Genomic DNA, 41,517 nt, shown 5'->3' with positions numbered 1-41,517 from the left:
GCCGCTGCCTTCCAGCGCGTGTTGTTTTCCAGCCGCGCGGCCACCCACGCCGCCACCGGCGCCGGCACAGCGGCGCCGGCGCTGCCGGGCTTTGCCACCACCACCGCGCCACTCACCGCCGGGAATGCCCGGGCGGTACTTCATGCGAGCGGGTCAATCCCCTTCCTGCTGGCCGGGGAACGGACTATCCCCGGCGCACCGCCGGGACACTACTGGGATGGCGGCATCATCGACTACCACTTCGATCCCCGGCCCCTGCGCAGTGCCGGACTCATTCTTTACCCACACTTTCGCGGCGACCTGACGCCCGGCTGGTTCGACAAATTCCTGCCCTGGCGCCGGCTGGCACCGGAGCTGGTCGACCGCCTGGTGCTGATCGCACCCCACCCGGCTTTTGTTGCCAGCCTCCCGCAGGGGAAGATACCGGACCGGGGGGACTTCACGACGATGGCAACACAGGAGCGCCAGGCGAACTGGCGCCGCTGTATGGAGCGAGGGCAGGAGCTGGCCGATGCCTTTGCCGCCCAGGTAGCGGGGACCGACCCTCTCGCCCGGGTCAGCGTCAGCTGACGTGCTTGTCGAGGTAGCGCTCGATCTCGGCCCGGAGCGGCCCCTGGAAGGCCGACGCCAGCAGCCCCAGGCGTACGGACACCTCCACCGCGTCGTCGCTGAGGGTCACGCGCCCCTCCACACCGGCCCCGCGGATAGCGACCACATCATCATTCTCCCAGCGCGCGCGCACACCGTGCGCTGCCTCCAGTTCAGCGGCAAGGGCAGCAGCCGTTTCTCGTAGCTCGGGGCGGGACTGGGTGGTCGCCTTGCGCAGGCGGAAGCTGGCCATGGGACCTCCGGAGACAGCGTAGGGGTGAGCGAAAGGCCGCAGTATAGGTCAGCCGCGCTGGCGCCGCATGGCAAGCCAGTTGCCGGCGAACACGAGCGCGAGCGCGAGGCCCAGGACCGCAGGCAGGCTCCAGCGGTAACCCTCGAACATCGTCGACACAGCGAGGGCCACCAGCGGGAAGAGCAGCGTCGTGTAGGAGGCACGATCCGGACCGATGCGACCGATGAGCGTGACATAGGCCCAGAAGGCGATCACAGAACCTAACACAGCCAGATAGCCCAGGGATAACAGGTAGTCGCGCTCGAGTGGCAGGACCAGCGGGGTCCCGGCAAGCAGGGCTGCGGCATAGAGCGTCAGGCAGCCGTAGAGCATGCCCCAGGTATTGCAGGTCAGCACCGGCAACTGCTGGCGGTGGTTGCGGGCGGCAATGATGTTGCCGAGGGAGGCGCACAGCGTACCGGTCAGGCAGAGCCCGAAGGCCCGCAGCGTCGCCGCAGAGCCATCAACCTGCGCCAGCTCCGGCAGGAAGATGCCAGCCATCCCGGCAAGGCCGAGCAGCCCGCCCAGGGCAACCCAGAGACTGACCGGAAGGCGCAGGAAAAGCGCACCCCCGACGCTATTGAAGATCACCATGGTGGAGAAGATCACCGCAATCAGACCACTGGCCAGCTCGGCCGCGCCGGCGTAGATGAAAAGGTAGTTGCCAGAGAAGAGAAAGAGCCCCTGCAGAAACACGAAGCCGTGGTCCCGGGGCGCTAGGCGGACCAGCCGCCGCGTCGGCACCAGGAGCAGGAGCAGCAGGGCCGCCGACAGCGCAAAGCGGTGGGCAATGGAGACCATCGGCGCCACACCTTCGAGCTGGTAGCTGATGGCGATCCAGGTTGTGCCCCAGATCAGCACCGTGGCGCTGTAGAGCATGGCTGTGTTCACGAACGCTCTCCCGGCGCGGAGCGCGGAAGGTACCACAGGAGCAGCCGTGAATGCGGTACCATAGCGCCTATGACTGCACCGACCCGCGATCACGCTGCCCCTGACGCCAGCACCGTGCGCCGCTTCCTGTTCGAGGGGGCGGACCTGCGCGGGGAAAGCACGCGGGTTGACGGCGCCCTCGCGGCCATCCTGCAGAACCATCAGTACGCCCCGGGAGTCCGCGACCTCCTCGGCGAATTCCTCGCCGCCGCCGTACTTCTGGCTACCACCCTCAAGTTCCAGGGCAGGCTCACGCTGCAGGCCCGCAGCAGCGGCCAGGTACCGCTGATCATGGCCGAGTGCACCAGCGACCTCGCCGTGCGCGCGATTGCCCGGGGCGCCCAGGAGGCAACCGCCAGCGGGTTTGAGGAACTCCTCAGCGAGGGCCAGCTGGCCATCACCGTGGAGCCGGAGCGCGGGAGCCGCTACCAGGGGATCGTCCCCCTGCAGGGCGAGTCCCTCGCCGCCAGCCTCGACGCCTACTTCGAACAGTCCGAGCAGCTGCATACGCGCGTATGGCTGGCCTGCGACGGGAGCCGCGCCGCCGGCCTGCTCCTCCAGCAGCTGCCAAGCCAGCTCACGCCGGATCCGCTGGCGCGCGAGGCGCAGTGGGCACATGCCTGTACCCTGGCCGCCACCGTCTCCCGGGAAGAGCTGCTGGCACTGGAGCCGGCAGAACTCCTTTACCGGCTCTACCACGAAGACCCGGTTCGCCTCTTTGACGCTCAGCCGGTGCGCTTCAGCTGTAGCTGCTCCCGGGAGCGCAGCCGCCAGGCCCTGACCACCCTCGGCGAGGCCGAGATCCGCGACATCCTCCGGGAACAGGGCTCGGTCACCATGGACTGCGAGTTCTGCAACCAGCAGTATATTTTCGAAGCGCAGGAGCTGCTCCCGGGGCAGATCGACCCGCTCCACTGACCGCGCCCGCCGGCGTTCGCACGGCGGCCGGTAATCTGCCATAATCGCGACCCCGAAAACCGACCCGGCCTCCGGCCGACTCCCGATCCCGCTGCGTGGCGGGACAGCCGACAGGATTGATCGATGACCGCAGACACGCAGCTAGGCCAGGAATACGTCGACCTGGAGCCCGCCCAGTTTGTAGAGCAGGCGCTGAAGCGCGGCGAGGGCACACTCACTGACACCGGGGCTCTCCTGGTCACCACCGGAAAGCGCACCGGACGCTCGCCTGCCGATCGCTACATCGTGCGGGAGCCATCGAGCGAGGATGCCATTGCCTGGGGCAGCGTCAACCGCCCCTTCGAGGCCGATCGCTTCGATGCGCTCTGGGATCGGGTCGAGAGTTACCTGGGCTGCCGTGACCGCTTCGTCTCCCACCTGCATGTCGGCGCCCACAGCGATCACTATCTGCCCGTGCAGGTCATCACCGAGTGGGCCTGGCACGGCCTCTTCGGCCGCAACATGTTCATCAAGCCGGCGCAGTACAACAGTGACCACAAGCCGGTGTGGACCGTCCTCAATGCGCCGGGCTTCAGCTGTGAGCCGGAGCGCGACGGCACCAACTCCGACGCCACGGTGATCGTCAACTTCGGCCAGCGCAAGATTCTTATTGCCGGCATGCAGTACGGCGGAGAGATGAAAAAATCCATGTTCTCCGTGCAGAACTTCCTGCTGCCAGAGAAGGATGTGATGGCCATGCACTGCTCTGCCAACGTCAGCGAGGACGGCGAGACGACACTGTTCTTCGGTCTCTCCGGCACCGGCAAGACCACCCTGTCGGCAGACCCGGAGCGCTACCTCATTGGCGACGACGAGCACGGCTGGACCCGCGGCTCAGTGTTCAACCTCGAGGGCGGCTGCTACGCCAAAACCATCAACCTGTCCCAGGAAAACGAGCCGATCATCTGGGACGCGATCCGCTTCGGGGCCATCGTCGAGAATGTGGTGGTCGACGAACGCGGCCACGCCGACTACGACGATACAAGCCTGACCGAGAACGGCCGCTGCTGCTATCCGCTCGTTCATGTCCCCAAGCGGGTGCTGGCCAATGCCGCCGGCGAGCCCAACTGCGTCATCTTCCTGACCTGCGATGTCTCCGGGGTGCTGCCGCCCATCGCCATCCTGTCCAAGGAGGCCGCCGCCTTTCATTTCCTGAGCGGCTACACGGCCCGCGTCGGCTCCACGGAAGTGGGCGCGGCAGCGGGCATTCACCCGACGTTCTCTACCTGTTTTGGTGCGCCCTTCATGCCGCGCCCGGCCAACGACTATGCCGAGCTGCTGATGAAGCGCATTGACGACTTCGGCAGCCAGGTCTACCTGGTCAACACCGGCTGGACGGGCGGCTCCGGCGCACCCGGGGGCACGGGCTCACGCTTCCCGATCCCGGTCACCCGCGCCGTCGTGCACGCCGCCCAGAGCGGCAAGCTGATCGGCGCCGAAACCGGCCACCTCGACATCCTCAACCTGGACTTCCCGGTACAGATCCCCGGCGTCGAAGACCGTTTTGTCAATCCGCGGGAAAACTGGGGCGACAGAGCCGCCTACGATGCGCAGGCCAGCAAGCTGGCACGGCTGTTCCAGGACAACATCCAGCTGTTCAACCCCTCCGCGGCCGTCGTGGCCGCCGGCCCGCAGGCCGACTGAGCGACGCGGGCGCTCAGCGCCCGCTTTTCACCCTCCACGCACCACGCTCTGCCCACCCTCCCGGTCCACGGCAGCCCGGCGCTGTCGCTTTAGTATGTTTATTCTAATTTTTTGCTCTATCTTCCGCGCTGAGTGGTAGACGCCACAGCAGTTTCAGGACCGGGCAGAGGCCCGTCCGCGACAAGGAGGAAGCAGTCATGGCAGAAGCAACGAGCACTGGCGCCGCCAAGGCGGCCCCGAAGCGCAAGAGCACGGCGCGCAAGCGTCCGGCAGCAAAGACGACGGCTCGCCGCAGCACCACTGCGCGCAAGACGACAGCGGCACGCAAGACAACCGCGCGAAAGAGCGCACCGCGCCGCAAGGCCGCCGCACCGGGCAACGCCTTCGCGACCCGCGCGCGGGAGGCCGGCCGCAAGGCTTTCCTGGCCAGCCTCGGCTTCTACGGCAAGGCCTACGACCAGGTGGAAGAACAGTTCACCACCGTCCAGCGTGAGCTGGAAGCCCGCCGCAAGAAGGCCGACAAGCTGTACGCGGAGCTCGTCAAGCGCGGCGAGAAGGTCGAGAAGCAGGCGCGCAGCGCCCTCGACGATATGGAGCTGCCGAAGCTCGACGGCCTGGCCGACCGCAAAGAACTCGAGGCGCGCCTCGACAGGGCCCGCGAGCGCTTCAGCGAGCTGAAGGATTCCGTAGGCTTCAAGACCGCGGCCTGAGGGCCGCACCCATCCAGGTTCACTTGTCCCCCTGGGACTGCCGGGGCCGCACTTGCGGCCCCTTTTTTTTGGCTGCCGCTTCTGCCTTAATGATCGCCCGGTGTCCGCCACCATCGCATAATAATCAGGAGGTACCGCCATGACCGATGACAAGGGCAAGGTGTCCGACAAGGCCAGCGAGATCGCCAAGCATATCTGGCTCGCCGGGGTCGGCGCCTACGGGCGCGCCGTGGATGAAGCCCAGGGCCGGCTGGAGAAGGCCGGCGTGGAACCCCCGAAGCTGTTCAAGGACCTGGTCAAGGCCGGCGCGGCGCTCGAAGAAGAGGCGCGCGGGGCCAGCCAGTCCGCCCGGCAGTCCGTGGAAGACCGGATCACCCGGGTGCGCGACAATTTCAACCTGCAGCGCCCGGTGCGCGGCGAGGATCTCCTCGCCCTGCACGAGAAAATCGACCGCCTCACCAACAAGGTCGATGCCCTCACCGACGCCCTGGCCGCCAGCGGCAGCGTGAAGGCGCCGAAGAAAAAGGCTGCCGCCCGCAAGAAGAGTCCCGCGCGTGCGGGCACCGCCCGCAAGGCAACGCCCCGCAAGAAAGCGCCCGTGCACAAGAGCAGTGGTAGCAGCCGCTGAGCAGTTCCGGCGGCCGCCGTGAAGACCCGCGACCGCATCCTGGTCACCAGCCTCGAACTGTTCAACGAGGCCGGCGAGGCCCACACGACAACCCTGGACATCGCCCTGGCGCTGGACATCAGCCCGGGCAATCTCTACTACCATTTCAAGGGCAAGGACCAGATCATCGCCGAGCTTTTCCACCAGTACGAGGTGGCCCTCGGTGAGACCCTGGCGGCGCCGCTGGAAAAGCCCCTGACCAGCGGCCGTGATGGCGTCGAGAACAACTGGTACTACCTGTACGTGGTGCTGGAAGAAATGTTCCAGTACCGCTTTCTCTACCACAACCTCGATGACCTCCTGAGGCGCTACCCGGCAGTCCACAAGGGCTTCCAGCGCCTGCTGCAGTTGAAGCGCGCGGCGCTCTACGCGATCTGCGACAATCTACTGCAGCGGGACGTCATCGACGCTCAGGACCAGCAATTGGTCGGTCTCGTGGACAACCTCACGCTGACCCTGACCTTCTGGTTCAACTACGAGCGGCTCCTGCACCCGGCGAGGCCTCAGGGGGTGACCATCCACCAGGGGGTGCTGCAGCTCCTGACCATGATTGCGCCCTACCTCGGCGAACGCGAACTCGCCTTCTACCGCGACTGCGAGGCAATCTATCGGCAGATGCTCGAGGACGACGCTGAGGCCTGAGCGGACACCTCAGCCCCCGAGCTTGTGCAAGAGCAGTGCATCGTCGGCGACAAAAACAAGCCTGGCCCGTCTGCCTGCGGCCCACCAGCGCCAGGTAGCCCGGCTGAAGAAGCACACATGCGTAGGGTCATTCTTGTAGTGCCAGCGATCGAAGGCCGCGCGGCTGCGCAGGTGCTTGGTCATGATGCCGAGCACACCGCCAACCCGCAGCCGCGCCCAGAGCCGCGCCAGCTCCAGGCCCGGCTGGTGCAGGTGTTCCACTACCTCCGTCGCAGTGATGAAGTCGCGCCCGCCCAGCGCCAGCGCCGCCGGGTCAGGGGCATAGAAAGGGTCGTAGAGCGCTACCCGATGACCGGCTTCCCCGAGCATTGCCGCGAGTGCCGGCCCCGGCCCGCAGCCGAAATCCAGGCCCGCCTGGGCCGGCGGCAGCGCTGCGAGGAGCGGCGTGGCCAGTCGAGCCAGGAAGCGTCGGTAGCCGGGATCGTCGAGCCGGTTTTCATGGCGGTCGTACTCGGCCCGCTCCGCCGCCGGGGTCGGCCGCCAGAGCGGCGGCACGAAGACCAGCGCGCAACGGGGACAGCGCCGGTAGGGGCGCCGCCGATCCTCGCTGAAAGGCGTCGTCGATGCCCCCGAACAGAGCGGGCAAAGGGTCACGGCCATCTGCTATGCTTCCACCCCGGACCCGCCCGGTGTCCGTCACCCCCAGGCATACTAAGGAGAAGGCAATGAGCATCAATGTGGGCGATCGTATCCCCGACGGCAAGCTGCAGATCATGGGCGACAACGGACCGGAAGACGTCACGACTACGCAGCTCTTCAGTGGCAAAAAGGTGGTCCTGTTCGCCGTGCCCGGCGCCTTCACTCCGGGATGCAGCATGACCCACCTCCCCGGTTACGTGGTCAACGCGGACAAACTCAAGGCAAAAGGCGTTGACACGATCGCCTGCGTGGCAGTCAACGACGCCTTCGTCATGGATGCCTGGGGTAAGGCGCACAACGCCGAGGAAATCCACATGCTGGGGGACGGAAACGGCGACTTCACGCGCGCCCTCGGCCTTGAGCTCGACGGCCGCGGCTTCGGCCTCGGTATGCGCAGCCAGCGCTTCGCCATGGTTGTCGATGACGGCGTGATCACGCACCTGCAGGTCGAGGAGGGCCCCGGCGTCGAGGTCAGCGCCGCCGAGGCGGTGCTCGCCCTCCTGTAACATCAGCGCTGCACCGCGGGCAGCTGGCGCAATACCAGCATGCCCGCGGCAATCGCGAACAGACAGTACCCCAGGAAGAACCAGAAGCCGCGCTCCAGCTCCGCCTGCATGATCAGTAGACCACCGTCGTGCGCCGACGCCCTGCCGGCAAGCCAGGCCACCAGCATAGCCATGACGAACACGTCGGCCATGGACCACTTGGACAGTGCGCCGTTGGCCGCCAGCAGCGGCCGCAGAAGCGGCGTCGGCGCCAGGACCGCGGCGGCCTGCAGGAGCAGCTTGCCCACGGGAATGACCACGCTGAAGGTGAGGATGAGCAGAGCAACCAGCGCGTTGCCGCCGTCGGCGAGCTCGCGCGCCATGCCGAGGATGGAACGGGTACTGCGATAGGCCTCTACCCGGCCCTCGAGCTGGTCGAGGCCGAGAAAAGCAGAAATCATAGACAGCACCTGTCGCGACTGTCCCTCGGTCTCAGGGCCCGCAATGAGCTCGATACCGAGTTCCGCCACTTCGCTCTTTTCCAGCTCCCCGGAGAGCGTCAGCACCGGTTCGGTGATACCCGGGTAAAGCAGGCCCAGGGCAATGACGATAGGGAAGAGCAGAACGAGGCGGCGGCCTGATGCCATAGCGTGGAACTCCGGACAGGGGCTGAGCCGCTTATTGTAAGCCGGGGCTCAGGCGAGAGCGACGTAACAGGCAAGGCTGATCACGGCCGCCCCGAGGATGTTCAGCAGCAGGCCCTCCCGGGCCATGCGGGCGGTGCTGACCAGGCCTGAACCGTAGACGACGGAGTTCGGCGCCGTTGCGACCGGCAACATGAACGCACAGCTCGCGCTCATGGCCGCAGGCACCATCATCAGCTCCGGGGCGATGCCTGCGCCAAGCGCTGCAGCGGCAAGCACAGGCATGAGCAGGGAGGTGCTGGCGGTGTTGGAGGTCGCCTCGGTCATGAAGGTGACCCCCAGACAAAGCGCGGCGATGAGCAGCAGCGGCGGCAGACCGGCGAGACCGGCGAGCCAGGCGCCGAGAAGCTCCGACAGGCCCGAACTGACGAAACCGCGGGCCAGACAGATGCCGCCGGCGAAGAGCAGCAGCACCCCCCAGGGTATGGAGACGGCGCGCTCCCAGTCCAGGAGGCGGCCGCCCTCGCCGTCGGGGAGCAGGCACATGACGACAACGGCAAGAAGGGCCACCGAGGCATCGTTCGCACCGGTGAGCCCCAGCCACTCGCTCCAGCCCCCGAAGGGCTCACTGCGGGTGACCCACAGCAGCGCCGTGAGCGCAAAGACCAGCAGCACGCGGCGCTCGGCGAGGCGCCAGGGGCCCACAGTAGGCAGCTCGACCGCGATGGCGCCGCCGAGGCCGCGGGTCAGCACCAGGGCCATAAGCGGCACCAGCACGAACACCACGGGCAGTGCCCAGCCCATCCAGGTGAGAAAGCTCACGGTCTCGCCGGTGGTATCGGCGAAAACCTGCATGAAGATAAGGTTCGGCGGCGTACCGATAGGCGTGCCGACACCGCCGACGCTGGCGGCGTAGGCCATGCCCAGGAGCAGCGGGGGCGCCAGCCGCTCCCGCTCGTGGGTCCCTTCGAGCACAGCCAGGGCCACGGGGAGCAGCATGAGCGTGGTGGCGGTATTGCTGATCCACATGCTGAGCACCGCCGCCGCAGCCATGAAGCCGAGCACCAGCCGGCGCGCGCTGCCGGCGCCAAAGAGGCGGATCATGCCGAGAGCGATGCGCCGGTGGGCGCCGGAGGCCTCCATGGACCGCGATAGAAGAAAGCCACCGAGGAGCAGGAGGATCAGCGGGGAGCCATAGGCCTGGCCGACTTCCGCCGGGGTGAGCACGCCGGCCAGGGGCAGCAGGGCCAGGGGCAGCAGGGAGGTCACGGGAATGGGCAGCGGCTCGAAGATCCACCACACGACGCACAGCACCGCCACCGCCGTAACCACGAGCACCGGCGCCGGCTGACCGGCCGCCGCGAGCCACGCTACCGCCCCCGCAGCCAGCAAGGGCCCCCCGGGAAGGGCCAGACGCGCCGGGCTGATCACAAGGCTGCCCCGCGGCCGGGGCGGGTTGCCGCTGTCGTCATGATGTTCGCTCCCGCGCAAGTCGCGCCATGCTGGCCCAGCGTAAGGTCCAAGTAAAGACAGCTGTCGCTTGGAGGGCGGGGCTGCGGCCGGGTAGACTGAACCCATGACTGCATCGCTCCCGGAAGAGCTGGTCGACGCCTTCGGCCGGCAGATACGCTACCTCCGCCTGTCTGTGACGGATCGCTGCGATTTCCGCTGCGTCTACTGCATGGCCGAGGAGATGACCTTCCTCCCCCGGCGCGAAGTGCTGAGCCTTGAGGAGCTGGAACAGGTTGCCGCCGCCTTCGTCGATCTCGGGGTACGCAAACTCCGCCTCACCGGCGGTGAGCCACTCGTGCGCCGCGGCATCGTCGATCTGGCCCGGCGCCTGGGCCGTCTTCCCGGCCTGGAAGAGCTTGTGCTCACCACCAACGGCTCGCGCCTCGCCGCCATGGCCGCGCCGCTGCGCGATGCCGGCGTGCGTCGCCTGAATATCAGCATTGACAGCCTGCGCCCGGAGCGCTTTCGCGCGCTCACGCGTACCGGCGACCTCGCGCGAGTGCTCGAAGGCATCGAGGCCGCCCGTGCTGCCGGCTTCGAGCGCATCCGTCTGAACAGCGTGATACTTCGCGGGCGCAATGACGATGAGGTGGTCGAGCTCGTGAGCTTCGCCCGCGAGCGGGGGCTGGATATTGCCTTCATTGAAGAAATGCCCCTGGGTGCTATCGAGGAGCACAATCGCCGCGAGGCCTTCATCAGCAGCGCCGACCTGCAAGAGCGCATCGCCAGCCACTTCGCTCTCGAACCCCTCGGCGACCCGGCCGGAGCTGCGGGCCCGGCGCGCCGCTTCCGCATCGCCGGGACCGACAGCGCCGTCGGCTTCATCTCGCCACACAGCAACAACTTCTGCCATCTCTGCAACCGGGTGCGCGTCACCGTAGAGGGGCGGCTCCTGCTTTGCCTCGGCAACGAGCATGCCCTCGACCTGCGCGAGCTCCTGCGCCGGCCCCAGGGCGACCCCTTCGCTCTCCACCGCGCCATCGCCGACGCCATGGCGCGCAAGCCGGAACGGCACCACTTCAGCCATGGCGACGAACCAGAAATCGTCCGTTTCATGAACGCCACCGGCGGCTGATGGCCCCACGCTGATCGTCCTAAAAGGAAACGTCGTGCACATCCCTGAGTTCAGTGAGCTGGCGTCCGTGGACGCCATCGAGGCGGGCTTCGACCGCCTCGGTTATATCTGCAGTGAGAAAATCGCGACTGCGGTATTTCTGGCAGCACGCCTGGGCAAACCGATCCTCGTGGAAGGGCCGCCCGGAGTCGGCAAAACGGAGCTTGCCAAGACCGCGGCGACGCTTCTGGCCCTGCCCCTGGTGCGGCTGCAGTGCTACGAGGGGCTCGATGAGGCGAAGGCCCTCTACGAATGGAAGTACGGCAAGCAGCTGCTCTACACCCAGGTATTGAAGGAGCAACTCGGCGACCTGCTCCAGGGGGCCCGGGGCCTTGCGGAGTCGGTAGCGCGGCTGCACGACTTCGGCGATATCTTCTACTCCGAGGATTTCCTCGAGCCGCGCCCCCTGCTCACGGCCATGCGCCAGGAGCGCGGGGCGGTGCTCCTCATAGACGAGATCGACAAGGCCGACCATGAATTCGAGTCCCTGCTGCTGGAGACGCTCTCCGACTACCAGGTCTCAATCCCGGAGATCGGCACAATCCGCGCCCGCTCCCGGCCCCTGGTGTTCCTCACCAGCAACAACACGCGGGAGCTCTCCGACGCCCTGAAGCGCCGCTGCCTGCACCTGTACATCCCCTTCCCCTCCCGGGTCCTCGAGGAGCGCATCGTGCAGAGCCGGGTGCCGGAGGTCGCCACAGCCCTGCGGCAGCAGCTTGTGGCCTTCGTGCACTCGCTGCGCGACCTGGACCTGCGCAAGACGCCGGCGATCTCCGAGACCATCGACTGGGCCCGCAGCCTGGTTCTGCTGCACGTCGACGAGCTGGGCGAGAATACTGCCCGCAGCACACTGAATATCCTGCTCAAATTCGAGCAGGACATCGAAACCGCCGAGGCCTCCCTGCCGGAGCTGCTGCGCGCGGGGGCCTGAACCGCGATGGATAGCTCGCTCGTCGGCTTCGTGCGCATCCTGCGCAGCCACGACCTGCGCGTCTCTCCCGCCGAGACGCTGGACGCCATGGCGGCCGCGGAGGCCCTGGGCTTCGGCGACCGGGAACGGCTCCGCGACGGCCTGGCCGCAACGCTCGTCAAGAGCCGACGGGAGGAAGAGATCTTCCGGGTACTCTTCGAGCGCTACTTCGACCACAGCGCCGGCGACTTCGCCGGCGCCGGCGCCTTTGGTGAAGGGGAAAGGGAAGGCGACGGAGAAGAAAGCACAACAGAGCCGCCCCCGGCCACGGAGGCTGCCGGCGACGGCCAGGGCGGAGGCGCCAGTGGCGAAAGTGGCGAAAGTGGCGACCCGATACTCAACCGTGCCGCAACAGAGAGTGACACGCTGCGCGAGCTCCTCGCCTCACCACTCATGCAGGCACTGCTCGGCGGCAAGCGCGGGGAACTCAGCGCCCGGCTCCGGCGCGCCGGCCGGGACGCCGGCATTGACGACATACGCCTGTTCACGCAGAAAGGACAGTATGCGCGTCGTATTCTCACTGCCATGGGTGAAGAGCAGCTCCGCGGCGCCGTCATCGACCTGGAACGTCGCGAGGATCCCGCCATCGACCGGTTGCGCAGCTACCGCGATCTGCTCCGGGAACAGGTCCGGGATTACGTGGATGCGCAGTACCTGCTCCACGCGGAGGGCCACAACCGGCAGTTCATGGACGATGTGCTGGCAAAAACGCGGCTGTCGAATATCGAGCAACACTACACGGCGCGGGTGCGCGAACTGGTGCAGCGCATGGCGCGAAAGCTCGCGAGCAGACACAGGCCGCGGCAACAGCCGCGGCGCCGGGGGCGCCTGGACATGGCGCGCACGCTGCGCGCCGGCATTCCCAACGACGGTGTACTCATGCGAACCCACTGGCGCCAGCGCCGGAAGGACCGCGCGCAGGTGCTGGCTCTGTGCGACGTCAGCGGTTCCGTGGCCGCCTATGCCAAGTTCCTTCTTATCTTTCTCTACAGCCTCCAGGATGTGCTGCCACGCATGCGCAGCTTTGCCTTCTCGAGCCATCTCGGGGAGGTCAGCGGACTGTTCGAGGAGGAACCGCTCGAGCGTGCCGTGGAGCTCGTGAACTGGCGCTACGGCGGCGCCACCGATTACGGTGCCAGCCTGCGGGACTTTGCCCGCCTGGCGCTCAATGACATAAACCGTCATACATCGGTTATCATCCTCGGCGACGCGCGCAATAACCGGGGCGATCCGGAACTTCCGATCATGCAGAGCATTTACCAGCGCAGCAAACAGGTTATCTGGCTGAACCCGGAATCGCGCCGCGCCTGGGGCACCGGTGACTCGGAGATGCACCGCTACCTGAGCACCTGTCACTTCGCCGCCGAATGCCACAACCTGCGCCAGCTGGAAAAAGTGGTCGACCAGCTGCTGCGCAGCGTCCGTTGAGGCCTGCCGGCTCGTCGCCATGACGCTGCCGAACGAACACCTGCCGCTCCCCTGCTCGCTTCGCGAGGTCGTGTGCCGCACGTTCCCGCACGCAGAGCCGTCCTCCGATGCGGACATGCTGCAGCAGGAACGTCTCACCACCTACCTTCGCGATGCGGTGGGCGCCGCAGAGCCCCTCCTCACAATAATCCGCCAGCGCACGGCTGAGGACGGTCCTGCACAGCTTGCGGCAGCGGACGCCGCCACCATCGAGTGGATCAGCCTCGCTTTCGACTGCTGGAGCCATGACTATCCCGTGGAGGCTCCGCTGCGCGATACGCTCCACCGGCTGCTCCCCCTGGCCATCGCCGTCGCGCTGGCGGAGCACAGCTTTTTTACCCCAGGCGCCCACCCGCTGCACAAACTCCTCGACCGCCTTCAGCACAGCGCCGTAGGCTGGCAGACGCGGCTGGACCGCGCCGGGCAGATGCTGGAGCAACGCGTGCGCCGCGCAGTTGAGCGGGCGCTGGCCTGGTTCGAGGACCCGGGCACAGACTTCAGCGCGATAACGCAAGAGCTCGAAGCCGCCGCGCACCGCGACGAGGAGCGCGCCGCGCGCATGGTGCATCGCCTGGAGGAAACGGAGCAGGCCGCCGTGCGCACACGCCACGCCCGTCGGGAGGCCGCCGGCATCATAAATCGCGGCCTCGCCAGCTGCGAGCTGCCCATGGCTATCGGCGAATTCCTCAAGGGTCCCTGGTACGACAGCCTTCAGCTGGTGGCGCTGCGCCACGGCACCAGTTCGCAGGAATGGCGCGAGATCAGCCGCATCACCGACCAACTCATGCGTTCCGTGCAGCCCGCGGTCGGGGGCGGCGACCAGGGCGGCAGCACTCTGCGTCGCCTCTCCGGCGAACTCCGTCACTGGCTGTTGAGTCTGGAGCATGACAGCGCGGCGACCGATGACGCCATCGGCCTCGTGGAGTACGTGCACCTGCGCATGACCCACGGGCAGGATCTCGGCCTTACCCACATCCGACCGCTGGCGGTTCCCGGAGAGCAGGACGGCAGCGGGGGCGAGGACGGGGCCGCAGCAAGCCTCGAGACCGGCCAGTGGTACCTGTTGCAGGATGAGCACGGCGAGCTCCGCGCCCGGCTCTCCCTGCAGCTCGAGGAAGGGCGGCACCTGCTGTTCACCAATGCGGTGGGTCTCAAGGCCCTGGACCTCGACCGGGCTTCTTTCATCGAACGGCTCCGCAGTGCCAGCGCCCGGCACCTGCCGGCAGAGGACAGCTTCAGCCTCTCCCTGAGCCACGCGGCAGGCATCGATGACCACCACAAGTTGCGCGCGCTGATCGAGCCCGGCTACCGCCCGCCTGAACCTGAACAGCCGCCCGAACTTGAGCTACCGCCTGAGGCTGAGCAACCGGCTGCAGCTGAACAGCCACACGAACCTGCACAGCAGCCGGTATTTGAGCATCCGACCGAACCCGAGTGCCCGCCGGAAGCCGAGCACCGGATCACCCCGGACCCCGAACCCCCGACAGAGGCGGCGCCAACGCCCGATCCCTTCGGAGACCGTGAAGCACCGGCAAAGAACACCACGGAAACGGCAAACGCCGACCCGCCGGAGCCCGCGACAACGTCGGAAACCAGGCCGCCGCCCACCGATACGCTGCCCGAATTCGCGCCGCCGCCGGCACCAGCCCGTCCATGGGCAGAGGCAGAAGCAGAAGCGGAGGCAGGAGCGGAGGCTGAGGTAGAGAGCAACCTGCCCTCCCTGGAGCTGGAGCTGGTCGGTGACGAACCCGGCCAGGAATACCAGGCGACGGCGCCCGCCCGGGAGCGGCGCAGCAGCGCCCCGGCGCCTGTGCCTGCGCCCGCCCCGCAACCGGCAACTTCAGAGCGCCCGCGGCGCACCCCACCGGGCCCGGAGATGGACGTCCCCATGGGTGCCTGGCTCGGCTTCCACGACGGCGAGACGCCGATCATGGCAAAGCTCGCGGTCTACGATCCACGTCGGGACAACTATATTTTCGTGAACCGCCGCGGTATCGCCCTGCGCGAACTCAGCCGCGGCGAACTCCTGGCCCTGATCGATGACGGGCTGGTGGATATCCTGGAGACCCGCTGCTACTTCCGCGACGAGGTGCAGCGGGCCCGGGAGCACCGCGATGACTGACAGGGCCTGGGTCTGGGCCTGGAGGACGCACCATGACTGAAGAGCAGGGCAGGAACCAGCGTCGCTATTACCGGCTGCCGCTGGCCAGCACGGTGTTCATCGAGATCGAGTCACCACCGCCGGGCGCGCTCGGTCCCGGCAAGGTCCTTCGCTGCCACACCCTGGAGGTTTCCCGGCGGGGCTTGCGGGTGCAGCTCGACCAGCGGGTAGCCGTCGGGGCGATTCTTCAGGTTGGCGTCGACATCCCCGGGGAGGCAGAACCCTTCTACCTGGTCGGCCAGGTGCGCTGGCGCATGCGCGAACAGGACCGCCCCGGCAGCTGGCTCGCCGGCTTCGAGATCCTCGAGGCCGCAGGCTCGGACATCGCTCATTGGGAGGCGGCCCTCCAACAGATCAATGTGCCCGAGGAAGGCTGAGGCACCCGGTGCCGCAACCGCCCGCCTCTCTCATTTCCTGGAGCCACAAGTGCTGCAAGCCGATCCACCCATCGTCCGGGACATCGTCCTGATCAGTGAGGGGCAGAACGTGGCCCGCGAGACCGCAGGGCCAGCGCCGGAGGATATGTCCACTCCCCCAGAGCGTTCGCCGAGGCACTGTCACAGTCACGTCATTGTTTTGTGTTATTCCTGAAGCTTTTGACGCCTCTACACGGAGACCAGCATGACACGGATACAAAGCGGCGCTATCGTCCTGACACTGTTGCTGGGCTTTGCACTTGCCATCCCGCCGGCCTTCAGCGCCGACAGTAAGGAGGTTGTTCTTCGATTCGCCGCGCTGGGCGACGCTGAGCCCAAGCCCGAGCCCCACTTCCCGCACCTGGCCGCGGCGGTAGCGGACGTAAACAGGCTGGCGCAAGCCATGCATGTGGATTTCGTGATCGGCGTTGGCGATATTGCCCACAAGGGAACCCGCATTCAGTACGAGAACGCGACCGAGGTCCTGCAGGCGCTGAACCTGCGCTTCTACCCCATCATGGGCAATGAAGAACATGACAGTACAGTGGACCGTTACCTGGCCTACGCCAATCGCTGGGGTGCGGAGAAAGCGGAAATGCAGGAACCCAGCTACGTGATCGAGACGGATACGGTTGCGCTGGTGTTTGCCTCGCCAGACGTCGACCGGGATTTCGAGGACAGCGGTATCGAGTGGATGTTAGAGCAGATCGGGCAGCTTGCGCCGAGGCCGGTGCTGCTGATCGTGCACGGAGCGCAGACCGGTGCCTACCCGGAAAATCCGGACAAGGGCATCACCCATGCACGCTTTGCCGAGGTTATCGATCAGCCCAACCTCGCGGCCATCATTTCCGGTGATCTGCACATGGACATGGATCGGGTGAACCACTCCAAGCGGATAGGCGCGGTTCATTACCTGCACATTCCAGCGCTGGAGCGCACGAAGATTCCCGATGAAACCCGCCATAGCGCCATGTTTCGGGTGTTCACCGTGTACGCGGATGGCGAGGTGCACGTAGAAACCTACGAGGTCGGCCGTGCCGAGCCGCTCGAACGTCATGACTACCGCTTCACGCTCCGCAGAGACGCGCGCTCTTAACGGGTGGCACTAGGTTCTAAAGTGTCAGCTCAGGGCTTCTGGAGCGCGAACTCGTCGATCACTTCGCCCGCTTCGGAGATAGCGCGATAGCGAAGGGTCCCGTTACCGGGGTCGACGTCGATCACCTGGAAAGTGCGGGTGTCTGTCGCGCCAAACACCGCAAATTCGGGCAACGACTGTTCGTACATCTTGGTCCCTGACACGGCCACCAGATACACAGTGCCGTGTTCGCCCTCGGCCACCGGCTTGCCACCGCGCAGGGGTTGGGTGCGCATGTAGGCGTGATCGTGCCCCTGAAACGCAATGTCGACACCGTGTCGGTCAAAGATCGGCAGCCACGCGTCGCGCAGTGGCGCATTGTCGCGCTCGGGGTGAGACGCATAGAGCGGGTGGTGGTAGATGACGGTCTTCCAGCGCGCATCGCTCTCGCCCAGCACACGATCCAGCCACTCGGTCTGCGTCGCCGGATCAATCAGGTCGTAATTCGAGTCCATGACCACCACCAGCATGTCCTGGTAGGTCACGTGGTAGGTGCGGCCCGGGTCCAAAGTGTCTGTGCCGTTATCGGGCAGCGCAAACTGCTGCAGATACAGCGTCGGATGTCCGCCGTGGCTGTCATGGTTGCCGATGGCAGGCAGCACCGGACGGCGATCGAACACGGGGCTGCTCTCGGCAAAGAACTGGTCCCAGTTATCGCGCTGCGTGCCCTCATCGATCAGGTCGCCGGCAATGAGATAGAAGCGAGACTCCGGAAAGCGGTAATCTGACTGCCGGATCAGCTCGCCCCAGCGGTCGAGTCCGCTCTGCGGGTCGCCGAGGTAGACAAAGCTGTAGGGTTCATCCCCGGGCTTCGCCGCCGTGCGGAAGCTGCGAAGCTCACTCCACTGCCCGCCGTCGCCCGCACTCACCGCGTAGGCATAGTCAGTGGCCGGCGCAAGATCGTCGAGGGTTGCCCGGTGCAGCGTAACGGCGGGATCGTTCTCGATCTGCAGAGTCGTCATGACGAAGGGCTCCGCCTGCACAATGCGGGCGCTACCCGGATTGTCCTCCTGCAGCAGCTCTGACCGGCGTGCCAGCCAGAGACGGCCACCGGCGCTCTCGCCGCGGGTGCGCCACTGCACCGTGACGCTGGAGGCAGGATCGCCCTGCCAGGTGAGCTGAACGTGGTCCGGGCGCTCGCTGGAGGGATAGTCGGTGACGCGGAAATACCCCACGAGGCGGGCAACAAACTCCCAGCTCTCGTAGGAGCGCAGCATGGGCAGGCCCAATAGACGATCGGGCAACGTGGTCAGGTCGTCATCATCGTCGAGATAGACCTGCTGGCCAAGGGTGGCCTCCACCACATCGACGCCTGGCACTAGCGGCTCAACCTCGACGCTGGCGGAATTGTCAGCCTCGATGAAGATGAGGTAGGGCTTCATTTCGCCGGTGAATCCCGGAATCCCAAGACCGATCTCGCCCGCAGGAAAGCGCTTTGACCACGTCGCGTAGTCATCCTCGCCCTTCACCAGGAAGTCGAGGTCGCTGCGCCGCTCGAAGCCGCGCGCCGGCAGCCAGAAGGGCACCTCGCCGGGCGCGGATTCGAAGGCCACATGAACCGTCACCGGTGTCGAGACCTGCAGCCTGGCGAAGCCGGTGGAGAACAGCTGCCGCTCCCTCCCGTTGAGGAACGATGCAGCCGACTCCGGCGTCAGGGTCAGGCGTTCCTCGACAGACAGCGTCTGCTGCATCCGCTCGATAACCCCCGAGACGGCGCGCTCCAGTTCGACATGGGGTGACTGCGTCTCCGCGGAGACCGCTGCCACTCCCAGGGTCGCAAGGAGGATGCCGGTGACGGCGGCACGAATCAGCGAGGTCTGCATGGCTATGGGTCCCATCGATATTTTCACAGGCGAACCTGGATGCCGAGTCGTACGGTCCAGGAATACTCCTCGTACTGTAACAGCCGGCTGGCGCCCGGGCCGCGCTGGAAGGCCACAAAGGGCTCGTCAGTCAGGTTGAGGAACTGCGAGTAGACCCTGATCTTTTCGCTGACGTCGTAATTGGCCGTCAGATCCACCTGCAGATGATCCCTGACGTAGCGGTCCTCCTCCGGGGAGCCTTCCAGTTCATCGAGGTATTCATCCCGGTAGGCAGCGGTGAGGCGGACGCTCAGGGGCCCGGACTCATAGCCGAGCATGGCGTTGTAGGTCTGCTCCGCCGCAGCCGGAAGGGGGATCGTGCGCTCGCCGATGTCGCCCTCGGCGTCGGTATACGTATAGTTAAGGCCGAGCAGAAGGCCATTGAAGGGCGCCGGCAGTTGCGTCAGCGCGTGCTGGTAGTTGAATTCGACCCCCTGCACCGTCGCCTCGTCACCGTTCAGCGGAATGATCCCCTCGTCGAAGGGGATGCCGTTATACACGCCGTTGAAGGGCGGCTCATCGGTCTCGAAACGCGCGTTGACGATAAAATCGTCGATTTCCTTGTAGAACAGGCCACCGGACAGGACGCCGTTCTCACTGAAGTACCACTCGACGCTCGCATCCACGTTAAAAGCCTTGTAAGGCTTCAGGCCGGGGTTGCCGAACTCGCCCTCGCGACCGCCCCCCTCGGACTCCTCGATGATAAAAATCGGCGCCAGCTGTTCCGGGCCGGGACGCACCAGGCTGTTGAAGAAGCCGGCACGCAGCACGACGTCATTGCGCAGGTCGTAGCGCGCACTCAGGCTGGGCAGCCAATCGGTATAGCTGTTGCTCTCTTCACTGGGCGTGAAATTTACCTGGTCTTCCTCGAGCGTGACGCCGTTGAGAACGCTGCCCTCCCCCAGAATCTCGGTGAGATTGGCGCGTACCGTGTTGTCAGTGCGCTCCACGCGGACACCGCCAATGACCGTCAGCGGTCCTGACTCCCAGCGCGCCATGAGGTAACCTGCCAGGATGTCCTCGTCGACGCTGAAATTCTCGATATTGGATTCCAGCCGGGTGTCGAAGTCGTTGAGAATAAAGCGGTCGAGATTGGCGATATTGAAATTGCGCACCGCACCGAGGCTGGGCACGGGGTCGATGGCGGCGAGGCCGAAGCTTTGCTGGCCGGTCACGTCTGCGAGCGTGTAATCGCCGTCAAAATCATCGAACACCTGCAGCAAGGTTTCGCGCTCCTTGGTGCGCTGCCGCACCTTGCTGCCGAATTTGATCTGCAGCGTGCCGCTGTCCATGCGGAAATTGCGTGCGGCGTTGAACTGCCAGGTGATTTCCTCGTCCTTTGACAGGCCGTCGGGAATCTCCACCACGTCAAATTCATAGGTGGTCGGATCGAAAAAAGCGTCGGCGCCCTGGCTGATGCCATAGCGGGGCTGCTCATCATTGCTGTAGTCGAAGTCGATGCCCAGTGCGCCCGGATCCTCGAAGCCCGTCGCGAACAGGGTTTCGAAGGTGTCTTTCTCGTGCTCTTCCGCGTAGGCATAGCTGACGCTGTAATCCAGCTCCCAGTTGTCAAAGAGGGTTTCACCGCCAATGGCGTAGGTCTGGATTTCCTGGGCTTCGTAGCGGTCCTTCTGCTCGCGCTCGGCGACAATTTCACCGTCGTCTGACAGGAAGGACGCCGAGGTTGCACTGCCCGAGCGCGGTTCCCCGTCCATCTCCAGAACCAGCCGGCGGCGCGACTCGGTGTCCTCGAACAGGCTGTACATCATCCGCGCGTAGAGTGTGGTGCTTTCTGTGGCCTTGAAATCCACGGTCAACGAGGCGCTGGTGCGCTCGCGCAGCACGTCGTAGTCCCGGTATTCCACCGTGTCGGCATACAGAACGCCGTCATCAGTGACGTCCCAGCCTTCCGATTCAATGTTGTCGGTCGAGAACTCCCGCTCCTGGTAGGAAACGCCACCGGCTATGCCCAGTCGGTCGTTGATGGGGAAGAGAAACTCCACGGAGCCCTTGGGCGAATAGGCATCGCTCAGGTCGTTGTAGGACTGTTCGGCCTTGACGGAAAAAAAGCGGTCTTCGGCCTCGAAGGCGCGCATGGTGTTGATCTGGATAGAGGCGCCGATGGTGTCGGCGTCCATGTCCGGCGTCAGCGTCTTGACCACCTCGATGGACTCCACGAGTTCGGAGGCGATCACATCCAGGGCAACGGCACGGGTGTCCGCTTCCGGTGAAGGGACGCGCACCCCGTTGACGTTCGAAGCGTTCAGACTGGGATCGAGACCGCGAACGGCAATAAAGCGGCCTTCGCCCTGGTCGTTGAGAACGTTCACACCAGGCAGCCTGCGAACGGATTCCGCTACGTTCTGATCGGGCAGGTTGCCGATGGCATCCCGCGTAATCACGCTCATGATGCGGTCCGACTCGCGCTGCCGATCAATGGCGCTGCGCATCATGTCGCGCTGGCCATGCACCAGGACTTCCTCGATACGCGTATCGCTACGGTCTGTTGATGACTGGGCGGCCGCACCGCTGGCGATCAACGCGCCAAGGGCAGCCGCAACGGCGGCAGATAGTTGAGTTTGCATGTTCATAAGACTCTCTGGCAGGGATACGAGACGCGCGCAAGGCTAGTTGCGTCGCGGTGGGCGCTCAATGCATTTAGCGAGTCTTCATGGAAAGTTCATGGAAACTTCTTGGAGGGTTCACCGTGCTTTCACGGCTCTGTCATACGGCGATGCTCCTTCATTACCCGGTATGAAACAGGCGCCATGCAATTCTTCGTCGCCCGCGCTTATTTACCCGGTGCCGCAACCTGTACTCACCCCGCCTTCGTCGCTAAACTGCTGCGTTTATCCGTCGCCCGCAGCAAAGGACATCCCGTGACATCGCACTGGCAGACACAGCTCGAGCGGTTGGCCGCGGGACAGCCGACCCTGCTCACGGAAATCCGCCGGGGCGTCGAGAAGGAGAGCCTGCGGATCACCCCCGAGGGGACCCTCGCGCAGACACCGCATCCTCCCGGACTCGGCTCCGCGCTGACCCACGGCAGTATTACCACGGACTATTCCGAAGCGCTCCTCGAGTTCATCACACCCGTGAGCTCCGGCATCGGTGAAACCCTCGAGACGCTGGCGGACATCCACAGTTTTGTCTACCGGCAGCTCGGCAAGGAGCGGCTCTGGGCCCTGAGCATGCCCTGTATCGTAAGCGGCGACGCCGGTATCCCCGTGGCTCGCTACGGCAGCTCCAATGTGGCACAGATGAAAACCATTTACCGGCTGGGCCTCGGCCACCGCTACGGGCGCATGATGCAGGCGATCGCCGGCATCCACTACAACTTCTCGCCCCCCGAGGCCTTCTGGGAAGCAGCCTGGCAGGACGACGGCGCCCCCGGCAGCCGGCAGGACTACATTACGGAGCGCTACCTGGGGCTGATCCGTAACTTCCACCGCTGGTCCTGGCTGCTGATCTATCTCTTCGGTGCCTCCCCGGCGGTATGCGCAAGCTTCCTCCGCGGCCGTCAGGGCCACGGCCTCGAGCTCATGGATCCGGAGGGCAATACACTCTACCGGCCCCACGGAACCTCCCTGCGCATGGGCGGCCTCGGCTACAACAGCGACGCCCAGCGCGGCCTGCAGGTCTGTTACAACGACCTCGACAGCTACCTGAAGACCCTGAAGGACGCCATCTTCACGGCGCACCCGGCCTACGCGCAATTCCCGAGTGGTGCGGGCGGCGACTACCAGCAACTTAACGACAGCCTGCTGCAGATCGAAAACGAGTTCTACAGTACGATCCGCCCGAAGCGCGTCGCCGCCTCCGGCGAGACGGCGCTTACGGCGCTGCGCCGCGGCGGCATCGAGTACATCGAGGTGCGCTGCCTGGACGTCAACCCCTTTGCACCCCTTGGCCTTGACGGAGAGACAATCCGTTTTCTCGACGCGTTTCTCCTGCACTGCCTGGTTGAGGACAGCCCGCCCTGCTCCCCGGAGGAGCAGGCCGTGCTCGACGAGAACCTTGCCATGGTGGTCAATCGCGGCCGGGAGCCGGGGCTGACGCTGGCGAACGGTAGCGACCGTCGGCCCCTGGACGAGCTGGCAGGGGAGCGGCTCGCCGGCGTCGCCCGCACCGCGGCGCTCCTCGATACGGCCCATGGGGACGGTGGCTATCGCGCCGCTGTCGCGGCGCAGGCGGCAAAGGTGGATGACCCGGCCAAGACGCCCTCGGCGCGCATGCTCGCGGAGATGGTCGAGGACGGGCTGCCGTTCTATCGCTTCGGGCTACGCTATAGCGAGCGCTGGGCCAGGCACTTCCGGGAACGGGCGCTCGACGAGACCGCACTGGCAGCCCTGGAGACAGAAAGCGAACGCTCCCTCGGCGCCCAGCGCGCCCTCGAAGCAGCCGACAGCCAGGACTTCAGCAGCTACCTCAAGGCCTACTACGATCAGTACGCGGCCCTCTGACGGCGGCGCCAACCACAGGAGAGTAACGCCACCATGCCAGCGCTCACAGCACCCCGCTCGGTGTTCTTCCTGCTGTTCCTCGGCACTGTCTTTGCAATGCTGTTCGCTGTGTTTTTCCTGCAGCAGCACCTGGGCCTGGCGCCCTGTCCGCTCTGCGTCACCCAGCGCGGCTTCATGATCCTTACCGGCCTGCTCGCTCTGCTGGCGGCCCTGCACAACCCGGGGGTAACGGGCCGCCGAACCTATGCCGGCCTGTGTCTCCTTGCCGCTGGCGGCGGGGCCGGCGTCGCCGGCCGCCACGTGTGGCTGCAACAGCTGCCGGAAGACCAGGTGCCAGCCTGCGGCCCGAGCCTCGGTTACCTGCTCGACACGCTGCCGCTCTCGGAGGCCTTCTCGGTCATCATGATGGGGGATGGCAACTGCGCAGAGACCGTGTGGACTTTCCTCGACCTCAGCATTCCGGCGCAGACCCTGGCGGGTTTCCTGGTGCTGTGCCTGCTCAGTCTCTGGCAGCTGCTGCGCCGCTGAGCGGCGCAGGCGCCGGGGGATAGCCGGGGGAGGCGCATCTTCGCGCCGACGGAAAACGGCCTGGTTCCCGGAGTCGCGGCGAGACACCGCGACTCCGGGCAGGACGCTGATCAGCCTTCGGCGGGAGCGTCCTCGCCGGCGGCTTCCTCTTCCTGGCTCGGAATGGACAGCAGCTCGACCTCGAAGGTCAACGCAGCGTTCGGGCCAATCACGTTGCCCGCACCGCCGGCGCCGTAGGCCAGCTCCGGCGGGATGTAGAGCTTCCACTTGGAGCCAATCGGCATAAGCTGCAGCGCTTCCGTCCAGCCGGCGATAACCTGATCAACGCCAAAGGTCACGGGCTGGCCGCGCTCATAAGAAGAGTCGAACTCCGTGCCGTCGAGCAGCGTGCCGCGATAGTGAACCTCAACGCTGTCACCGGAACCCGGCACAGGCCCCTCACCGGCCTCGATAACCTCGTACTGCAGGCCGCTATCGGTAACGGTGACTTCCTCACGCGCTCCGTTCTCGGCCAGGAAGGCCTGGGCCGCGTCGGCGTTGGCCGAGGCCTGGGCCTCCTGGTTGGCTTCCTGCTCCGCCTGCAGTTTTTCCTGGAAGGCCATCATCTCCGCCTGAATCTCTTCCTGGCTCAGGCGCTGCTCTGCTCCGCTGAAGGCATCACGCAGGCCCAGAGCGAAGGCGTCGATGTCCATCTCCATGCCGTCGTTCTTCATGTTGCGGCCAAGGCCAAGGGCCACGCCATAGCTCAGGCGCTTGGTCGGCGTATCGAGAGCCACCGGCTCGTTGCCGGCGGCACTGTCGCCGGACTGCTGCTGGTCGCAGGCCTGCAGGCCGAGGACGAGTGCAACCGCGGCCACGGGCGTGACGAATCTTTTCATAGTCTGCTTTCCATCATTTGCGGGAAAAAAAGGAGAACTGCGCCAGCGCCCGTCCGGGCGCCCGTCGCGCAAGCCTTGTTTCGTCGAATGTTACTACCGGCCGGGGGCCGGTCGCCACCCCCGCGCCAGCACAGTCGCCAGAGCATCGCGACGCCCGGCAGCCAGCCCCGGCGCCACCACCGCCAGGTTTTCCCGCAGCAGTGCCGGACCCGCCTCACCGGGCGTACCGCCGAGCTGCGGCAGCATTCGCTCCCACTGGGCCCGCTCGGCCTCGAGCTCCAGAGCCTTCAGACGCTCCCGCAGCGGCTCGACGCCGGCAAGACCGCGCCAGCGGCGACGCAGGGCGCGCAGCGGGCCCACGACCTCCGAGCGCCAGGGCCCCACCGCGGCAGCGAGGGCCGCACCCCGACCCGCAAGACTGACACCGCGACGCGCCTGCAGGGCCGCGGCGAGCAGCAGCAGTACGTCGGCACCGGCCTCGTCCTGAGCAGCGATGCAGGCCTCGGCAACTCCCGGCTCTGCGTACAGGGCCGTGATCCCGGCCCAGAGTTCCTCGACGTCACTGCGTCCCATCATCCTTCGCGCTTGCCCCGCTCGACCAGTAGAATGCTGCCCCCATGGTGATCTTACGTGAACTTTCCCTGCGCCGCGGCGACCGGCTGCTCCTCGACCGTGCCCGGGCCACGCTGCAGCACGGGGAGCGCATCGCCCTTATCGGCGCCAACGGCAGCGGTAAAAGCAGCCTCTTCGCCCTGCTTCTCGGCGAGCTCGGCGCCGACGGCGGCGAGGTAGACGGCCTCGCGGGGCTGCGCATTGCGCACATGGCGCAGGAGGTCGAGGCCAGCGCGCTGCCGGCCAGGGAGTATGTGCTCGCCGGCGATGCAGCACTCGCCGCCCTGCATAACCGGCTCCAGGCGCAGGAGCAAGCCGGTGACTTCGATGGCGCCGCGGCCACCCATGCGGCCCTGCAGGATTGCGACGGCTACAGCGCCGAGGCCCGCGTGGAGCGGCTCCTGCGCGGCCTTGGCTTCGCCCCGGGGGACGGCGAGCGCCCGGTGAGTGCTTTCTCCGGCGGCTGGCGCATCCGCCTGAATCTCGCCCGGGCGCTCATGACACCCTCCGACCTGCTCCTCCTCGACGAGCCCACGAACCATCTCGATCTCGATGCCAGTCTCTGGCTCCAGGGCTGGCTGGCAGACTACAGCGGCACCTTGCTGCTCATCTCCCACGACCGCGACTTCATCGACGCCAGCTGCAACCGCGTACTGCACCTCTCTGGCGGCAGCCTGGCGGCCTATCGGGGCGGTTATAGCGAATTCGAACGCCAGCGGGCCGAACGGCTGGCCTTGGAACAGGCCCAGCAGGAGAAGCAGCAGCAGCGCGTCGCCGAGATCGAAGCGTTCGTGCGCCGCTTCCGTGCCAAGGCGAGCAAGGCCCGGCAGGCCCAGTCCCGGCTGAAGGCCCTGGAGCGCATGGAGCAGGTCGCCGCGGCGCACGTCGATACGCCCTTTCGTTTCCAGTTTCCCCCGGCGCCACCGCTCACGGACCCCGCCCTGGCCCTCGACCGGGCCAGCCTCGGCCACAGCGAACGAACGGTTCTCGACGACGTCAGCCTGCGCCTGGCGCCCGGGGACCGCGTCGGCCTCCTCGGCCGCAATGGCGCCGGCAAGAGCACCCTGCTCAAGGCTCTCGTGGGCCGCCTGCCGCTGCTTGCCGGCGAGCGCCAGGCCTCCGATCGCTGCCGCCTCGGCTACTACGATCAGCAGCAGCTGGAGGTCCTCGATCTGACTGCGAGCCCGGCGCAGCACCTGCAGCGAGCCACCCCCGGGGCCCGGGAGCAGGCTATCTTCGATTTCCTCGGCGGTTTCGACTTCCGCGGTGATCGCGCCACAGCCTCCATCGCCCCCTTTTCCGGCGGCGAGAAAGCGCGCCTCGCCCTGGCCCTGGTGCTCTGGCAGGCGCCCAATCTGCTGGTGCTCGACGAGCCTACCAACCACCTGGACCTCGCCATGCGCGAGGCCCTCGCCGAGGCGCTGCAGCGCTACGACGGCACCGTGTTGCTGGTGAGTCACGACCGGCACCTGCTGCGATCGACCGTCGACCGCCTCTGGCTCGTGGCCGATGGAACGGTACACGATTATGACGGCGACCTTGCCGGCTACGAGGCGGCGGTCCTGGCCGCCGCCGGGCCCGCACCGGCTCCCTCAGCGCCGGCGGCGCCTGCGGAAGACCGCCGCAGCCGCCGCCAGGCTGCCGCGGCGCAGCGGGAACGGCTGCGTCCCCTGCAGCGCGACGTGAAGCGGCTGGAAGCCGCCCTCGAACGCAGCAGCGCGGAGCTCGCGGCAGTGCAGGAGAAGCTGGCGGACGAAACGCTCTACACAGCCGAGGCGGGCGATGAGCTCACGGCGCTGCTGCGCCGCGAGGGCGAGCTGCGCGGTGAGAACGAGAGCCTGGAAGACGCGTGGCTGGAAGCAGAGGCGGCCCTCGAAGAGGCCGCAGCGATCGTCAACGATGCAGAAGGCGAAGCTTCGCCCGGCGCGGCCAGCGCTTGATGCGGGCCTCCTGGCGCTGGGCCTCGCTCCGCGAGGCGGCTGCGGCGCTCCAACCGAGCACCACGGGACGGCGGCCACGGGTATAACGCGGCCCGCCGGCGAGTTCACCATTGTGCTGGCGCAGGCGTCGGGCGAGGTCCCGGGTTACGCCCGTATAGAGTGAGCCGTCGGCGCAGCACAGTACGTAGACAGTCCAGGCGCCCGCCGCGGATTGGTCGACGCCCGGCCGGGTGTTAGCATTAGACCCGTCAGCCACCGTTCCCGATACCCCTACCCGCTGGAGACCCCCTATGAGTGAACACATCGTACACGTGACCGATACCAGTTTCGATCAAGACGTCCTGAGTGCCGATGTCCCTGTCATCGTCGACTTCTGGGCCGAATGGTGCGGACCCTGCAAGATGATTGCACCGATCCTGGACGAAGTAGCCACCGAGTACGCCGGGCGCCTCAAGGTCTGCAAGGTCGACGTGGATTCGAACCCGGAAATCCCGCCGAAATTCGGCATCCGCGGTATTCCCACGCTGATCCTGTTCAAGAATGGCGCCGCGGAAGCCACGAAGGTCGGCGCGCTGTCCAAGACACAGCTTGTTGAGTTCATCGAAGAGGCGCTCTGAACGGAGGCCCGCCGGGGGCGGCCAGCGCGGAAAAAAGCGGTAGACGCCCCCACCCCACCATGCTAGATTCATTTTCGTTGCGCATCCCTGCGCAGCGATAATAACCCCGTAACCTGACCGGCTGCTTTATTACCCGGGTGCCCATGGTGCCCTCAGCTCCCCGCGCGGCCCGTCCTTTCCCTCTCGAATCACACCCCAGAACAAATCTATGAACCTGACCGACCTGAAGACCAAAGCAACGCAAGAGCTCATCGACATCGCCCAGGGCATCGGCCTCGAGAATATGGCCCGGTCCCGCAAGCAGGACATCATCTTCTCCATCCTCAAGAAGCACGCCAAAAGCGGTGAGGACATCTATGGAGACGGTGTGCTGGAAATTCTCCAGGACGGTTTCGGTTTCCTGCGCTCGGCGGACAGCTCCTACCTTGCGGGCCCCGATGACATCTACGTGTCCCCGAGCCAGATCCGCCGCTTCAACCTGCGCACCGGCGACACGATCACCGGAAAAATCCGCCCGCCGAAGGACAGCGAACGCTATTTCGCGCTGCTCAAGATCGGCGAGGTCAATTTTGACCGGCCGGAAAACTCCAAGAGCAAGATCCTGTTCGAAAACCTGACGCCGCTGTTCCCCACGGAGCGGTTGACCCTCGAGAAGGGCAACGGCAGCACCGAGGACCTGACCGGCCGCATCATTGATCTAGTTGCGCCCATCGGCAAAGGCCAGCGCGGCCTGCTGGTGGCACCGCCGAAGGCGGGCAAGACCATCATGATGCAAAGCATGGCACAGGCCATCATGAGCAATAATCCGGAGTGCTACATCATCGTGCTGCTCATCGACGAGCGGCCCGAGGAAGTGACCGAGATGCAGCGCTCCGTCGGCGTGCGCGGCGCCGAGGTGGTGGCCTCCACCTTTGACGAGCCACCGGCCCGCCATGTGCAGGTAGCCGACATGGTTATCGAGAAGGCCAAGCGCCTGGTCGAACACAAGCGCGACGTGGTCATCCTTCTAGACTCCATCACGCGTCTCGCGCGCGCCTACAACACCGTCATACCCAGCTCCGGCAAGGTGCTCACCGGCGGCGTGGACGCGCACGCCCTGGAGCGGCCCAAGCGCTTCTTCGGCGCGGCCCGGAACATCGAGGAAGGCGGCAGCCTGTCTATTCTGGCCACCGCCCTTATCGACACCGGCTCAAAAATGGACGAGGTGATCTACGAAGAGTTCAAGGGCACCGGCAACATGGAGCTGCACCTGGACCGCAAGATCTCCGAAAAACGCGTCTACCCGGCCATCAATGTCCGCCGCTCCGGCACGCGCCGGGAGGAACTGCTCACCGGGGAAGAGGAACTGCAGCGCATGTGGATCCTGCGCAAGCTGCTGCACGGGATGGAAGATACGCCGGCCATCGAGTTCCTCATCGACAAGCTCAAGGACACCAAGACGAACGACGAGTTCTTCATGTCCATGCGGCGGAAGTAACCGCCGCACTCCTCTGGGACGATCCTTGGGGGTGCGCCGCTCCTTCCGGCAGCACGATCCGCTCGCTGCTATAATTCGGCGCCCCTGGCGAAGGACAGCTCATGGCCGCACGCTACGCAGATCTGCGGGATTTCATTGACGCCCTGGAAAAGCAGGGCGAGCTGAAACGCATCGACCTCGAGGTCGACCCGCGCCTGGAAATGACCGAAATCGCCGATCGCACGCTGCGTGCCGGCGGCCCGGCGCTCCTGTTCACCAACCCGAAGGGGTCTACCGTTCCTGTGCTCGCGAACCTCTTCGGCACCGAGCGCCGGGTGGCCCTCGGTATGGGCGCCGACAGCGTCGGCGCCCTCCGCGAAATCGGTGAATTGCTCGCCTATCTTCGACAGCCGGACCCGCCGGCGAACTTCCGCGATGCCATCGACAAGGCGCCGTTGCTGAAGAAAATCATGGCCATGGGGCCGAAGACCGTGCGCAATCCGCCCTGCCAGGTCCACGTGCGCGAAGGCGATGCCGTGGACCTCTACGAGCTGCCGATCCAGACCTGCTGGCCCGGCGATGCGGGCCCCCTCGTCACCTGGCCGCTGGTTATCACCCGGGGGCCGCAGAAGAAGCGCCAGAATCTCGGCATCTACCGCATGCAGCTGATCGGGCGGAACAAGCTGATCATGCGCTGGCTGTCGCACCGGGGCGGCGCCCTGGACTACCGCGACTGGCAGGAGCAGTATCCCGGTCAGCGCTATCCGGTCGCCATCGCCCTCGGCGCCGACCCGGCGACGACTCTCGGTGCCGTAACACCGGTACCGGATACGCTCTCCGAGTACGCCTTTGCGGGCCTCCTGCGCGGCAGCAAGACCGAGCTGGCGGAGTGCGTCACGCCCCTTTGCCGCGAGCATGGCCTGCAGGTGCCGGCCAGTGCCGAGTTCGTTCTCGAGGGTTACCTGGAACCCGGCGAACTCGCCGATGAGGGGCCCTTCGGCGACCACACGGGGTACTACAATGAAGTGGACCGCTTCCCCGTGTTCACCGTGGCGGCGATTACCAGCCGCGAGGCACCGATCTACCACAGCACCTACACGGGCCGCCCACCGGACGAGCCCGCCATCCTCGGTGTCGCGCTCAACGAGGTGTTCGTACCGCTACTGAAAAAGCAGTTTCCGGAGATCGTCGACTTCTACCTTCCGCCGGAAGGCTGCTCCTACCGCATGGCGGTGGTGACCATGCGCAAGGAGTATCCCGGCCATGCCAAGCGGGTGATGCTGGGTATCTGGTCTTTTCTTCGCCAGTTCATGTACACGAAGTTCATTGTGGTCACCGACGACGACGTCGACGCGCGCAACTGGCAGGACGTGATCTGGGCCATCACCACGCGCATGGATCCCCGCCGGGACTGCACCTTCGTCGACAACACCCCCATCGACTATCTCGACTTCGCCTCACCGGTCGCCGGCCTCGGCTCCAAGGTCGGGCTCGACGCCACCAATAAATGGCCCGGAGAAACAGACCGCGAGTGGGGTGAGCCTATCAGCATGGATAAAACGACGCGGGACCGGGTGGACGCGATCTGGGACCAGCTGGGGCTTTGAGACAGCAGGCGGCCCGTGCAGCACGCGCCGGGCTGAAGTAGGGCCGGCGCGGGCACTAGCCGCCGGCCGAGGCGTCATCCCCGGTGTGGCGCGCCTGGCGGCCTCAGGCGCCGCGACCCGCCCGGTCGCCGCCCTCGCCATCGAGGCGGCGATCCTCCGGTACGAGGTCCTCCGCGCCGACAGCATCCGGGAGCGGCAGCTCCGGCAGGGCCTCGCCCTGCAGCGTTATGCCCGTGTTGAAGTACTGCGCGGCGAGATTGTGCTCACCGCTCGCCAGCAGCAGCCGGCCGAGCTCCGCACAGGCTTCTTCGGTGGGACCTGCCTGGATGCTGCGCTCGAAGTACTGGCGCGCGCGCTGCCAGTCCTGCCCGCGTGCAGCGAGACGGCCGAGGCAGAGGAACAGCTCCGGATCATCACCGTGCTTGCCGAGCCAGCTTTCGGCCTGGGAGAGCTGGCGCCGGCCCTTCTCCAGAGCCAGGCGCCCGTAGCGATTGACCAGCGCAGGGTCCCAGCGCTTCTTCAGAACGCGCGTAATGAGCTTCGCCGCCTCGCCCTCGGCGCCAACCTTTTCAAGGAGCTCGACATAACGGCGCAGCAGCGCCTCGTCCTGCTGCAGCGCCGGCGGCACGCGCCGCCAGGTGAGCTTGAGCGAGGCCGCCGTGTCGTCCCCGAGGTCCAGCGCCGCGCCCTCGAGCAGCCTCAGGTGGCATTCGCGCTCGAGGCGGGCGAGCTCCTTGTCCGGCAGCGCGCCCTGCCGCCGGAGCGTCGGCAGCAGCTCCGCCAGCCCTTCCCAGTCGCCCAGCCCCAGCAGCGCCTTGCAGCGCAGCCGCGATACCTGAGGACTGTTGCTACGCCGGGCCACCCGCTCAAGGCAGGTGAGGGCGCGATCGAATTTGCCGCCCTGCAGCGCAAGCTCAGCCTGGGTGAGATCCACGGCCACGGCAGCCTGAATGTCCTCGCGCAGCGCGGCCTCGAGGTCACTGCGCATCTGGTCGGGATCGTCAAGCTGGAAGCTCGCCCGAGCCGCCATGAGGTGATTGAAGACCGGTGAGGCGCTGTGCTTCGCTCCGCGCTGCAGCTGGCGCCGGGACTTCTGCCAGTCACCCTCGATATAGCCGATCAGGCCGCGGTTGGTAAGCCGCGCCGCCTGCCGCCTTTGCCGGGAGGTGGCCCAGAAGCGCACCGTTCCGGGGCTCGCCAGCAGCCGGGCGAGGGTGCCGATAACGGCGTAGAGCACCAGCACCAGCACCGCAATAAGCAGCAGGCCCACCCACAGGCTGGACTCCACCGTGTACTCACCGAAGGCGATAAGCAGGTAGCCCGGCTCGCTTTCGATCATGGCCACCAGGCCCACGCCCAGCAGCAAAGCGATGAGCGCAAGGAGGAAAAAGCCGCGCATCAGTCGCCGCTCCGGCCCGCGCGCGCAGCAAGCAGGGACTGCATGGCGGCGAGGCTGCCGGTAGCGTCGGGCACGTCGACACTGACCCGCTCGCCGGCGAGGGCCTCGAGTTCGTCGATCATGGCCGCAGCGCCATCGGGGTCACTGGCAACGAATTCGCGGACCCAGCCCGTGGCGCGCTCAACGCTTTCCCGATAAAGGCGGCCGTTGCCGGACAGTAGCGCCACCTGACCCTGCTCCAGCAGCATGCGCAGGTTCTGCCGCACGAGCCGCTCCCACTGCGGGTCCATAAGCACTTCTACCGGCTCGTCGCGGCGGCGCACCACAACGTAGTCGGAGAGCTTGGCCATGGCGCGCTCGTAGCCCTGGCGGAGCCGGCTCTGCCAATCGCCCTCCCCTTTCGGCAGGGACTCACCAGGGGGCATCGACGGCTCGGCAAAGACCTCGAGGCTGTCGATACGGTCGATGAGCGCGGCGAGGCGCAGGTAAGCGCCCTGGCGGTCGAGTTTCGGTACGGCGCGCACGGCGGCGAGATCCTCAGCGATAGCCTCGCGCACGCGGTGGAGTGACGGGTCGTCGAGCTCCCGCAGGACACCGTCGGCACTGCGCAGGAGGGCCTCGGCGGAGGCGGTGTCGCCGGTCATGACCAGGCGCTGGTTGGCGAGGCGCAGGAGGTAGTTGGTCTCGGCGAGCAACCAGCTGTCGCGATCGCCGGCGCTGACCTGCTGGAACTCCTTCAGCTGGCTGCGCTGCCGGGCGAGCTGGCTATCGACGCGATCAAGGCGTCCAGCCACCGTGTCGCGAAAGCTGGCGAGGGCTTTTGCGGTCTCCGCCTGTCCGCTGCGCGCATCGCGGGCATCCTCGGCAACATCCGCGAGCCGGTCCCGGAGCTCATCATCGGCAGCCTGCCGTTCACCGCGCAGCTGCGTCTCAGCGGCCTTCACGGCCAGCTCCAGCTGACGCTCAAGCGCCGTATTGAGTTGTTCGAGCGTCGCGCTCTCGCGACCCGAGACAGCCTCGAGGGCGGTCAGGCGCTGGAGCACATCGCTGTCCCGGCGCTGGCCATCAAGGAGCCCCCAGAAGGCCGCGCCGGCAGCCAGCACCGCTATGGCCAGGGCAAGCTTCGGAATAAGGGGATTAACGGCCGGTTCTGCCGCGGCAGGGGCCGCCGGGGTCGCTGGAGCCATGGTGGTGGGCTCGGGCGCCGGGGTCGGGCGGTCGCCCGCAGCGGCGGCCTCCGTGCGCTCGTCCGCACCGCCTGCTGCATCGTCTACTGGCGATGCTTCCGTCGCGTCGGTGCTGTCATGCTGCTCCGCGCTGTCCTCGGCGCGGTCATCGTCTCTCGTCACTCGCTTTCCCCCAGGGCCGAGCGCCAGCGCTGAGCCGCGGCCAGCATGGCGTCGTCGGCGGCGTTGGCCGCGACCACCGGTTGCTGCCAGCCCGCAGAGACGGCGTCCTCCGCGACGCGCGCCGACGGTACGACCAGCGTGATGTCCGCTAACTTATGCGTTTCCCGTGGCTTAAGCAATGCCGTCAGATTAGCAAGCGCTTCACCACTGGAAATCAGTATCAGCCGAACAGCATCGTGCTGCAGTCGCTCGGCCAGCGCGGCGCCGTCGACCGCTGGCGCCACACGCCGGTAGCAGGCAAGCTCTTCGACCTCGGCGCCCCGGGAGCCTAGTGTCTCGCGCAGGGCCTGCCGTCCTCCCTCCCCCTTGACGATCAGCACCCGCTGGCCAGTTACCGCGCACAGCGCCGGCAGGGCGAGCAGTCCCTCGCTGGTCATGTCGGCACCCGGCGTGCGCACCGACAGCCCGGCATCACGCAGGGCCGCGGCGGTGCTGTCGCCGACGGCGTAACAGGCGACGCCCGCGGGCCACCGGGGCCAGGCGCGCTGGAGCAGCTCGAGGCCGAAACGTACGGCGTTACTGCTGATGAAAATGCAGTGCTGGAAGCGGTCCAGTTCCTGCACCAGCCGCCGCTGTGCGGCGGGCAGCCCGGCAAAGGGCTCCAGGGCAAGGAGGGGCTGCCGGACCACCGCGAAGCCCGCGGCCTCGAGGCGCCCGCACAGGCTGTCGGCCTGGCCGGCCGGACGCGTTACCAGAACCGTTGGCGCGGAACCCGGGCCGGGCACTAGCGGTTGTACACCTCGGCGAGGATCGCCGCGGCGCCCTGGTCCAGGAGGTCCTCGGCCACGGCGATGCCCAGGGCCTCGGCCTCGGCGACCGGCGCGCGGCCCTCGGCGCGCAGCACCGTGGTCCCGTCAGGCCGGCCGACCAGGCCGCGCAGCCAGAGCGCGCTGCCGCCATCGACGTGCTCCGCATAAGCGGCAATAGGCACCTCGCAGCCGCCCTGGAGACGGCGGTTCAACGCCCGCTCCGCGAACACCCGCTCGGCCGTGGCGCTGTGATGCAGCGGCTGAAGCAGTTCGAGGGTAGCGCGGTCATCCGTGCGCAGCTCGATGCCGACCGCACCCTGACCGCCGGCGGGCAGCGAAGCGGTTGCGGGGATATGATTGCGGACGCGATCACCAAGGCCCAGGCGGATCAGACCCGCGCTGGCGAGGATGATGGCGTCATACTCGCCGTCGTCGAGCTTCCGCAGGCGGGTCTGCACGTTGCCGCGGAGGAAGCGGACCGTGAGGTCCGGCCGCCGGGCACGCAGCTGACACTCCCGGCGCAGGCTGGAGGTACCGACCACGGCGCCCGCGGGCAGATCCTCCACCCGCTCGTAGCGGTTGCTGACGAAGGCGTCGGTGGGTTCCTCCCGCTCGCAGATGATGCCGAGGCCCAGGCCTTCGGGAAACTCCATGGGCACGTCCTTCATGGAGTGCACGGCGATATCGGCGCTACGATCAAGCAGAGCGGTCTCGAGTTCCTTTACAAACAATCCCTTGCCGCCGACCTTGGCCAGCGGCACATCGAGGATCTGATCCCCGCGCGAGGTCATCCCCAGGAGCTCGACGGTGAGGCCGGGGTGGGCTGCGGTGAGCGCGTCGCGTACGTATTCCGCCTGCCACAGCGCGAGCGCGCTCTCGCGGGTCGCAATGGTGACTGTCTGGGCCATGAGGTTCCCCCGGTATCTGAAAGCGGCGCCATGATACCAGCGAGCGCCCCGGGGGTCAGCGCGCCGCGAGTTGCTCCCGGAAGGACGCCAGGTGGCGTCGGCTCACCGCCGGGCGCCGATCTATCCTGTCCAGTTCCACCACCCAGCCGTCGTCCTCGCGGGCAAGGCGGGTGACGTGGGCCAGGGCGACCAGCGCGCCGCGGTGCACGCGGACAAAGCGCCGGGGGAACTCGCGCTCCAGTTCCTTCAAGGTGTCGTCGAGCACCAGCGCTCCGTGCGGGCCGTAGGCCACCACGTACTTCTGCTCTGCCAGCAGGCAGCGCACCGCATCCACCGCCATGGCGCGCATACCACCGTGGCCGCTGCTGACCAGCTCCCGCCGGCCCTGGTCGCCGCGGAGGACGGCGAGCTGAGCGCGATTGACTCGCCCGGCGGCGGCGAAAGCCTGCGCGAGGTCTGCCTCGCGCACGGGCTTGAGCAGATAGCCCACCGCCGCGTGACGCAGTGCATCCAGCGCGTAGGCATCATAGGCGGTGCAGAAAACAACGGCCGGCGGCTGCGCCATGGCGGCCAGGCGCTCGGCAACGGCCAGACCATCGGTCCCGGGCATGCGGATATCGAGCAGCACCAGGTCTGGCGGCGCGCCCCGCACCAGGCGCAGGGCGCTTTCGCCATCCCCGGCCTCGGTTACCGTCGCCCCCGGACGCAGCCGCGCGAGAAGCCGCTGCAGCCGCTGCCGGGCCAAGGGCTCATCGTCGACGATAAGAACCTTCACGAGCCGAGAGCCAGCGGCAGGCGGACGGCCACGGCATAGCTGTCACCCGCCGGGGCGGCGCGAAAGCGGTGCCGGTCCGGATAAAGGGCCGACAGGCGCTGGCGGATGTTATCGAGGGCAAGGTGCTCACCAGAACCGGCGCCATGCTCACCGTCCCCCGGCATCGGGTTCACCACCGAGAGACGCAGCTCGCCGTCCAGCGTCTCGATGACCACGCGGATGCGCCCGCCGCCCGGCAGGCGGGCGATACCGTGGTTGACCGCGTTCTCGAGCAGCGGCTGTAGCAGCAGCGAAGGCAGGCGCGCCTTGCGGGCGCTGTCGTCCACGGCCCAGCTCACCGCGAGGCGGTCGCCGAGGCGCAGGGCCTCAATGGCCAGGTAGCGCTCACAGAGCGCCAGCTCCTCGGCGACGGTCGTTTCCTGCTCGTCCTCGCGCAGGCTGGCGCGCAGGAGATCCGCGAGGTCTTCCACAGCACTTTCCGCGGCGGCGGGCCTGGCGCCGATGAGGCTGGCGATACTATTGAGGGCGTTGAACAGGAAGTGCGGATGGATGCGCGAACGCAACGAAGAGAGCCGTGCCTGCAGCCCGGCCCGCTGCTGCAGCCCGAGCTGCTGCTGCAGGTAGAAGTAGCGCAGCACGATAGCGGCGAGCAGCACGGCCACGAGCACATTGCGCAGGATCCAGCCGGGGGCCTGCACCGAGGCCAGGGTCGGCGGATAGGCCAGGCGGGCGAGACCGCTGCTGAGAGCGGTCACGGAGGCGACCACGGCCAGCGAGGCGACAGTGACCAGCGGCAGGCTGAAGCGGGCGAGGAGCGGACGCAGAACGCAGAGCAGCGCCGACGACAGCAACACGCACCACTGCACAAACAGCGAGGATGGACCCAGGCCCTGCCAGTCGAACGGCGCCGGCACGCTGTCGGCGAGGTGGTGGACCAGCACAAGCAGCTCTGCGAGCAGCACGGCAAAAAAAACCGCCCGCGGCGCGCACAGGTCGGGAAGGAAGAAATCATCATCGGGCAGCGGCGAAGCCGCGCCCGGCGGTTCGCGTCGCGGCATCCGCCGACTCCCGCTGAAACGGCACTGTTATACTTGCACGCCCGCCAGCGGCGGACAAGACAATCGCAAGGGACCGGGGACAGGGGAAAGGGCATGAGCAGGGACAGCAGCGAGGGCGACACGAGCGGCGTCTGGGGCGGGCGCTTCAGCGAGGCAACGGATGCTTTCGTGCAGCGCTTCACCGCCTCCGTGGCCTTCGACCGGCGCCTGGCGCAGGAAGACATTGCCGGTTCCCGGGCCCACGCGACCATGCTGCGCGATCGCGGCGTCCTCACTACGGAAGACCACGACCGCATCGCTGCCGGTCTCGACCAGGTTGCGGCGGAGATCGCCGCCGGCGACTTCCCCTGGTCCGAGCGCCTGGAGGATGTCCACATGAACATCGAGGCGCGGCTCACGGAACTGGTCGGGCCCGCCGGCAAGCGGCTGCACACCGGGCGCTCACGCAATGACCAGGTGGCGACGGATATCCGGCTCTGGCTGCGCGAGGCCATCGACCGCATTGCCGCCGAGCTCACCCGGCTCCAGCGCGGCACCATCGGCCTTGCCCGCGCCCATGCAGACACCATCATGCCCGGTTTCACGCACCTGCAGACGGCCCAGCCGGTAACCTTCGGCCATCACCTGCTGGCCTGGAACGAAATGCTCGAGCGCGACTACGGCCGCCTTCGGGACTGCCGGGCCCGGCTCAACCAGTGCCCCCTGGGCGCGGCCGCGCTGGCCGGTACGACCTTTCCCCTGGACCGGGAGCAGACGGCTGCGGCCCTGGGCTTTGACGCTCCCTGCGAAAATTCCCTGGACGCAGTCTCGGACCGGGACTTCGCCATCGAGTTCTGCGCCTTCGCGGCGCTGCTCATGACCCACCTGTCGCGCATGGCCGAAGAGCTGGTGCTCTGGACCTCCGCGCAGTTCGACTTCGTGCGCCTGCCGGACCGCTTCTGCACGGGCTCCTCGATCATGCCGCAGAAGAAGAACCCGGACGTCCCCGAGCTGGTGCGCGGCAAGACGGGCCGTGCCAATGGCAACCTGGTGGCCTTGCTTACGCTCATGAAGAGCCAGCCGCTGGCCTACAACAAGGACAATCAGGAAGACAAGGAGCCGCTCTTCGACTCCGCGGACACGGCCCTCGATGCGCTGCGCGCCTTCGCCGACATGGTGCCGGCCATCGAAGCCAACGCCGCTGCGATGCGCGACGCAGCCCTGCGCGGCTTCGCCACCGCGACGGACCTGGCCGACTACCTGGTGCGCCGGGGCCTGCCCTTCCGCGATGCCCATGAAGTCGTGGGCAAGGCCGTGGCCCACGGACTCGAGACCGGCAAGGACCTTGCGGAGATGGACCTCGAGACGCTGCGCAGTTTCTCCAGCAGCATCGACGACGATGTCTTCGCTGTGCTGACCCTGGAGGGTTCCGTGGCCGCCCGGGAACACATCGGCGGCACCGCCCCGGCGCAGGTTCGCGCCGCCGCCGGGCGCGCCCTCGCCCGCGTGGAGGGTCGCGGCCCGGCCTGACCAGTTCCCATCGCTCCCCGCGCGGCGCAGCGTTATACTACGGGTTTGACGCTTCTGGAACTTTCTGCCGTGACGATCCTGTCCCGCGCCATGCTGCTCGCGGCGCTCGCCCTCACCACCGCCTGCGGACAGGTGGGCCCGCTCTATCCAGCACCGCCGCCGTCCGACGACCGCGCGGAGGACAGTCCGTGAGCGCCTTCCAGCGCCGCGACGGCGAGCTGTTCGTCGAAGCTGTTGCCCTGACGGCCATCGCCGGGGCCGAAGGCACACCCTGCTACGTGTACTCCCGCGCCGCCATGGAAGCGGCCCTCGATGCCTACCAGAGCGCCCTCGCCGGCTGCCGGCACCTGGTGTGCTACGCGGTGAAGGCGAACTCGAACCTGGCGGTGCTGGACCTCCTTGCCCGCCGCGGCGCCGGCTTCGACATTGTTTCCGGCGGCGAACTCGAACGCGTGGTGGCCGCGGGCGGCGACCCGGCCAAGGTGGTCTTCTCCGGCGTCGGCAAGCAGGCCGGTGAGATGGCCCGCGCTCTGGAGCTGGGCATCCGCTGCTTCAACGTGGAATCACCGGCGGAGCTGGAGCTGCTGGACAGCGTTGCCCGGGCTCACGGCGTCATCGCACCGGTATCCCTGCGGGTAAACCCGGACGTCGACGCCGAGACCCACCCGTACATCTCCACCGGGCTCAAGGAGAACAAGTTCGGTATCGACAGCGACGGGGCCCTTGCCGTTTACCGGCGGGCGGCGGAGCTCGCGGGCCTGCGCATCGTTGGCATGGACTGCCATATCGGCTCGCAGCTCACCAGCACCGGCCCCTTCCTCGACGCGGTGGCCCGCATGCTCGAGCTTGTGGACCAGCTGGCCGACGAGGGCATCACCCTTAGGCACCTCGATGTCGGTGGCGGCCTGGGTGTGCGCTACCGGGACGAGCAGCCACCCGCCATCGGCCAGTACATCGCGGCGCTGCGCGCAGCGGTCGGGGAGCGCGACCTGGAGCTGGTCTTCGAGCCTGGCCGCTCCATCGTCGCCAATGCCGGCGTACTGCTGACCACCGTGAACTACCTCAAGCACTCGGCCTGGCACAACTTCGCCCTGGTCGACGCGGCCATGAACGACTTCATCCGCCCGGCGCTCTACGAGGCCTGGGTCGACATCGAGACGGTGAGCGACGGCGCCGGCGGCGAGACCGGCACCTGGGATGTGGTGGGCCCGGTCTGCGAGACCGCGGACTTCCTCGGCCGCGGCCGGGAGCTGACACTCCGCCCCGGCAGCCTGCTGGCAGTGCGCGGCGCCGGCGCCTACGGTTTCGTCATGAGTTCGAATTACAACACCCGCCCCCGCGCCGCCGAAGTGCTCGTGGACGGCGAGCAGTGGCACGTGGTGCGCGAGCGTGAAACCCTTGACGACCTGCTGCGCGGCGAGCGCCGCCTGCCGAACTGAGGCCCGCCGTGGCGATCCGCTTCACCAAGATGCACGGCATCGGCAACGACTTTGTTGTACTCGACGGCGTAACGCAACAGCTGCAGCTGAAGCCCCGGGACATCCGCCGGCTCGCGGACCGGCGCCGGGGCGTCGGTTGCGACCAGGTCCTGATCGCAGAGCCGCCGGGGCGGCCGGACGTGGACTTCCGCTACCGCATCTTCAACGCTGACGGCAGCGAGGCCGGCCAGTGCGGTAACGGTGCACGCTGCTTCGCGCGCTTCCTGCGACACCGCAAGCTGACCGCGAAGCGGCTGATCACCGTGGAGACCCAGGGTGGACTGATGACCCTGCGCGTCCTCGACAAACATGAGGTCGAAGTGGATATGGGTGCGCCGCGCCTGGAGCCCGCAGACATTCCCCTGGACCGGCCCGCCCGCGCCGACAGCTACGACCTCACGGTGGATGGCGAGACCCTTCGCGTAGGCGCACTATCCATGGGCAACCCGCACGCGGTGCTGCGCGTCGACGATGTCGCCCACTGCGACCTCGAGCGTCTCGGACCCGAGATCGAGGGCCACCCGGCTTTCCCCGAGCGCGTGAACGCGGGCTTCGCCGAGATCGTGGACCGCGGCACGCTGCGCCTGCGGGTCTACGAGCGCGGCGCCGGCGAGACGCTGGCCTGTGGCTCCGGGGCCTGCGCCGCCGTGGTCTGGGGCCGGCGCCAGGGCTGGCTGGACGAGCAGGTGACAGTGCACCTGCCCGGCGGTAAGCTTTCCGTGAGCTGGGCCGGCGACGGTGAGCCGGTCCTGCTCAGGGGCCCCACGGCCATAGCCTTCGAAGGCACAATCCGACTCTAGCGGCGAGGAAGCAGCGCATGGCAGCACAGAACCCGCGGCAGAGTGCCGCAGAAACGGTAATGGATGAGTCGCAACTTCGAGACTACCTCCTGGATAATCCCGATTTCTTTCAGCGTCACCCGGACCTGCTGCGCACCCTGCATATTCCCCACGGCAGCGGCGATGCGGTCTCCCTGGTGGAGCGGCAGGTCAGCGTGCTGCGCGAGCGCAACGTCGATCTCCGGCACCGGCTCAAGGAGCTCACCGACGCCGCACGGGAGAACGAGACCCTCTACGTCGGCACCCGGGCCCTGGTGCTGTCGCTTCTTGAGGCCGCGAGCGTCACGGAGCTGCTGACACGCTTCGAACAGGGCATGAGCGAGCACTTCGACACGGCTCACGCGGCCCTGGTGATCTATGGAGACGGACCAGCGGAAGGCGCCTGCCGCTGCGCCGA

At 67.0% G+C, this 41,517-nt stretch carries 39 protein-coding genes and 1 pseudogene; 24 read left to right on the top strand and 16 right to left on the bottom strand.

Translation table 11 applies throughout. The annotated features are described in order from the left end of the window. A pseudogene (locus HRUBRA_RS15420) lies at positions 1-570 on the top strand (patatin-like phospholipase family protein); the annotation flags it as partial. Here the strand turns inward: HRUBRA_RS15420 and HRUBRA_RS09985 are convergent. Together HRUBRA_RS09985 and HRUBRA_RS09980 are read right to left on the bottom strand one after the other, a co-directional pair. Continuing rightward, a complete protein-coding gene (locus tag HRUBRA_RS09985) occupies positions 563-841 on the bottom strand; it encodes a polyhydroxyalkanoic acid system family protein (protein ID WP_052094657.1) in 279 nt (92 codons plus the stop codon). The pseudogene HRUBRA_RS15420 and the gene HRUBRA_RS09985 overlap by 8 nt on opposite strands. Before the next feature lie 48 nt (positions 842-889). After that, positions 890-1,771 carry a DMT family transporter gene (locus tag HRUBRA_RS09980; protein WP_035516760.1) on the bottom strand — a complete coding sequence of 294 codons (882 nt, stop codon included), beginning with the start codon at positions 1,769-1,771 and terminating at the stop codon, positions 890-892. Positions 1,772-1,840: 69 nt separating this feature from the next. On the opposite strand from HRUBRA_RS09980, the gene hslO reads away from it, so the two are divergent. The 5 genes from hslO to HRUBRA_RS09955 all read left to right on the top strand — a co-directional run bounded on the left by hslO (position 1,841) and on the right by HRUBRA_RS09955 (position 6,430). Continuing rightward, entirely contained in the window at positions 1,841-2,728 is an 888-nt protein-coding gene (hslO, locus tag HRUBRA_RS09975; protein WP_052094655.1) for an Hsp33 family molecular chaperone HslO, read from the top strand. A gap of 123 nt (positions 2,729-2,851) precedes the next feature. After that, positions 2,852-4,411 carry a phosphoenolpyruvate carboxykinase gene (locus tag HRUBRA_RS09970; RefSeq protein ID WP_035516758.1) on the top strand — a complete coding sequence of 520 codons (1,560 nt, stop codon included), beginning with the start codon at positions 2,852-2,854 and terminating at the stop codon, positions 4,409-4,411. A 197-nt stretch (positions 4,412-4,608) separates the two neighbouring features. Next, positions 4,609-5,121, top strand: coding sequence for a hypothetical protein (locus HRUBRA_RS09965; protein ID WP_035516756.1), 513 nt, complete (start codon positions 4,609-4,611; stop codon positions 5,119-5,121). Positions 5,122-5,260: 139 nt separating this feature from the next. Then, positions 5,261-5,749 carry a phasin family protein gene (locus HRUBRA_RS09960; protein ID WP_035516753.1) on the top strand — a complete coding sequence of 163 codons (489 nt, stop codon included), beginning with the start codon at positions 5,261-5,263 and terminating at the stop codon, positions 5,747-5,749. 18 nt (positions 5,750-5,767) lie between these two features. Next, a complete protein-coding gene (locus HRUBRA_RS09955) occupies positions 5,768-6,430 on the top strand; it encodes a TetR/AcrR family transcriptional regulator (protein WP_035516752.1) in 663 nt (220 codons plus the stop codon). A gap of 9 nt (positions 6,431-6,439) precedes the next feature. Here the strand turns inward: HRUBRA_RS09955 and HRUBRA_RS09950 are convergent, their stop codons facing one another. Beyond that, complete coding sequence (locus HRUBRA_RS09950) at positions 6,440-7,090, bottom strand: class I SAM-dependent methyltransferase (protein WP_035516749.1); 651 nt, start codon at positions 7,088-7,090, stop codon at positions 6,440-6,442. 65 nt (positions 7,091-7,155) lie between these two features. Between HRUBRA_RS09950 and HRUBRA_RS09945 the strand changes: the two genes are divergently transcribed. After that, a complete protein-coding gene (locus HRUBRA_RS09945) occupies positions 7,156-7,635 on the top strand; it encodes a peroxiredoxin (RefSeq protein ID WP_035516748.1) in 480 nt (159 codons plus the stop codon). A gap of 2 nt (positions 7,636-7,637) precedes the next feature. Here the strand turns inward: HRUBRA_RS09945 and HRUBRA_RS09940 are convergent, their stop codons facing one another. Together HRUBRA_RS09940 and HRUBRA_RS09935 are read right to left on the bottom strand one after the other, a co-directional pair. After that, positions 7,638-8,261, bottom strand: coding sequence for a paraquat-inducible protein A (locus HRUBRA_RS09940; RefSeq protein WP_035516746.1), 624 nt, complete (start codon positions 8,259-8,261; stop codon positions 7,638-7,640). Between the two features lie 48 nt (positions 8,262-8,309). Further along, complete coding sequence (locus tag HRUBRA_RS09935; protein ID WP_052094661.1) at positions 8,310-9,647, bottom strand: SLC13 family permease; 1,338 nt, start codon at positions 9,645-9,647, stop codon at positions 8,310-8,312. A 187-nt stretch (positions 9,648-9,834) separates the two neighbouring features. Between HRUBRA_RS09935 and moaA the strand changes: the two genes are divergently transcribed. The 6 genes from moaA to HRUBRA_RS09905 all read left to right on the top strand — a co-directional run bounded on the left by moaA (position 9,835) and on the right by HRUBRA_RS09905 (position 16,994). Continuing rightward, positions 9,835-10,845: a GTP 3',8-cyclase MoaA gene (gene moaA / locus HRUBRA_RS09930; RefSeq protein WP_035516743.1), complete on the top strand. Its 1,011-nt coding sequence runs from the start codon at positions 9,835-9,837 to the stop codon at positions 10,843-10,845. A gap of 34 nt (positions 10,846-10,879) precedes the next feature. Next, positions 10,880-11,815 carry an AAA family ATPase gene (locus tag HRUBRA_RS09925; RefSeq protein WP_035516741.1) on the top strand — a complete coding sequence of 312 codons (936 nt, stop codon included), beginning with the start codon at positions 10,880-10,882 and terminating at the stop codon, positions 11,813-11,815. Between the two features lie 6 nt (positions 11,816-11,821). Beyond that, complete coding sequence (locus HRUBRA_RS09920; protein ID WP_035516740.1) at positions 11,822-13,282, top strand: VWA domain-containing protein; 1,461 nt, start codon at positions 11,822-11,824, stop codon at positions 13,280-13,282. 19 nt (positions 13,283-13,301) lie between these two features. Continuing rightward, on the top strand, positions 13,302-15,443 hold the full coding sequence (locus HRUBRA_RS09915; RefSeq protein ID WP_035516739.1) for a DUF1631 family protein: 2,142 nt from the start codon (positions 13,302-13,304) through the stop codon (positions 15,441-15,443). 32 nt (positions 15,444-15,475) lie between these two features. Further along, entirely contained in the window at positions 15,476-15,859 is a 384-nt protein-coding gene (locus tag HRUBRA_RS09910) for a PilZ domain-containing protein (RefSeq protein WP_035516738.1), read from the top strand. 244 nt (positions 15,860-16,103) lie between these two features. Next, a complete protein-coding gene (locus HRUBRA_RS09905) occupies positions 16,104-16,994 on the top strand; it encodes a metallophosphoesterase family protein (RefSeq protein WP_035516736.1) in 891 nt (296 codons plus the stop codon). A gap of 29 nt (positions 16,995-17,023) precedes the next feature. On the opposite strand, the gene HRUBRA_RS09900 is transcribed toward HRUBRA_RS09905, so the two are convergent. Both HRUBRA_RS09900 and HRUBRA_RS09895 read right to left on the bottom strand, forming a co-directional pair. Further along, entirely contained in the window at positions 17,024-18,856 is a 1,833-nt protein-coding gene (locus HRUBRA_RS09900) for a purple acid phosphatase family protein (protein WP_035516735.1), read from the bottom strand. A 23-nt stretch (positions 18,857-18,879) separates the two neighbouring features. Next, positions 18,880-21,486, bottom strand: a complete 2,607-nt coding sequence (locus tag HRUBRA_RS09895) for a TonB-dependent receptor (RefSeq protein ID WP_084592585.1) — start codon at positions 21,484-21,486, stop codon at positions 18,880-18,882. Positions 21,487-21,774: 288 nt separating this feature from the next. Between HRUBRA_RS09895 and gshA the strand changes: the two genes are divergently transcribed. Both gshA and HRUBRA_RS09885 read left to right on the top strand, forming a co-directional pair. Then, on the top strand, positions 21,775-23,358 hold the full coding sequence (gshA, locus tag HRUBRA_RS09890) for a glutamate--cysteine ligase (RefSeq protein ID WP_035516733.1): 1,584 nt from the start codon (positions 21,775-21,777) through the stop codon (positions 23,356-23,358). 33 nt (positions 23,359-23,391) lie between these two features. Further along, positions 23,392-23,886 carry a disulfide bond formation protein B gene (locus tag HRUBRA_RS09885; protein WP_035516731.1) on the top strand — a complete coding sequence of 165 codons (495 nt, stop codon included), beginning with the start codon at positions 23,392-23,394 and terminating at the stop codon, positions 23,884-23,886. 110 nt (positions 23,887-23,996) lie between these two features. On the opposite strand, the gene HRUBRA_RS09880 is transcribed toward HRUBRA_RS09885, so the two are convergent. After that, positions 23,997-24,764, bottom strand: a complete 768-nt coding sequence (locus HRUBRA_RS09880; protein WP_035516729.1) for an FKBP-type peptidyl-prolyl cis-trans isomerase — start codon at positions 24,762-24,764, stop codon at positions 23,997-23,999. Between the two features lie 93 nt (positions 24,765-24,857). Beyond that, positions 24,858-25,340 carry a TIGR02444 family protein gene (locus tag HRUBRA_RS09875; protein ID WP_084592583.1) on the bottom strand — a complete coding sequence of 161 codons (483 nt, stop codon included), beginning with the start codon at positions 25,338-25,340 and terminating at the stop codon, positions 24,858-24,860. Between the two features lie 41 nt (positions 25,341-25,381). Between HRUBRA_RS09875 and HRUBRA_RS09870 the strand changes: the two genes are divergently transcribed. After that, positions 25,382-27,316, top strand: coding sequence for an ABC-F family ATP-binding cassette domain-containing protein (locus tag HRUBRA_RS09870; protein ID WP_035516727.1), 1,935 nt, complete (start codon positions 25,382-25,384; stop codon positions 27,314-27,316). Here HRUBRA_RS09870 and HRUBRA_RS15650 read toward each other — a convergent pair. Further along, complete coding sequence (locus HRUBRA_RS15650; RefSeq protein WP_322786728.1) at positions 27,270-27,572, bottom strand: GIY-YIG nuclease family protein; 303 nt, start codon at positions 27,570-27,572, stop codon at positions 27,270-27,272. The two genes, HRUBRA_RS09870 and HRUBRA_RS15650, sit on opposite strands and share 47 nt — an antisense overlap. Positions 27,573-27,606: 34 nt before the next feature. On the opposite strand from HRUBRA_RS15650, the gene trxA reads away from it, so the two are divergent. The 3 genes from trxA (at position 27,607) to ubiD (ending at position 30,996) form a co-directional block, all read left to right on the top strand. Beyond that, a complete protein-coding gene (trxA, locus tag HRUBRA_RS09865) occupies positions 27,607-27,933 on the top strand; it encodes a thioredoxin TrxA (RefSeq protein WP_035516725.1) in 327 nt (108 codons plus the stop codon). Between the two features lie 208 nt (positions 27,934-28,141). Continuing rightward, positions 28,142-29,410, top strand: a complete 1,269-nt coding sequence (gene rho, locus HRUBRA_RS09860) for a transcription termination factor Rho (protein ID WP_035516724.1) — start codon at positions 28,142-28,144, stop codon at positions 29,408-29,410. Positions 29,411-29,511: 101 nt separating this feature from the next. Then, a complete protein-coding gene (gene ubiD / locus HRUBRA_RS09855) occupies positions 29,512-30,996 on the top strand; it encodes a 4-hydroxy-3-polyprenylbenzoate decarboxylase (protein WP_035516722.1) in 1,485 nt (494 codons plus the stop codon). A 103-nt stretch (positions 30,997-31,099) separates the two neighbouring features. Here the strand turns inward: ubiD and HRUBRA_RS09850 are convergent, their stop codons facing one another. The 6 genes from HRUBRA_RS09850 to HRUBRA_RS09825 are packed head-to-tail and all read right to left on the bottom strand — an operon-like array spanning position 31,100 to position 37,294. Then, entirely contained in the window at positions 31,100-32,395 is a 1,296-nt protein-coding gene (locus tag HRUBRA_RS09850) for a heme biosynthesis HemY N-terminal domain-containing protein (protein WP_052094647.1), read from the bottom strand. After that, the gene (locus tag HRUBRA_RS09845; protein ID WP_035516721.1) at positions 32,395-33,744 is read right to left on the bottom strand and encodes a uroporphyrinogen-III C-methyltransferase; all 1,350 of its coding nucleotides are present in this window, start codon (positions 33,742-33,744) and stop codon (positions 32,395-32,397) included. Before HRUBRA_RS09845 ends, HRUBRA_RS09850 begins: the two co-directional genes overlap by 1 nt. Beyond that, on the bottom strand, positions 33,741-34,529 hold the full coding sequence (locus HRUBRA_RS09840) for a uroporphyrinogen-III synthase (protein WP_035516719.1): 789 nt from the start codon (positions 34,527-34,529) through the stop codon (positions 33,741-33,743). Before HRUBRA_RS09840 ends, HRUBRA_RS09845 begins: the two co-directional genes overlap by 4 nt. Further along, positions 34,529-35,461: a hydroxymethylbilane synthase gene (hemC, locus tag HRUBRA_RS09835; protein ID WP_035516717.1), complete on the bottom strand. Its 933-nt coding sequence runs from the start codon at positions 35,459-35,461 to the stop codon at positions 34,529-34,531. The genes HRUBRA_RS09840 and hemC overlap by 1 nt, the downstream gene beginning before the upstream one ends. Before the next feature lie 55 nt (positions 35,462-35,516). Continuing rightward, on the bottom strand, positions 35,517-36,236 hold the full coding sequence (locus HRUBRA_RS09830; RefSeq protein WP_035516716.1) for a LytR/AlgR family response regulator transcription factor: 720 nt from the start codon (positions 36,234-36,236) through the stop codon (positions 35,517-35,519). Further along, positions 36,233-37,294, bottom strand: coding sequence for a sensor histidine kinase (locus tag HRUBRA_RS09825; RefSeq protein ID WP_052094645.1), 1,062 nt, complete (start codon positions 37,292-37,294; stop codon positions 36,233-36,235). Before HRUBRA_RS09825 ends, HRUBRA_RS09830 begins: the two co-directional genes overlap by 4 nt. Positions 37,295-37,387: 93 nt before the next feature. On the opposite strand from HRUBRA_RS09825, the gene argH reads away from it, so the two are divergent. The 5 genes from argH to HRUBRA_RS09805 all read left to right on the top strand — a co-directional run. Continuing rightward, positions 37,388-38,803: an argininosuccinate lyase gene (gene argH / locus HRUBRA_RS09820; RefSeq protein WP_035516715.1), complete on the top strand. Its 1,416-nt coding sequence runs from the start codon at positions 37,388-37,390 to the stop codon at positions 38,801-38,803. Positions 38,804-38,872: 69 nt separating this feature from the next. Beyond that, a complete protein-coding gene (locus HRUBRA_RS15645; RefSeq protein ID WP_236629840.1) occupies positions 38,873-38,995 on the top strand; it encodes a lipoprotein in 123 nt (40 codons plus the stop codon). Beyond that, positions 38,992-40,242, top strand: a complete 1,251-nt coding sequence (gene lysA / locus HRUBRA_RS09815) for a diaminopimelate decarboxylase (RefSeq protein ID WP_035516713.1) — start codon at positions 38,992-38,994, stop codon at positions 40,240-40,242. The genes HRUBRA_RS15645 and lysA overlap by 4 nt, the downstream gene beginning before the upstream one ends. An 8-nt stretch (positions 40,243-40,250) precedes the next feature. Then, positions 40,251-41,081: a diaminopimelate epimerase gene (gene dapF, locus HRUBRA_RS09810; RefSeq protein WP_035516712.1), complete on the top strand. Its 831-nt coding sequence runs from the start codon at positions 40,251-40,253 to the stop codon at positions 41,079-41,081. A gap of 17 nt (positions 41,082-41,098) precedes the next feature. Next, a partial coding sequence (locus HRUBRA_RS09805) for a DUF484 family protein (protein WP_035516710.1) occupies positions 41,099-41,517 on the top strand: 419 nt, incomplete at its 3' end.

It is taken from the genome of Pseudohaliea rubra DSM 19751 (assembly GCF_000764025.1).
In the GTDB taxonomy this organism is placed as follows: domain Bacteria; phylum Pseudomonadota; class Gammaproteobacteria; order Pseudomonadales; family Halieaceae; genus Pseudohaliea; species Pseudohaliea rubra.
This window is presented reverse-complemented; position numbering and strand designations above follow the sequence as displayed.

Excerpts from the sequence above, each read along its gene's own strand:
- trxA (WP_035516725.1), top strand. The coding sequence starts at position 27,607 with ATGAGTGAACACATCGTACACGTGACCGATACCAGTTTCGATCAAGAC.
- HRUBRA_RS09950 (WP_035516749.1), bottom strand. The coding sequence starts at position 7,090 with ATGGCCGTGACCCTTTGCCCGCTCTGTTCGGGGGCATCGACGACGCCT.
- HRUBRA_RS09895 (WP_084592585.1), bottom strand. The coding sequence starts at position 21,486 with ATGAACATGCAAACTCAACTATCTGCCGCCGTTGCGGCTGCCCTTGGC.
- HRUBRA_RS09970 (WP_035516758.1), top strand. The coding sequence starts at position 2,852 with ATGACCGCAGACACGCAGCTAGGCCAGGAATACGTCGACCTGGAGCCC.
- HRUBRA_RS09880 (WP_035516729.1), bottom strand. The coding sequence starts at position 24,764 with ATGAAAAGATTCGTCACGCCCGTGGCCGCGGTTGCACTCGTCCTCGGC.
- argH (WP_035516715.1), top strand. The coding sequence starts at position 37,388 with ATGAGCAGGGACAGCAGCGAGGGCGACACGAGCGGCGTCTGGGGCGGG.
- HRUBRA_RS09965 (WP_035516756.1), top strand. The coding sequence starts at position 4,609 with ATGGCAGAAGCAACGAGCACTGGCGCCGCCAAGGCGGCCCCGAAGCGC.
- HRUBRA_RS09920 (WP_035516740.1), top strand. The coding sequence starts at position 11,822 with ATGGATAGCTCGCTCGTCGGCTTCGTGCGCATCCTGCGCAGCCACGAC.
- HRUBRA_RS09945 (WP_035516748.1), top strand. The coding sequence starts at position 7,156 with ATGAGCATCAATGTGGGCGATCGTATCCCCGACGGCAAGCTGCAGATC.
- HRUBRA_RS09885 (WP_035516731.1), top strand. The coding sequence starts at position 23,392 with ATGCCAGCGCTCACAGCACCCCGCTCGGTGTTCTTCCTGCTGTTCCTC.
- HRUBRA_RS09900 (WP_035516735.1), bottom strand. The coding sequence starts at position 18,856 with ATGCAGACCTCGCTGATTCGTGCCGCCGTCACCGGCATCCTCCTTGCG.
- ubiD (WP_035516722.1), top strand. The coding sequence starts at position 29,512 with ATGGCCGCACGCTACGCAGATCTGCGGGATTTCATTGACGCCCTGGAA.
- HRUBRA_RS09875 (WP_084592583.1), bottom strand. The coding sequence starts at position 25,340 with ATGATGGGACGCAGTGACGTCGAGGAACTCTGGGCCGGGATCACGGCC.
- HRUBRA_RS09850 (WP_052094647.1), bottom strand. The coding sequence starts at position 32,395 with ATGCGCGGCTTTTTCCTCCTTGCGCTCATCGCTTTGCTGCTGGGCGTG.
- hslO (WP_052094655.1), top strand. The coding sequence starts at position 1,841 with ATGACTGCACCGACCCGCGATCACGCTGCCCCTGACGCCAGCACCGTG.
- moaA (WP_035516743.1), top strand. The coding sequence starts at position 9,835 with ATGACTGCATCGCTCCCGGAAGAGCTGGTCGACGCCTTCGGCCGGCAG.
- hemC (WP_035516717.1), bottom strand. The coding sequence starts at position 35,461 with ATGGCCCAGACAGTCACCATTGCGACCCGCGAGAGCGCGCTCGCGCTG.
- HRUBRA_RS09985 (WP_052094657.1), bottom strand. The coding sequence starts at position 841 with ATGGCCAGCTTCCGCCTGCGCAAGGCGACCACCCAGTCCCGCCCCGAG.
- rho (WP_035516724.1), top strand. The coding sequence starts at position 28,142 with ATGAACCTGACCGACCTGAAGACCAAAGCAACGCAAGAGCTCATCGAC.
- HRUBRA_RS09905 (WP_035516736.1), top strand. The coding sequence starts at position 16,104 with ATGACACGGATACAAAGCGGCGCTATCGTCCTGACACTGTTGCTGGGC.
- HRUBRA_RS09915 (WP_035516739.1), top strand. The coding sequence starts at position 13,302 with ATGACGCTGCCGAACGAACACCTGCCGCTCCCCTGCTCGCTTCGCGAG.
- HRUBRA_RS09870 (WP_035516727.1), top strand. The coding sequence starts at position 25,382 with ATGGTGATCTTACGTGAACTTTCCCTGCGCCGCGGCGACCGGCTGCTC.
- HRUBRA_RS09940 (WP_035516746.1), bottom strand. The coding sequence starts at position 8,261 with ATGGCATCAGGCCGCCGCCTCGTTCTGCTCTTCCCTATCGTCATTGCC.
- HRUBRA_RS09825 (WP_052094645.1), bottom strand. The coding sequence starts at position 37,294 with ATGCCGCGACGCGAACCGCCGGGCGCGGCTTCGCCGCTGCCCGATGAT.
- HRUBRA_RS09960 (WP_035516753.1), top strand. The coding sequence starts at position 5,261 with ATGACCGATGACAAGGGCAAGGTGTCCGACAAGGCCAGCGAGATCGCC.
- HRUBRA_RS09910 (WP_035516738.1), top strand. The coding sequence starts at position 15,476 with ATGACTGAAGAGCAGGGCAGGAACCAGCGTCGCTATTACCGGCTGCCG.